Source organism: Vibrio plantisponsor, from assembly GCF_013041605.1.
GTDB classification, from domain to species: Bacteria; Pseudomonadota; Gammaproteobacteria; order Enterobacterales; family Vibrionaceae; genus Vibrio; species Vibrio plantisponsor.
The window spans coordinates 230,687-288,357 of sequence record NZ_JABEQC010000002.1; the positions used below are offsets into that span (position 1 = coordinate 230,687).

A 57,671-nucleotide genomic window follows, 5' to 3' on the forward strand; every position below is an offset into this window, starting at 1 on the left:
ACAGCCCATTGCAACCATAGGACCAGTACCAAAGCCGAAGCTTTCAGCACCTAAAATAGCCCCTTTGATTACGTCGAGACCGGTTTTTAAACCACCATCGACTTGCAGACGAATCTTATGGCGCAGACCGTTAGCAACCAGTGCTTGTTGTGTTTCAGCAAGACCAAGCTCCCACGGGCTACCTGCATATTTCACTGAAGTCAGTGGACTTGCTGCTGTACCGCCGTCGTAACCCGAAATGGTAATTAAATCGGCATAAGCTTTCGCAACACCTGTTGCGATAGTGCCAACACCCGGTTCAGAAACCAGTTTTACGGATACTAACGCTTTCGGGTTCACTTGCTTCAAGTCGAAGATAAGCTGTGCCAAGTCTTCGATGGAGTAAATATCGTGGTGTGGTGGAGGTGAAATTAGGGTTACACCTTGTACCGAGTGACGAAGTTTCGCTATTTCTGCGGTCACTTTATGACCCGGAAGCTGACCACCTTCACCCGGTTTCGCACCTTGAGCGACTTTGATCTGCAAAACGTCCGCATTGGTTAAGTAGTGCGGTGTTACGCCAAAACGACCCGATGCTACTTGTTTGATACGCGAGTTACGCTCAGTACCAAAACGACGAGGATCTTCACCACCTTCACCTGAGTTAGAGAAACCACCTAGACGGTTCATCGCAGTCGCTAGTGCTTCGTGCGCTTCTGGGCTCAGAGCACCGATAGACATCGCCGCAGAGTCAAAGCGTTTGAATAGCTCAGTTGCTGGTTCAATCTTCTCAAGTGGTAGTGGTTTATCTGATTTTTTCAGCTTCAACAGGTCACGTAGCATCGCGGCTGGTCTTTCGTTAACTTGTTTAGCAAATTGCTTGTAATCACCGCTTTCGCCAGACTTCACAGCTTTTTGCAGAGTACCGACGACATCTGGGTTGTAAGCGTGGTATTCGCCACCGTGAACGTATTTCAGTAAACCGCCATGTTCTAGAGATTTACGTGCCGCCCATGCTTTGCGAGATAGGTTGAACAAGTCTTGTTGGAAGTCTTCAAAACTTGCACCCTGAATACGTGTTTTCACGCCTTTAAAGCAAAGATCAACAACATCAGTATGTAGACCCACAGCTTCAAATAGCTGAGAACAGCGGTAAGAGGCAACCGTAGAAATACCCATCTTCGACATGATCTTATACAGACCTTTGTTGATGCCGTACTGGTAATTCTGCATCACATCGCGGTAGCTCTTATCAATCGCTCCGTCATCGACCATCTTGCCAAGTACTTCGTAAGCCAGATATGGATAAATTGCTGTTGCACCAAAGCCGATTAGTACCGCAAATTGGTGTGGGTCACGTGCCGTTGCTGTTTCAACAATGATGTTGGCATCACAACGCAGATTCTCTTCAACCAAGCGAGTATGAATCGCACCCACAGCCATTGCAGCAGGGATTGGTAGCTTGTCTTTTGTTAGCGCACGATCTGAAAGCACAAGTAGAACTGTGCCACCACGAACCACTTCAACGGCTTTATCACACAAATCGATCACTGCTTGTTGCAGCGTCGATTGTTGTGGATCGAAGTTGATATCCAGAATCGTGTTGCGGTAGTGCTGATCACTCAGTGTTAGCAGTTGCTGCATGTCAGAGTAGAGCAGAATAGGCGAGTCAAAAGTAACGCGGTGCGCGTGACCATCAGTCTCGTTAAACACGTTCATCTCTTGACCGATACTGGTTGCCAGAGACATGACGTGTTTTTCACGTAGTGGATCGATAGGTGGGTTAGTCACCTGTGCAAATTTTTGACGGAAGTAGTCAGTGATCAAGCGCTCTTTAGAAGAGAGAACCGCCATCGGGGTGTCATCACCCATTGAGCCAACGGCTTCTTGTCCCATATCACCTAGCACACGAAGAACTTGATCCACTTCTTCGTTGGTCATTGCAAACTGCTTTTGATAAGTCTTAAGTAGCGTTTCATCAAAGCTACGCTCACCAACTTGATCATCAGGTAGCTCAGCAAAAGATTTCAGTTTGTAGACGTTGTTTTTCATCCACTCGCTGTATGGGTGGCGGCTCTTAAGATCGTTGTCGATCTCGCTTGATTGCCACAACTTGCCTTTGCGAGTGTCAATAACCAGTAGCTCACCCGGTCCAACGCGGCCTTTTTCAGCCACTTCATCAGGCGCGTAGTTCCAGATACCCACTTCAGACGCAAGGGTGATCAGCTTGTCTTTGGTGATCACATAGCGAGCAGGGCGCAGACCGTTACGGTCTAAGTTACACGCTGCATAGCGACCATCAGATAACACGATACCTGCTGGGCCATCCCACGGTTCCATGTGTTTCGAGTTGAAATCGTAGAATGCGCGTAGATCTTCATCCATGTCTGGGTGGTTTTGCCACGCTGGCGGAACGAGCATACGCATTGCACGGAACAGATCCATGCCGCCTGCTAGGAAGAGATCCAGCATGTTATCTAGGCTTGAAGAGTCAGAGCCTGTCTCGTTAACAAATGGTGCAGCCGTACTAAGATCGGGTAGTAGTGGCGAGGCAAACTTGTATGCGCGCGCACGAGCCCATTGGCGGTTACCGTCAATGGTGTTGATCTCACCGTTGTGGGCAAGATAACGGAAAGGCTGAGCCAAAGGCCAACGAGGTTGAGTATTGGTAGAAAAACGCTGGTGGAACAGACAGATAGCCGATTCCATACGTAAATCAGCAAGATCCAAATAGAAACGTGGTAGATCTGCTGGCATACACAAGCCTTTGTAAACAATAACTTGTGTAGAAAGAGAACAGATGTAGAAATCTGAATCGTCAGTAATTTGTTTTTCGATACGACGGCGAGCTATGTAAAGACGGCGCTCAATATCGCGCTCACGCCAACCCGCAGGTGCCGTAATAAAGATCTGTTGAATGTCTGGTAATGAATCGGCTGCGATTGGGCCTAAAACCTTTGGATTGGTTGGAACTATACGCCAGCCAGTAACAGACAAGGTTTCTTTTGATAGCTCTTTATTGATGATGTCACGAGCCGACTGGGCTTTGACGGGATCTTGGCTGAGAAACACCATGCCAATCGCGTATTGCTTACCAAGGTTCCAACCTTGTTCTTCGGCAATTAAACGCAGATAAGAGTCAGGCTTTTGCAGTAGAAGACCACAACCATCACCGGTTTTTCCATCGGCTGCGATGCCGCCACGGTGTGTCATGCGATCGAGTGCAGAAATCGCTGTGCGAACCAATTTATGACTAGCTTGACCTTCCATGTGCGCAATCAAGCCGAATCCACAGTTGTCTTTCTCAAGACTAGGATCGTATAGAGCCATTGCAATTCTCCCTTTGCTTCTGTCTACAAGACAGTAAATGACTAACTATTCTTATATACCCTTCCGGCTTTTAGTGACAGCTTTGCTGACTAGGTATTTGTCTCCTTTGCATGAGAACTGAAGGTTTTCATGGGCATGGGAGGTCATTCACTTGTCGCTTTTTGCCACTGCAAGTTGTTTGGATATTGTTGTTGTTATTATTTGGATATTTATTACTAAGAATTGACTAAAAATTTAACAATTTTGAGCAGTTTGTTTTCAGTGAGTTCACAACCTATAGCTAATTGTGCAAAAGGTCAAGTTGTTGGGCTAAAATCATCTTTGAGTGCGATTTACCACTGATTACTCTGAAATAGTCTATAAAATTCAATATGATAAATTATTTGTTATCACAAAGATTTAACATATAAATCTCAAGATATGAGAAAAGAATAAAAAAGGCTAGCAGTGTATGCTAGCCAAATGGAAGGTCTATAAGAAATTTTCAATCTGAATAGAAAAGGTTTCTAGAGCATCAAACTATAAAAACCTTTTGTTATGAATCATTATGCTGAAAGCATTAATGAATCCGCTTTTGCTTCTAGATTGGTATTGCCCATTAGGTATTGGTCGATTGAACGAGCACACTCGCGGCCTTCGTTGATACAACGTACAACCAGAGACTGGCCTGTACGCATATCGCCAGCAGCAAATACGCCTTCTTGATTAGTAGCGAAATCTTTGGTTGCTACATTGCCGCGCTCATCTAATGCAATATCAAGCTGAGCCAACACGCCATGTGGTTCTGGGTGCAAGAAGCCCATTGCCAAGAACGCCATATCACAAGGAATGACACGTTCACTTCCTGCAACTTCAGTAAAGTTACGAGAATCATTCCACACGATGTCTGCAATACGTAAACCTGTTACTTCGCCTTCATCGTTGCCGATAAATTCTTTGGTCAGGATATTCCAATGACGCTCACAGCCTTCTTCGTGAGAAGTTGAAGTGCGAAGAATCATTGGGTATTGCGGCCAAGGCATATTGGCAGGACGTTTGTCTGCCGGCATAGGCATGATCTCAACCTGAGTGATACTCGCTGCACCGTGACGGTTAGAAGTACCGACACAGTCAGAGCCAGTATCACCACCACCGATAACCACAACGTGCTTACCTTTTGCATGGATCTCTTCAGTTTTTAGATCCATGCCGTTAGCACGGCGGTTGTTCTGAGCTAGGAATTGCATCGCGAAGTACACGCCATTCAATTCACGACCCGGAATCGGCAGATTACGAGGAACTGTTGAACCACCTGTAAGCAGTACTGCATCGTATTCTTGACGTAGCTGCTGAGCGTTAATATCTACACCCACATGCGCGTTCACTTCAAACTGAACACCTGCTTCAGCCATCAAGTTGATCTTGCGATCAATCACTTCCATGCTGAGTTTGAAATCAGGAATACCGAAACGTAGCAAGCCACCCACTTTTTCATCGCGCTCGTAAACCGTCACGGTGTGACCAGCGCTGTTCAACTGCTCTGCCGCAGCTAAGCCCGCAGGGCCTGAACCGATAATCGCGATCTTTTTACCCGTGCGTGAGCGTGGTGTTTTCGGCTTTGCATAACCTTCACGATACGCAGTTTCAACGATGGTTTTCTCAATATTACAGATGGTGATTGGATCTTGGTTGATACCCAGTACACATGCACTTTCACATGGCGCTGGGCAAACACGACCTGTAAATTCTGGGAAGTTATTGGTAGAACTTAAAATGTTCCACGCTTCTTCCCAACTATCGCGATAAACCGCATCATTGAACTCAGGAATGATGTTACCGATAGGGCAGCCGTTATGGCAAAACGGCACACCACAATCCATACAACGAGAAGCTTGGGTATTAATTTTGCTGCCAAACTCTTCGTTTAGAACGAACTCTTTGTTGTTCTTGATACGCTCAGCCGGTGCAATCTTTTTCGGAAGCTCACGACCATGCTCTAAAAATCCAGTAGGCTTACCCATTACACTGCCTCCGCTTCTGTCTGTTGTGCCAGTGCCTTACGCTTCTGAAGTACCGCTTTGTAATCACGCGGCATAACCTTAACCATTGAGGTTAGGCTTGCTTCAAAGTTGTCAAGGAACGACTTAGCGACTTCACTTCCTGTGAATTGAACATGCTTAGTCAACATATCCAGTAGTAGCTCTCTGTCTTCTTGCTCGATAGGATCAAGGTCGACCAGCTCAGAGTTCAGTTTGGATTCGAAGTCACCAGACTTGTCCCAAACGTAAGCGATACCGCCACTCATACCGGCAGCAAAGTTACGACCTGTAGAACCAAGGACAACCGCAATACCGCCAGTCATGTACTCACAACCGTGATCACCAATGCCTTCTACAACCACTTTCGCGCCTGAGTTACGAACACAGAAACGTTCGCCCGCCATACCACGAATGTAAGATTCACCAGAGGTTGCGCCGTAGAAACACACGTTACCAACAACAATGTTGTCTTCTGGAACTATGGTCGATTTCGAATCTGGGTAAAGAATCAGCGTACCGCCTGACAGACCTTTGCCCCAGTAGTCGTTCGCATCGCCTTCCACTTCGAATGTCACGCCTTTGGCAAGGAAAGCACCAAATGACTGACCCGCAGAGCCTGTGAATTTCACATTCATAGGTTGAGGCAGACCTTGGTCTTTGTAGACTTTCGAAATTTCGTTCGACAGCATAGTACCTACAGAGCGGTCAGTGTTGATGATTGGCAACTCTGCATGAATTGCTTCACCGCGCTCTAGCGCAGGAGCAGCAATCTTGATCAAAGTGCGGTCTAACACGTTGTCTAAGTTGTGGTTTTGCTGTGTCTGGTTGTAGATACCATCTTCTGCACGTGCTTGTTCAATGTGAAGAACAGGCGACAGATCGAGGTTCTTATATTTCCAGTGTGCAACGTCTTGGCGAGGTTTCAGTTTCTGACCCTGACCAACCATTGCATCGATAGTGCGGAAGCCTAGCTCCGCCATGATTTCACGTAAACCTTGAGCCATATATTGGAAGAAGGTGATAACGTCTTCTACGCGGCCATCAAAGCGTTCACGCAGAGTTTTGTTCTGTGTTGCGATACCAACAGGACAGGTGTTCTTATGACACTTACGCATCATGATACAGCCTTCAACAACCAATGCTGCTGTTGCTACGCCCCATTCTTCAGCACCCAGTAGTGTTGCAATCGCAAGGTCACGAGGCGTTTTCATCTGACCATCAGCCTGAACAACGATACGGTTACGTAGACCGTTCTTCAGTAGCGTTTGGTGAGTTTCCGCCAAGCCAAGTTCCCAAGGAAGACCTGTGTGGCGAATTGAAGACATTGGTGAAGCACCTGTACCACCGTCGAAGCCAGCGATAAGTACCACATCAGCTTTTGCTTTCGCAACGCCCGATGCGATAGTACCAACACCCGCTTCAGAAACGAGCTTCACGTTGACACGGCCCGCACGGTTCGCGTTTTTCAGGTCGAAGATAAGCTGTGCTAAGTCTTCGATTGAGTAAATATCGTGGTGTGGCGGTGGAGAAATCAAACCAACCCCAGGAGTAGAGTGACGAGTTGCACCGATCCAGTCATCGACTTTATCGCCCGGCAGCTGACCACCTTCACCCGGTTTCGCACCTTGAGCCATCTTGATTTGAAGCTCTTCTGCGTTGGTCAGATAGTATGAAGTTACACCGAAGCGACCTGATGCGACCTGCTTGATTGCTGAGCGTTCCCAATCGCCGTTTTCTTTACGTTCAAAACGAGTTGGGTCTTCACCACCTTCACCAGAGTTGGATTTCGCGCCTAAACGGTTCATCGCAATTGCAAGTGTTGAGTGGGCTTCGTGAGAGATAGAACCGAATGACATTGCACCCGTCGCAAAACGTTTAACAATGCTTTCAATAGGTTCTACTTGTTCAATCGGAATCGAACCTGACGGATTCTTAACAAATTCTAGCTGGCTACGCAGTGTTACTGCGTCATCGCCCTGTTTATCAACCGCCGCTGCGTATTGCTTGAACTGAGCGTAATCTTTATTACGAGTCGATTGTTGCAACAGGCTGATAGTTTCTGGGTTGAACAGGTGCTTTTCACCACGTTGTTTCCACTGGTAAACACCGCCCACATCAAGCATACGAATTGGCACTTCGCGAGTTGGGTAACCCACACGGTGACGAACGATCACTTCTTTAGCGATGTCATCCAAAGTCAAACCTTGGATACGTGAAACGGTACCGGTGAAGTACTTATCAACCACAGATTTGTGGATACCCAAAGCTTCAAAGATCTGTGCACCGTGGTAAGACTGAAGTGTTGAGATCCCCATCTTAGAGAAGATCTTCAACAAGCCGCCGTTTACTGCTTTACGGTAGTTGTCGAACAGCTTTTCAACCGGCGTTTCTGGGTTCAGTTTCTTGCGGCGTTGCAGATCAACCAGTGTTTCCGATACTAGGTATGGGTTAACGGCGTTTGCACCATAGCCAAGTAGCGTTGCGAAGTGGTGAGTTTCACGTGCATCACCGGTTTCGACCACGATGCCACAACGTGCACGAAGACCTTTACGGATTAGGTGATGGTGAACTGCACCCACAGCAAGCATCGCTGGAATAGCCGCATGGTTTGAGTTCACTGCACGGTCAGTCAACAGGATGATTGAGTAACCATCAATAACTGCGTCTTCTGCATATTGGCAGATACGTTTCAGTGCGCGCTCAAGCTTGCCGGCATCTTCACTGGCTTGGAATACGATATCCAGTGTTTTTGCTTGTAAGTGCTCGTTATCAATCGCACGTAGTTTCTCTAGCTCAGCGTTAGAAATCACTGGTGATTCAAGTTCAACTTTACGGCAGTGCTGAGGAGATTCAGCAAGCAGGTTTTGATCTTTACCAATATAGGTATTGAGTGACATAACCATACGCTCACGGATCGGGTCGATCGGCGGGTTGGTTACCTGCGCAAATAACTGCTTAAAGTAGTTAGATAAATGCTGTGACTGATGCGAAAGAATCGCTAACGGCCAGTCAGCACCCATTGCAGAAAGAGGCTCTTTACCATCATTTGCCATAGGCACGATGATATCGTTCACTTCTTCGGTGCTGACACCAAATGCTTGTTGGCGATGCAGTAAGCGCTCTGGGTTTGGTTGGCTGTGTGCGTTGTCTGCTTCAGGAAGCTTCTTCAGACTTAGCAGGTTGTCTTCAACCCATTTTTCATAAGGTTGAGCACTTGCGATACCATCTTTTATCTCTTCATCAGAAATGATGCGACCTTGTTCTAGGTCGGCAACGAAGATACGACCCGGTTGCAAACGACCACGGAATTCCACGTTTTCTGGTGCGATTTCGACTACACCAGACTCTGACGCCATCACAAGGAAGTCATCTTTCGTCACTGTGTAGCGAGAAGGGCGAAGACCGTTACGGTCGAGAGTTGCACCTACTTGAACACCATCAGTGAAACAAACAGACGCTGGGCCATCCCACGGTTCCATGATGTTTGCATGGTAACGGTAGAAAGCACGGCGAGTTGGATCCATGGTTTTGTTTTCTTGCCATGCTTCAGGGATCATCATCATTAGAGCATGTGGCAAGCTACGGCCTGAAAGAACAAGCAGTTCTAGCGCCATATCGAAGTTTGCTGAGTCTGACATACCTTCCTGACAGATAGGCAGCAGCATATCGATTTCAACTTGAGTAAATAGATCGGACTGCAGAATCGCTTCACGCGCTTTCATCCAGTTCAAGTTGCCGCGAACCGTGTTGATTTCACCGTTGTGCGCAATGTAGCGGAAAGGCTGAGCCAGACGCCATCTTGGGAATGTGTTGGTCGAAAAGCGTGAGTGTACCAGTGCCAGAGCGGTAACCATTGATGGATTCTGTAAATCCAAGAAGTACTGAGGTACTTGCTCTGTGGTCAACTGACCTTTATAAACCAATGTCTTGTAAGACATTGAGTTAATGTAGAATTCGTCTTTGATGTTAGAAACACTTTCCAAGCAAACACGGATTGTGTAGTTACGTAGAACATAAAGCTTGCGCTCAAGTTCTTCAGGAGTAACGCCAGGTGCTGCTGAAATAAATACGTGTTCAAACTGTGGTTCGGTGCTTAACGGATCAGCACCCAACATTGAATTGTCTGTTGGCAGAACGCGGTAGCCAATCACGTCTAGATCTAGACGGCGAGCGTTGCGTTCAAGAATGTCACGACATTGTGCACGTTTGTACTCGTCTTTCGGGAACAGCATGACACCAACGCCATACTTTTCGAAAGATGGCAGTTTAATACCAAGCTTTACCGCTTCTTCGAGTAAAAATTCGTGTGGTTTTTGCAATAAAATACCGGCACCGTCACCACTGCATGGGTCACAACCTTGGCCGCCGCGGTGTTCCATACGCGCGAGCATGTCCAGAGCCTGTGTCACAACGTGATGCGACTTGCGGTTCTTTAGGTGAGCAACAAAACCGATACCGCATGCATCATGCTCCAGCTCAGGAGTATAGAGACCTTGCGAATTTTGCTGTCTATCTACCATAGATACTTCCTTCCAGTTCAAGCAGACGCAATTTCCCTAGGGCATGCCATAGCATTGCGTCCAATCCTTTTATATTTAATGAATCTAAACCAACCAGTGCTAGTTGGTTCGCATCCTTTCGGTCTCTCACGGAAAAATTTTGTGAGAAAAACAATCCATAGTGATATCCATTTTTCTTGATCACTTTTGTAGTGATTTATATAGGTGGGCTCGGATAATCACAGATGTTTCACAGGGTTTTGTGTAATAAAATAAACAAAATCAGTGCAAAACTGTAAATATCCTACATTTTTGTTGCACGAAATTCCAACGAAAACTCTACTTTCTAGGTCATTTTTTTGTTGCAAAATGCATAATGATTTTAACAAATGAATAACAATGTGTATTAAATGCTTATTTTGTGAATGTTTATTGATTTTGATTGGGGCTTAGCAAGTTCGGGATATTTACAATTGGCTACCATTTTTTTGTGATTTTGTAATTTAATTACAAAGATCGCATTGAGAACTATTTGCATCTATTTTGGTACCCATATGCAGTTACATGAGTTAGTTAATACCATTGGTCAGGATCTCCAAAGGCGTTATGGAGAGCGCGTTCACAAGCTGACTTTACATGGTGGTTTCAGTTGTCCTAACCGTGATGGCACCATTGGCCGCGGGGGTTGTACATTCTGCAATGTGGCCTCGTTTGCGGATGAAGAGACGCAAATCCAAAGTATTGAAGAACAATTAAAAGATCGCGCAGGAGAAATTCACCGTGCTCGCAAATATCTCGCTTATTTTCAGGCGTATACCAGCACTTATGCTGAAGTTCAGACCTTGAAGAACATGTACGAGCAGGCGTTAAAAGCTGCGGATATTGTCGGCTTATGTGTTGGAACTCGACCAGATTGCGTACCTGATGCTGTCCTTGAACTGCTCGCAGGTTATGTACAACAAGGGTATGAAATTTGGTTGGAACTGGGCTTGCAAACCGCGAATAACCAAACCTTGAAACACATTAATCGAGGTCATGACTTCGAATGCTACTCGCAGATCACTGAGCGAGCACGAGCGTTGGGGATTAAGGTCTGTACGCACTTAATTGTTGGCCTGCCCAAAGAGACCCGTGACGACAATATTGAAACCCTGAAAAAAGTTCTGGAAGTGGGTACTGACGGCATCAAACTGCATGGTTTGCATATTGTCGAAGGCAGCACAATGGCTAAAGCTTGGCGCGCTGGTAGATTAGAAGCGCCAACGCTGGAAGAGTATGTAGCTATTGCTAGTGAGATGATTCGTTTAACACCGCCAGATGTGGTTTATCACCGAGTTTCTTCCGCAGCGCGCAGACCAACCTTGTTATCTCCGTTGTGGTGTGAAAACCGCTGGCTCGCGATGACAGAAATTGGCAGAGCATTAGATAAAGAGGGGGCGCAAGGCTCTCTTATTGGTCAGCCTTTTCATTATCAAACTGTCCGTTAATTTCCCTCATTCCAATGGAAAAGAGCGGAACTTTTATCAGTAACCCTTGATCAGTTCAAATTCTTCAAAGACGAGTGACTTCTTTGGCTGACTCTTGGCATGGAAACAGGCTAGACTACGGCTAATTCATTCCTGTGGAGTTATGAATGAAACCAATGAAAAATCTCGCCCAGTACTACGTGGATCTGCTAGTCAAACTGGGTATTTTGCGTTTCTCTATTTTACTGGCACTTGCTTTAGTTGCTCTGGCCGTGGTCGTTCAGGTCGGTATTACTCTTGCCCTTAATGGCTATGTTGATGATATCGATATTCTGAGATCGGTGTTCTTTGGTCTTATCATCACCCCTTGGGCTGTGTACTTTCTTTCCGTGGTCGTTGATCAGTTGGAAGAGTCACGTCAGCGTCTCTCCAAACTGGTTTCCAAGCTCAAAGACATGCGTTCACGAGATCAAGAGCTGAACCATAAGCTCCAGCAGAACATTGTTAAGCTGAATCAAGAGATCGAAGAGCGTATTAAAGCGGAAGAAGCGCGTGAAGAAGCCATGGTCGATCTAGAAACCGAGGTTTTTCAACGTGAAAAAACACAGGTTGAGCTTGCCGAGCGGACGGCTCTGTTACGTTCATTCATCGATGCTTCTCCTGACTTGATCTATTACCGAAACGCAAAAGGTGAATTCTCCGGTTGTAACCGAGCCATGGAAGAACTGACTGGCAAAAGAGAAAGTGAGCTGGTTGGTTTAACCCCATGGGATGTTTACCGTAAAGAGATTGCTCAGTCGATTGTTGAAACCGATCAACGCGTATTCAAAGACAATCGCGCTATCACTTATGAGCAGTGGCTGGAATATCCAGATGGCCACAAAAACTATTTCGAGCTGCGTAAAGTACCGTTTTACAGTAAAGATGGGCGTCACTTAGGTCTGGTTGGCTTTGGTCGTGATATCACTGAACGCAAACGCCACGAAGAGTCTTTGGAAAAAGCCAGCCGAGATAAAACCACATTTATCTCGACCATCAGCCATGAGTTACGCACACCTCTCAATGGTATTGTCGGTTTAAGCCGGATGCTGCTGGATACGCCAATGACGCCAGAGCAGCGCAAACACATGCAAACCATTAATGTAAGTGCTGTCACCTTGGGTAATATCTTTAACGATATTATCGATATGGATAAGTTTGACCGTCGCAAGCTAGAGTTATTCCCTGCACCTTTGAACTTTGAAGAATTTGTTGTCGAGCTAGAAAGCTTGTCAGCACTGATGGCGGAGCAGAAAGGTCTGCGCTTTGATTTAGAACGATTAACGGATTTACCTGAACTCGTCAGTGTGGATGCAACGCGACTGCGCCAAGTTCTTTGGAACTTGATCAGCAACGCAATGAAATTCACCAAAGAGGGTGGAGTAGTGATGAACGTCAGTGCGGATATCGAAGATGGTATGGCACATATCACTATGGATATTGAAGATACGGGGATTGGTATTCCTGAATCGGAACTCGATAAGATTTTCGCTATGTACTATCAGGTGAAGTCTGGCGAGGATAACTTACACGCAGTCGGTACAGGTATCGGTCTTGCGGTATCGCGTCAGTTGGTTAATTTAATGGGCGGTGATATTACCGTAAGCAGTGAAGAGGGCTTTGGCAGTACTTTTACGGTGTCGATCAGTGTTCCTTTGGTCGAAGCATCCGAAGTGAAGAAGGCTCCGGAGGCTGTTCAGCGCAGTTTGAATATCTTCATGGTGGAAGACATTGAACTCAACGTCACCGTTGCTCGTTCATTGCTTGAAAGTCTTGGTCATAAGGTGACTGTTGCCATGACAGGACAAGCTGCGATCGATACTTTCAAACCTGAACTGTATGACTTGGTCTTCTTGGATATTCAGCTTCCTGATATGACGGGCTTTGATATTGCGCAGTACTACCGCAGCCACTATCAAGAGCTTCCACCGTTGGTGGCGTTGACCGCTAACGTACTTAAAGACCGATCTGAATATCTTGAAAAAGGCATGGATGATGCGATAAGTAAGCCACTGTCGGTTTCAGCTGTTCAGGACGTGATAAGCAAGGTCACAATGAATCCTCTGCAAACAACAGACGAGGCAAAACCTATGGAAAAACACATTGAAGGCAACGACGATCTTTATGTTCGACTGCTTGATCTCGATATGCTGACTTCTTACGTTGATATTGTTGGGCAGAAGCCTGTGCTTGATAGCATTAAGATGTTTGAAGAGATGATGCCAAGTTATATCGAAGTATTGGACTCCAACATGGTGGCGAAAGATCAAGACGGGATTGTTTCTGAAGCGCATAAGATAAAAGGCGCAGCAGGGTCTATAGGTTTAAAACACATTCAAAGTGTGGCGCAAAAAGCACAATCGCCAGAAGCACCTGCTTGGTGGGAAAACATAACCGATTGGGTTGAGGAAATTAAAAATGAATACCTCAACGATATTGAAGTACTCAAACAGTGGTTGGAACAAAGGAAATAAAATGAAAAAACTTGCTCTCGCTTTATTAGCTCTGACAATGGCTGCATGTACTTCTCAGACTTCTAATCACGAAAATATTAACTGGAAACAGGGTAATCTTGCTGCGTTATCTGAGACTGACATCCAGCTTAAAAGTAATCTGTGGACAGACAAGATGCCTAAAGTTGATGGAACGTCTGAGAGCCAACCTCTCAACGGTACTTTGATGCTAGACACTTCTGGTGAACTGTCAGCGGAACTTGTTGTTGAAATGGTGGTTATCAAGCAGAAAGACAATACTTGGATTGTTCAAGGCGATGAGACTGAACTGAGAACATTAAGTGAAAACCTTTGGGAAGTGGTGTTCGCAACAGAGATCCCTGTGGATGTTGAAAAGAGCGTTCATGTGGCTTTAGAGCTTAGTGATAACAACGGAGACGTTTGGCTGGTGGAACGTAATGTCACGATTGATAAGGTCTACTGAACGGTTCGATAAGGTTAATTCACAGAATTTCCCATTCTGAATAAAAACCAAATTGCCAACCCAAGACACAATAAAAAAGCCCCAAATAGGGGCTTTTTTTGCATTCTTTAGTAGTAAGAACAGCGTGGGCTTATTCTTCTAAGTCGCCACAGAAACGGTAACCTTCACCGTGAATTGTTGCGATGATTTCTGGAGTACCAGACACTGACTCAAAGTGTTTACGGATACGACGAATCGTTACGTCTACAGTACGGTCATGTGGTTTCAACTCACGGCCTGTCATCTTCTTAAGAAGATCAGCACGAGTTTGGATCTTGCCTGGATTTTCACAGAAATGCAGTAGTGCACGGAATTCTGAACGAGGCAGTTTGTAACCATCACCACTTGGGCTAACCAGTGAACGGCTATTAATATCTAGTACCCAACCGTTGAATTCGTATTTCTCAACAGAGCGTTTCTCATCTTGAGTTACGCCAGTGTTCATTGAACGGCTTAGTAGATTACGAGCACGAATAGTTAGTTCACGAGGGTTGAATGGCTTAGTGATGTAATCATCTGCACCGATTTCTAGACCAAGGATTTTATCTACTTCGTTGTCGCGACCAGTCAAAAACATTAAAGCAACATCAGCTTGCTCACGAAGCTCACGAGCTAGCAACAAACCGTTTTTACCCGGTAAGTTGATATCCATGATCACTAGGTTGATGTTGTTGTCAGATAGTTCATGGTGCATTTCTTCACCGTTACTAGCTTCAAAAACATCGTATCCCTCGGCTTCAAAAATACTCTTTAGAGTGTTACGAGTAACTTGCTCGTCTTCAACGATAAGAATCTGCGGGGTTTGCATTGGCGGTACCTAAACTTGTGAAAAATTTGTGCTAATAGAACTCATTCTAGGCAAAAACATAACATAGGGTAATTTGATGTTAACAATAAAACTTAATTTATGTAAAAAATCTACTCTCGGGTTGCCCGCCATCCGTGGAACACTAGTCTATGAGGAATCCGATACCTCTTTGGTTCTACTAGTCTTTGAGCCGGATTCTATAATGTTAACAGCATGCTAACAACGGCCAAATGTTAATTCCAATCACTTTGTTGATTTACATCAATTGTTAGAATGTAACAGATATTAAAACTAATGACGAGATGTAACACCAGTAACCTCATGAAAATAAATGCAAACCTTTGGCAAGCTTATTCCAACGTCAAATTTGATCTTCAACATAAAATGGCCTTTGAAAACTGCGCCATCATTACCGCATGGAACCCTGAAAGTGATAAGTTGTCAGAATATGAGAATTGCGTAAATAATCAACGTTTACAGAATGAGCTGATTGGTTATGATTGGTGTTCTGTTCGCGTTGGTGATCCAGAGTTTTATTGGTTTGAAGAAAGTTTTGCCGTGAATATGCCTTTGGATAAGGCGTTAGCGCTCGGCAGAGTTTATAGGCAGAATGCCATTTATTACGTGTGTAACAACATGCTTTATTTACATTCCTGTAAGGGAGAACTACGGGAATGCTTAGGGGATTTCAATTTATTCAAACTGTAACCCAAAAGAGGTTATTCCCCTTTAGAGCCTAATTATTTTTTGAAATTACAATTACGAGAATCATGGAGGAACGATGAAAGATATCACACCGGATATATGTGATCGCTACGAGTCACAGGTGACTTTACTCGACTTACCTTTGCAAAATTACGGTATGAGAAGCAGTTTCTGGGGAGAGATAGTGACAGTTCGTTGCTATCACGACAATTCAAAAGTTCGTGAAGTTTTGAGTCAGAACGGTAAGGGTAAAGTTCTAGTGGTGGATGGACACGGATCTCGCCGCAAAGCACTGATGGGAGATCAGGTCGCTATGATGGCGATTGATAACGGTTGGGAAGGCGTGATTATCTACGGCGCAGTTCGAGACGTTGTCGCACTTTCGCAAATGGATTTAGGAATAAAAGCACTAGATGCTTGCCCATTTAAAACTGAGAAACGAGGCGTAGGTAAAGTGAACGTTGCCCTGACTATGCACAATCAAATGGTGTTGCCGGGTGATTATATCTATGCCGACTGGAATGGAATCTTACTCTCTAAGCATGCGCTTGATTTAAGTTAAAAACGAAATCCTAAACCCACTTCAACACCTTGTTGCCACTCTTGATAGCCAAGAGTGGCATGCAAATCTAAATCATCAGAAAGCTGTAATCGGCTGGACAGTTCTGCTCCAATATTTGAGGTTTTCTCACTGTTTTTATCCGAAAAATAGGATTGTACTGAACTGCTTAATGTGACTTTTTCAGTCAGCTGGTAGCTAACGCCACTGAGCAACCCATTCTCTCTAAAACTGTTGTTGCCTGAGTAAGATTGGTTGATGCGGGCGCCGACATAAATATCAATGTCGTTGAATATCGCATAGGCGTATCCACCATCAATGTTGATATCCCAACCACCCAATTCATCTCTGTTTTGTTCGCTGGTTATCTGTTCACTTGTTAGAAACAATCGATGTGGAGAATCCTTCTGCATGGAAGGCAGAGTAGGAAGTTGTTCGGAGTGAGCACTAAAAACAATGAGCATGCAGGTAATACCAAGACTAAGTCTCATGATATCCCCCTTGTAGTTATAAATTTTTTAAATGACTTTTCCACTGCGCTTTACAAAGTCTAGGTGCAAAAAGCATTGTCGGTAGGAGAGTTGTTAGAGTATTTGGTTATTTGCTTAGTCGGTTTTGTTTGCTCAAATAATGATTGTTGATTTTTTAGAGACTTAGCTAACTAATCAGAATGAAACATAAAAAAAAACTACTTTTTCGTTGACTATGCGATAAAAAATAGGTTAAACGTAGGGGTAAGCAAACACACAAACGAAGTAAGATTTCTATGTTTAATAACAGCCTAGTAATGATGACAACCACCATTATTATTACCGACATTACGCGTGTTGGGGCAGGCTGCTAAGCGTAAAATTTACAAAGAAGGCCTGTATCCCCCACCGATACAGGCCTTTTTTTATGCCTATTTTTAATGACTTGGAGTAAAGGGATGCGAGTTCTAAAGTTTGGAGGTTCATCGTTAGCAGATGCTGACCGTTTATTACGGGCAGCAGACATCATTGCCAATAACGCTCAGCAGGAAGACGTTGCCGTTGTTCTTTCTGCACCGGGTAAAACAACAAATAAATTGGTTGCAGTTATTGAAAGCGCGATGCGTAATGGAGAAGCAGAACTACAAATCAAAGAGTTGGAATCGTCTTTCAACACTTTATTTGAAGATGTAAAAGCGGTATTGCCAAACATCGATGGTGCTGCGTATGAAAATCAAGTCAAAACCTCAATGTCACAGCTACGTCAGTTCGTGCACGGTATCAGCCTACTGGGTATGTGCCCTGACAACGTGAATGCGCGTATCATCAGTAAAGGTGAGCGTGTTTCTATCCAGCTAATGAAAGCGGTAATGGAAGCAAAAGGATTAGCCGCCAACCTGATTGACCCAGTTAAGTATCTGCTAGCGAAAGGCGATCACTTAGAAGCTATGGTTGATGTGGAAGTTTCAACACAAAACTTCAAATTAAACCCACTTCCAGAAAAACACGTACACATCATGCCTGGTTTTACTGCTGGTAATAAAAAAGGCGAGTTGGTTTGTCTAGGCCGCAACGGTTCAGACTATTCTGCAGCTGTCTTAGCCGCGTGTTTACGAGCAGAGTGTTGTGAAATTTGGACTGACGTGGATGGTGTTTACAACTGTGACCCTCGTTTAGTTGAAGATGCTCGCTTGTTGAAGTCTCTAAGCTACCAAGAAGCGATGGAGTTGTCTTATTTTGGCGCTTCCGTTCTTCATCCAAAAACAATCGCTCCAATTGCTCAATTCCACATTCCTTGCCTAATCAAAAACAGTTTCAATCCTCAAGGTCCGGGTACTTTAATTGGTCTTGATACTGGTGAAGACAATCTTGCGATTAAAGGCATTACAACGCTAAACAACCTGACTATGGTCAACGTTTCAGGTCCAGGTATGAAAGGCATGGTTGGCATGGCGAGCCGCGTATTTGGCGCGATGTCTGCGTCAGGCGTTTCTATTGTTCTGATCACTCAATCATCGTCTGAATACAGCATTAGTTTTTGTATTGAAGCTGAGCATAAAACGCTTGCTCAACAAGCTCTGTCTGAAGCGTTTGAGTTAGAGCTAAAAGATGGTCTTTTAGAGCCTGTCGAGTTTACAGAAGATCTTTCCATCATCACTCTGGTTGGTGATGGTATGCGTACCTCTCGCGGTGTGGCATCTCAGTTCTTTGCATCGTTGGCAGAAGCTCACGTTAACATCGTCGCGATTGCTCAAGGTTCATCAGAGCGTGCTATTTCAGCGGTAATCCCAGAAGACAAAGTGTCTTCCGCAATCAAAGCGTGTCACGAAAACTTATTTAATTCTAAGCACTTCCTTGACGTATTCGTTGTCGGTGTAGGTGGTGTTGGTGGCGAGTTAGTTGATCAAATTAACCGTCAACAAGCGAAACTGGCGGAAAAAGGTATAGTGATTCGCGTATGTGGTCTGGCGAACAGCAAAGGCTTGTTGCTTGATAGCGAAGGTTTGCCACTTGATAACTGGCGTGACCGCATGGGCTCAGCGTCTGAAGAGTTTTCACTAGCTCGCTTGATTGCTCTTGTTAACCGTAACCATATCATCAACCCTGTGCTGGTTGACTGTACGTCTAGCGAAGCGATTGCAAATCAATACACAGACTTCTTGGCGGCAGGTTTCCACGTTGTTACGCCAAACAAGAAAGCAAACACTGCAAGCATGGCGTATTACCATCAGTTGCGTGAAGTGGCTCGTCACTCTCGTCGTAAGTTGATGTACGAAACAACGGTAGGTGCGGGTTTGCCAGTTATCGAAAACTTGCAGAACCTCATTGCTGCTGGTGATGAGCTGGAAAAATTCAACGGTATCTTATCTGGCTCTCTCTCATTCATCTTCGGTAAGTTAGATGAAGGTCTGACATTGAGCCAAGCAACAACGATTGCTAAAGAAAAAGGTTTCACAGAGCCTGATCCTCGTGATGATCTATCAGGTATGGATGTTGCTCGTAAGCTACTTATCCTTGCTCGTGAAGCGGGAATGGTATTAGAGCTAGAAGACATCAAAGTAGAACAAGCGCTTCCACCAGGCTTTGATGCATCAGGTAGTGTTGAAGACTTCATGGCTCGCTTGCCTCAGGCGGATGAATATTTCCAACAGTTGTCAGCTACAGCGGCGGAGGAAGGTAAAGTTCTTCGCTACGTGGGTGAGATCGCTGAAGGTGAATGCCGAGTGCACATCGCGATGGTCGATGAGAATGGCCCAATGTTCAAAATTAAAGATGGCGAGAACGCTCTGGCATTCTACAGCCGCTACTATCAGCCAATTCCGCTAGTACTACGCGGTTACGGTGCAGGTACTGAAGTAACTGCTGCAGGTGTATTCTCGGATGTCATGCGTACGCTTGGCTGGAAATTAGGGATTTAATCAATGAGTTCAAGTGACATGGGCGTAGTCGTTTACGCCCCAGCTTCTATCGGTAACGTGAGTGTTGGTTTCGATGTATTGGGTGCTGCGGTTTCACCGATTGACGGAACACTGCTTGGCGACCGAGTTCAGGTAAAAGCAGGCTCAGAGCCTTTTACTCTTAAAACAGCAGGCAGCTTCGTTTCTAAGCTTCCTGAAAACCCAAAAGAAAACATCGTTTACGATTGTTGGACGGTATTTGCTCGTGAGTTAGAGAAAAAACAAGTTGAGCTTAAGCCTCTTGAAATGACGCTAGAGAAGAACATGCCTATCGGTTCTGGTCTAGGCTCAAGTGCTTGTTCAATTGTGGCTGCACTGGATGCGCTCAACCTATTCCATGATCAACCATTAAACGAAACTGAACTGTTGGCATTAATGGGTGAAATGGAAGGAAAGATCTCTGGTGGCATTCACTATGACAACGTAGCACCTTGTTACCTTGGTGGCGTCCAACTGATGTTGGAAGAGCTTGGCATTATCAGCCAAGAGGTGCCGTGCTTTGATGATTGGTACTGGGTAATGGCTTATCCGGGTATTAAGGTTTCAACGGCTGAAGCGCGAGCTATCTTGCCGTCTCAGTATCGCCGCCAAGATATCATCGCTCATGGTCGTTATTTGGCAGGCTTTATTCATGCCTGCCACACCAATCAGCCTGAGTTAGCTGCGAAAATGATCAAAGACGTGATCGCAGAACCTTATCGTGAGAAACTGCTGCCTGGTTTTGCGAAGGCTCGCCAATATGCGCTTTCTGCTGGAGCATTGGCGACAGGCATCTCTGGTAGCGGTCCAACACTATTTAGCGTATGCAAAGAGAAAGACGTTGCCGAACGTGTTGCGCGTTGGCTGGAACAAAACTACGTACAAAACGAAGAAGGATTCGTTCACGTTTGTCGTCTAGACAAAAACGGTTCAAAAGTTACAGGAAGTGAGCTATGAAGCTTTACAACATAAAAGAAAATGATGAACAAGTATCCTTTGGCCAAGCCGTGCGCCAAGGGTTAGGCCGTAACCAAGGTCTATTTTTCCCGTCGGAATTACCAAAGTTTGATGATATCGATGCGCTATTAGCGGAAGATTTCGTATCTCGTAGCACTAAAATCCTATCTGCTTTGATTGGTGACGAACTGCCAAGCGAGAAAGTGAATGAGATGGTGGCATCTGCGTTCCAGTTCCCAGCGCCAATCAAATCAGTAAAAGATGGCGTTTATGCTCTTGAACTGTTCCATGGTCCAACGCTTGCGTTTAAAGACTTTGGTGGCCGCTTTATGGCTCAGTCTCTTGCGGCTGTATCTAATGGCGGAAAAATCACGATTCTAACAGCAACATCTGGCGATACAGGTGCTGCGGTTGCTCATGCTTTCTACGGCATGGAAGATATCAACGTCGTGATCCTTTATCCAAAAGGTAAAATCAGCCCACTTCAAGAGAAGCTGTTCTGTACTCTAGGCAAGAACATTCACACTGTAGCGGTCAATGGCGATTTTGATGCGTGCCAAGCGTTAGTTAAAAACGCTTTTGATGATGCTGAGCTGCGTGAAAAAGTAGGTCTTAATTCGGCTAACTCTATCAATATCAGCCGCTTAATGGCGCAAATCTGCTATTACTTCGAAGCTGCGGCTCAAATGAGCAAAGCTGAGCGCGAAAATCTAGTTATCTCTGTACCAAGTGGTAACTTCGGTAACCTTACTGCTGGTCTGTTAGCGAAAGCTCTGGGTTTACCTGTGAAGCGTTTCATCGCCGCAACAAATGCGAACGACACTGTACCTCGTTACCTAGAAACGGGTAAATGGGATCCAAAACCAACAGTGGCGACCACTTCAAATGCGATGGATGTGAGCCAACCAAACAACTGGCCTCGTATCGAAGAGCTATGCAAGATCAAAGATTGGGGCTTAGAAACTTTAGGTAAAGGTGCGGTTCTCGATAGCGAAAGTGCGGAATCAGTGAAAGAGCTGAACGCGTTGGGTTATTTGTGTGAACCACACGGCGCAATTGCTTACCGAGTACTTGATCAGCAACTTCAACAAGGTGAAACAGGACTGTTCTTATGTACTGCTCACCCAGCTAAGTTCAAAGAAGTGGTAGATGAGATTTTAGGTACAGATATCGAGCTACCAGCTCCTTTGGCTAAGCATGCTGTTATGGAACTTCTGTCTGATGAGATGGACGTTGACTTCGCAGCACTGAGAAAGCTTCTAATCAAGGTTCGTGGCGAGTAATACAAGGTAGAGAATCATGACTGATTCTCTACCAACAAAGCATAAAAAAGCGGTGCTACTTTAAGAGCACCGCTTTTTTTAATTTGCAAAACTGAATTATAGAGATTCAGTAAAAGTACGAGCGATAACGTCGCGTTGTTGCTCTGGAGTTAGAGAGTTAAAACGAACAGCGTAACCCGATACACGGATAGTTAGCTGTGGGTATTTCTCTGGGTGTGCTACTGCATCTTCCAGCGTTTCACGTTTAAGAACGTTAACGTTTAGGTGTTGGCCACCTTCAATTTTTGCTGGAGTTTCGATTGCCACTTCACGGCTTTCGTACTCGCCAAGGTCAGATACTGGAACAACTTGATCTTCTGAGTAGCTACCAGATGCTGCAACACAACGAGCTTCGTTTGTTTCACTATCGATTAGCCAAATAGAGTTAAGTAGGTCATCATTAGCTGCTTTAGTGATTTGGATACCTTGGATCATCAATATCTCCTAGTCCACTTTCAGTGGTATTTATTGGTGTTAAATTTCGTAATTATTGTTGAGCTTCGTATTATATATTTTATATCCATGATTATAGTATTGATATAGGTCAAAAAACAACATAAAACCTTAATTGGTTTAAGGTGAATAAATTGATATCAATCAATAAGTGATTAATAAATATAATTATTCAATTAAATTTTAACTATTAAAATATATTTTATGGTTAAAATTTGTTCTATTTGTGGTAATAAAACTACATTTTAACGTGCTAGAACAAGCTAACTAGAACAAATCAGTAAGTTATAAAAGCCAATTTGAAAGTAGAAAGTGATTAAATGACAAAAGAAGTAAAGCCTCTTGGCAACAAATATATTGGTGCTCATGTTTCCGCTGCTGGTGGTGTTGATCAGGCGCCATTAAGAGCAAAAGAGATTGGTGCAAACGCGTTTGCTATCTTCACTAAAAATCAGCGTCAATGGGTAGCGAAGCCACTAGAAGCGTCAACAATAAGACGTTTCAAAGAGCAATGTCAGCGTTTAGGTTTCTCTGCTGACTATATTTTGCCTCATGACTCCTACTTAATTAATTTGGGCGCGCCAGAAGAAGATAAGCTGGAAAAATCGCGTGCAGCATTTATTGATGAGATGGAGCGTTGCAATCAGCTCGGGTTGAAACTGCTGAACTTCCATCCGGGTAGCCACTTAAAACTTGTGTCTGAAGAGCAGTGCCTTGCGACTATTGCGGAGTCAATTAACCTTGCTCATAAAGCTGTACCTGATGTTATTGCTGTTATCGAGAATACAGCAGGGCAAGGAACGAACTTAGGCTGGCGCTTTGAGCAGTTGGCGGCAATCATTGATCAAGTAGAAGACAAATCTCGTGTCGGTGTTTGCCTCGATACTTGCCACACCTTTGCCGCTGGCTACGATTTAAGTAGCTTTGCCGCTTGTGAAGCTACTTTTGCCGAGTTTGATCGTGTTGTCGGTATGCACTATTTAAGAGCAATGCATATTAATGACTCAAAAGGTGGATTAGGCAGCAAGCTGGATCGCCACCACTCATTGGGCAAAGGTGAGATCGGTTGGGATTGCTTTGAGTACATCTCTAAAGATCCTCGTTTTGATAATATCCCTTTGATTTTAGAAACAATTGATCCTGATATTTGGCATTTAGAGATCCAAACAATGCGCGATCACCATTTAAGTGTATAAATTGTTCGTTTGAGATCACGATATTGGCATGCTTTTCTCATGACGTTTTCATGAAACGTTGTAAAGAAGGATGCCCAATTATGTTCTCTTCAGTTTGTGTTACCTCATCATTCAGTGCTCGACCTGCTGCCCGTATGCCAGTGCCTAATAGGCATGTAACAGGTCGAGGCCACCATCGCTCACCGCAACCAAGTAAATCTCATTGCAAGTAAGGCTTACTGAAGAGATCAGTTGTTTGTCGATAGGTTGATGTCCTGCTTGTTGTGTTGATGACATTTGTGAATCGTTTACGACATTGTTGATTAAAATCTGATGTTTCAGTGTTGTCGTATTCGATTTTACCAGTGCTGTCTGGCTGCAACTTTGTGCTCATGGGTATAAGATAAAGCAATTATTTTGATACTCAGGAGCTGTTATGAGCCATTCCTTGACTTGGCACGACGTCATTGGTCTAGAGAAAGAACAAGAATATTTCCAGCAAACGCTGAAGTTTGTCGAAGCTGAGCGAGCCGCTGGTAAAGTTATTTTCCCGCCTGCTAAAGATGTGTTTAATGCCTTTCGCTTTACTGAGTTCGATGACGTCAAAGTCGTTATCCTCGGACAAGACCCTTATCATGGGCCGAATCAGGCACATGGCTTGTGCTTTTCTGTTTTACCGGGAGTGAAAACGCCTCCTTCTCTGGTGAACATGTATAAAGAACTGTCTCAAGATATTGACGGTTTTCAGATCCCGAATCATGGCTATTTAAAAAGCTGGGCGGATCAGGGCGTATTGTTGCTCAATACGGTTTTGACAGTAGAGCAGGGGAAGGCACATTCACATGCTAAAACGGGGTGGGAAACGTTCACTGACCGTGTAATCGATGCGTTAAACCAACATCGTCAAGGTGTGATCTTCCTTCTCTGGGGATCTCATGCTCAGAAAAAGGGGCAGATGATCGATAGAAGCAAGCATCATGTGCTTATGGCTCCGCATCCTTCACCGTTATCAGCGCATCGAGGATTCTTAGGTTGTAAGCATTTTTCGCAAACAAATCAGATACTCAAACAACTGGGGCAAATGCCAATTGATTGGCAACCAACTCTTGATTCGAATCAATGATGTGATGAATGGTTGTTCTTGTTGCTGTTTTTTCGACCAAAATCAAAGCGAATTAGTCATTCCTTATATAGACTTTACCTACATGACTGTGTAAGGGAGACGCACAATGATGATTGAAAGAATCAGACGTGAACATGGATACATGACTCGACTGTTGGCTATTTTGCGCGGAAAGTTACAGCTTCTTAAAGACGAAAAACCGATTAACTACAGCCTCGTTAAGGAGATTGTGGATTATCTTTCAAGGCATTCTGAAAGTGTCCACCACCCTAAAGAAGACATTCTTTATCGGCATTACATTCAGCACTATGGGGAGCATGAAGAAGTTTCGGATTTAGAAAAAGAACATGCTCAATTATCCAAATCAACCCATGAGTTTTTGAATACCGTTGAGATGATCTTAAATGATGCAGTTGTTCCTCAAGATGTATTCATGGAGCAGCTGGAGCAATTCATTAATTCACAGCGTCAACATTTAGAAATGGAAGAACAAACCGTTTTACCGCTGATTAATCGGACTTTTAGCGTGGCAGATTGGCAGAAGGTTGAATCGGAGTGGAATTGCAATGAAGATGACCCTGTATTTGGATCAACCATTGCGGAAAGATACGCTCAGCTTGCTCGTCGAGTAAGAAAAAGCGAAACAGAGTGCAATTAGGAAAAATGTACAAAGTCAAAGTGTAGAAATAGAAGAGGCGCCAATAAAGGCGCCTCTTCTATTTATAATTTGAGGTCATCAAGTTCTAGACAGACATCCATTTCTAATAACTCTCTTTCCAACCGTTTTCGATCTCGTATAGCTTCTATCTCACGCCACATCCTTTTAGCTGGTTTCGCTCTGCTACTCGCATTTGTGCGGAGCTTTGCGATCTGTGCATCTAACAGTTCATCGAAGTGCAAGTCATCCATAAGCAAGCCTCTTTCTGGTTGTCTCCTTTCCTGGAGTTTTTTCTAAATATCATATTTTTAAGGACAATAACTATGATTTATTTCTCATTTGTTTCATTGATATGAAATTTTTATGGATTTCTTCCAGGAATATAAACTTTGTTAGCATTGGGTTGGTTGTTATTTAACCGGTTGGATACCGTGTTTCTTATTTATTGATAATTGGCTGATGTTAAAAAAAGGTTATCAAACTAGGCCGAGAGACTAACGGTTGGTTAAGGTCTGGTCGCTAAGTTTCTAAATGTTTCAACTTGCGCAATGTGAATTCATTTTGTGATGGGGCATATAGAGCTTTAGGGGGGAACGTGGCTTTAACTTATTGTGTATCACCTAAGTTTGATGAGTGGAATGATGTTTAATTAATGTAATGGTAATGTTTTATTTGTGTGATGTGTGCTTGAGGTTGTTTGTGCGAATAGCGCTGATGGATTCTCATAAATGCAACTTAACTCATATTGATTTTTAACAACCCTGCCTGCATCATTCTCGCCCATCATATAGATACCTAAACCGATTAGGTGTCGCCATTCTCCTGAACTACACACCATTATAAAAGCAAATCGCAGCCAGCGAGCGTGTAGTTAAAGTGCTAACTTTTATTTTCAGGTTCTAATACTTACTCTTTTTAGAGGTTTTTGTGACAGACTTAATTAACTTAATGAACGACCTGCTTTGGGGATCGATACTGGTGTATCTCCTTGTCGGTGTCGGTATTTACTTCACATTGCGTTTAGGCTTCATCCAATTTCGCCATTTTGGGCACATGTTCAGTGTGTTGAGAAACAGCCGTAAAGCTGACAATGCTGGTATCTCCTCTTTTCAAGCTCTTTGTACCAGCCTTGCTGCTCGCGTAGGTACAGGTAACATGGCCGGTGTTGCCGTTGCATTAACTGTTGGTGGCCCTGGTGCAATCTTCTGGATGTGGATGACTGCAATGCTAGGCATGGCGACATCATTTGCAGAAAGTACTCTTGCTCAGCTTTATAAGTCACGTGATAAGGACGGTAACTACCGTGGTGGTCCTGCTTATTACATGGAGAAAGGCTTGGGTATGCGCTGGATGGGCGTTCTTTTCTCAATCTTCCTTATCATTGCATTCGGCTTAGTGTTCAACGCAGTACAAGCAAACTCGATTTCAAATGCGATGAGCAATGCATTTGGCTTTGATCCAATGATGGTGGGTGTAGGTATTGTGCTACTTACCGCCTTCGTTATTTTCGGTGGTATTCGTAAAATTGCACGTACCGCTGAGCTTATCGTTCCATTTATGGCAATTGCCTACTTAGCGATTGCGCTTGTGGTTGTGTTCATGAATATAGAGAAAGTACCTGCGGTATTCTCTCTGATCATCAAAAGTGCTTTTGGTTTTGAACAAGCTGCTGCTGGTGGTCTTGGTTATGCGATTGCACAGGCAATGATCAACGGTGTTAAACGTGGATTGTTCTCAAACGAAGCGGGTATGGGTTCTGCTCCGAATGCGGCGGCTTCTGCAACGCCTTATCCTCCACACCCTGCGTCTCAAGGTTATGTGCAAATGCTGGGCGTTTTCGTTGATACTATCGTGATCTGTTCAGCGACTATGGCGATCATCCTAGTGTCTGGTGAATATGTTCCGCACGGTGAAATTACAGGTATTGAACTAACACAACGTGCACTCAGTTCACAAGTCGGTGATTGGGGCGGAGTGTTTATTGCGATGGCAATTTTCTTCTTTGCCTTCACCTCAATCATTGCGAACTATTCATATGCGGAAACGAACCTTATATTCCTTGAGCACAACAACAAGAAAGGTTTAGTTGTATTTCGTCTGATTTTCTTAAGTATGGTGATGTTTGGTGCGTTAGCGACACTGCCTACGGTTTGGGCTATGGCCGATGTTTCTATGGGCTTGATGGCGATTGTTAACTTGATTGCGATTCTGCTTCTGTCTGGAACCGTAATTAAGCTTGCGAAAGACTACAACCGTCAGCTAGACGCGGGCAAAGTACCGACTTTTAATGCCAATGACTACCCAGAACTAAAAACTCAACTTGAAGATGGAATCTGGGATCAATCGAAGTCGAATAAAGCAAACTAAGTACACTAATAGATAGTACCGATGTTATAGATTGGAAAAGCCATGCAGACACTGCATGGCTTTTTTTGTAAGCTATCGTTCAAAAGCAATAAAAGTCAGCTCAACAGAATTTATAAAGGAAACCTTATGCTTATCGTGGTCTCTCCAGCAAAAACATTGGATTATGAATCTCCTTTGCCAACAACTCGCTTTACCCAGCCAGAGTTGACTTCGCATTCAGCGGAATTAATCAAAGTGTGCCGTACACTGACTCCGCAAGATATTGCTGACTTAATGAAAGTCAGTGACAAAATTGCTGGTTTGAACGTGGCACGCTTTGAGCAGTGGACCGAAACCTTCACACCTGACAATTCTCGCCCTGCGATCTTTGCTTTCAAAGGTGATGTCTACACTGGTCTCGAAGCAGAAACGTTGTCTGAAGCGGATTTAGATTATGCGCAAACTCATCTGCGTATGCTGTCAGGCTTATACGGTTTGTTGAAGCCTCTCGATCTTATGCAGCCTTACCGTCTCGAAATGGGTACTAAGCTGGGCAATGAACGTGGCAGCAATCTCTATCAGTTCTGGGGCAACATTATTACCGATAAGCTAAATGAAGCGATTAAAGCACAAGAAGATAATGTGCTAATCAATCTCGCTTCGAATGAATACTTTAAAGCCGTTAAACCGAAAGCTTTAGATGCCCAAGTGATCACTCCTGTGTTTAAAGACTGCAAAAATGGTCAATATAAGGTGATCAGCTTCTTTGCTAAAAAAGCCCGCGGCATTATGGCACGCTACATTATTGAAAACCATATTGAGTCTGTGAAGCAGTTAGAATCTTTTGATACTGCTGGCTACTACTACTGTGCCGCTGAATCGACAGCAACAGAGCTTGTATTCAAACGAGAAGAACAATAAGCCTATAGATGAGGTTGTTATGCTAACTTGGTTTAAAAAATGGCTGGCACGCTATGATGATTGGTGCCAAAGCATGGGCTTGACACCAGATCAAAAACGTTGCTGCGTTCCTTATCGTAAAGATCCGATTCATGATAAAGAACCGAGTCATGACAAAGACCCTTCTCATGGCAAAGACATTGAAAAATCATAAGCTGCGGCTGTTTGACACTCATTGCCACTTTGATTTTGATGAGTTTGCCGCATCGTTTCCGGAGCAAATGTCCGCCGCAACGCATGCTCAGGTAGATAAAATCCTTATTCCATCTGTTGGTGTTTTTAATTGGCTGCGAGTGAAAAATCTCGCAGCACAATACCCAGCAACCCTTCGATACGCCCTCGGTTTTCATCCTTATTTTCTTGAACACTTTTCCGATGAACAGTTGCAGCAGTTAGAAGATGAATTAGCACTGCGAGAAAGCGCTTGTGTTGCGGTTGGCGAATGTGGATTAGACGCTATGGTTGAGGTCAATGCCTCGCTGCAAGAACGTGTTTTCATTGCCCAAATAGCCATGGCACAACACGCCCGTCTTCCTGTCATTCTGCATAGCCGCAAAACGCATAACCGACTGCTGCAATTAATTAAACAACATCGCTTTACTCAAGGTGGTGTGTTACATGCTTTTTCCGGCAGTGAACAACAAGCCAGACAATTTATCGACCTTGGCTTTAAAATCGGTGTAGGCGGAGTGATTACTTACCCACGAGCTAATAAAACTCGACAAGCGATCAGCCAATTACCGATAGAGTCTCTGGTTTTAGAAACCGATGCACCGGACATGCCGTTATCCGGCAGGCAAGGCGAGGCGAATCATCCTAAATACTTAGTTCATGTCTTAGAAGAGTTGGTGGCGCTGAGAGGCACCAATAAAGAACAACTGGCATCTCAGCTTTGGGCAAACAGTATTGAGCTGTTTCGGATTGCTGAATAGCAAAAGGGAGCGAAATTCGCTCCCTTTGTTTTAGGAAAAAGAATAAATCGTTATTCGCGCTCTTTGGTATATGGAACACCAATTGCTTTTGGCGCAACTGCTTTACCAATAAATCCAGCAAGTAGAAATACCGTCAAGATATATGGCAACGCTTCGATGGCTTGAACCGGAATAGGGAACTCACCTACGCTAACGCCTTGCAGACGAATTGCCAACGCATCAAGGAAGCCGAACAGCAAACAGGCTGCCATAGCTGTCACAGGGCGCCACTTACCAAAGATAAGAGCAGCAAGTGCCATATAGCCTTTACCTGCGCTCATGTTAGGAATGAACTGGGCAGTTTGACCTACTGAGAGGTACACGCCAGCCAAACCTACCAATAAGCCACAGATCACCATGGCACTATAACGCATGCCAGCAACCGAAATACCGGCTGTATCCACTGCCGCCGGAGAATCACCTACCGCTCTTAAGCGTAAACCGAAGCGAGTTTTGAACAAGACATACCAAGACAAAGGTACTGCCGCTAAAGCCACATACTCAATAATCGAGTGACCGCTGATTAGCTCAGAATAAATGAGCCCAACAACTGGAACATCTTGTAAGGCATCAGCGCCCGGTAATGTTATTGGTGCAAAACGAGCATCGCCAGAAAGCGCTGGTGTTTGACCGCCTTGATTGAACCAGTAACGTCCTAGAGTTACGGTTAAACCTGTCGCCAGAATATTGATTGCCATACCGCTGACTACTTGGTCACCACGGTGTGTAATCGAAGCAAAGCCGTGAAGTAAAGCAAGCAGAATAGACACTAGCACCCCAGCACAAACACCCAGCCAAGCTGAGCCTGTGATGTAAGCTGTCGCAGCACCTGCGAAAGCGGCTGCCAAAAGTTTACCTTCTAGTGCGATGTTTACTACACCTGAACGTTCACTAAACATACCGGCTAGAGCGGCAAGAATAAGTGGGGTGGCAACACGAATTGTGGCATCAGCCATTAAAATGATGGTTTCAAACATGATTACGCAACTCCATGTTCTTGTTTGCCAAATAAGCGCAGATAAATGCGTTCAATTGAAGGTTTGAACATGTACTCAAGTGCACCAGAGAAAAGAATCACCAGACCTTGCAGTACCACAACGATGTTACGGTCAACGCCGTAGTCGAAGCTCAGCTCAGCACCGCCCTGATAGAGGAAGCCAAACAGTAAACTTGCGAGAACAACACCTACTGGGTGGTTTCGTCCCATCAAAGCTACTGCAATACCAGTGAAGCCAAACCCTTCTACGAAGTTCAGTTTGATCTGGTGAAGCTCACCTTGCAGTACGTTGATACCAAAGAAGCCCGCCAACATGCCAGAAAGCAGCATAGTAATGACGATTATCTTCAGGTAGTTAATACCTGCGTAAGAAGCAGCTGACGCATTCGCGCCAATAGAGCGAATCTCATAGCCCCAGCGAGAGTGCCAAATGAATAGCCACACAAACACACAGCACAACAGAGCGAAAATAAAACTGATGTTGAGTGGGCTTGGCGCAACGTTGATACCAAATACAGCAAACAGTTCGTGCATTTTTGGTAGCCAGCTACCTTGTGCAAACACGCGACTTTCTGTTGCCATCGTGGTTTCTGGCTTCAGAATGTCAACGAGAAGGTATGCCATAAGCGAAGCTGCAATGAAGTTAAACATGATCGTTGTAATAACGATATGAGAACCTCGTTTTGCCTGTAAGTAAGCAGGAATAAACGCCCAAGCCGCACCAAAAATGCCGCCAGCGATAACCGCTACAGGAAATACCACATACCAAGGTGCATATTCACCGAGGGTTAAACAGATTATCCCAACACCCAGACCACCAATATATGCCTGACCTTCCACACCAATGTTGAATAGCCCTGCGTGATAAGCCACTGCAACGGCTAAACCTGTAAAGATAAAACCAGTGGTGTAGTAAAGGGTGTAACCGAAGCCTTCAGCGTAACCGAACGCGCCCGTCCACATGACTTTGATGGCATCTAATGGGTTGATATCAATATAGATAAATAACAAAGCTGAAACTAAAAACGCGACCAAAACGTTAATCGCAGGTAACAGCGCTATGGTTACCCAAGCGGGCACTTTTGCCTGACTCATGCCGTCTCTCCTTGGGCAATACTCTCTTTTATGTGGTCTGGAATAATGTTCGCCATCATAAGACCTAATGTTTTCTCATCAGCCTGATGAGCTTGCAGTTCACCGACAATAGCGCCATCAAACACAACCAATATGCGATCGGCAAGGCTGAGGATTTCATCCAGTTCAACAGAGACCAATAGCACGGCTTTTCCTGCATCTCGGCTAGCAATGATTTGCTGGTGGATATACTCAATCGCGCCAATGTCCACCCCACGAGTAGGTTGGCCTATCAGAAGGACATCTGGGTTCTCTTCCATTTCACGGGCAATCACCAGTTTTTGCTGGTTACCACCAGAGAAGTTTGCCGTTTTCAGGTGGATATCATTCGGGCGAACATCCCATTTATCCATACTCTCTTGGCAAATCTTCGAAATAGCGGCTTTGTCTTGCAGCAAGCCTTTGTTGTATTTCGGTAGATTGTGGTAACCCAAGATGTAAGCTTCTTGAGCTTCAAATTTATTGATTAAGCCTTGTTTGTGGCGATCTTCAGGAATATGACCGACACCCATAGCTCTAACCTGTTGAGGATCTGCCGGTTTATCGACAGAAATGGTATGTCCATTGAGTTCAAAACTACCGGAAGTTGGCTTCAAGATACCAGATAGCAAAGACAGGATCTCTGATTGACCATTGCCGGATACCCCAGCAATACCGACCAGCTCACCAGCTCGTACTGAGAAGCTGATGTCTTTGACGCGCTTAACACCGCTGTGATCGACGTAGCCTAGCTTGTTTACCTTCAGTAACTCTTTGGCTGGTTTGGCTTCAGACTTATCAACTTTTAGGCGAACTTTACGTCCCACCATCAGCTCTGCAAGCTCTTCTCGGTTGGTGTCTGAGGTTTTGACATCGGCAACCATCTGACCTTGACGCATCACCGAAATGTTGTCGGTAATAGCCAGTACTTCACGCAGTTTATGAGTGATGATAATAACCGTTGTGCCTTGACTGCGAAGCTTGTCCAGAATCGCGAACAAGTGATCCGCTTCTTGAGGCGTTAATACGCCAGTTGGTTCGTCAAGAATAAGCAGTTTTGCATCGCGGTAGAGAGCTTTAAGAATTTCAACTCGTTGTTGCAAACCAACAGGTAGGTCACCAACCAATTTATCCAGTGGAACATCTAAACCGTAGTCTTTTTCTATTTGGTGCAATTTCTTTCTTGCAGCTTTTAAGCTGTCTTCTAGTTTCCAGCCTGATTCAGCGCCGAGAACCACGTTTTCAAGAACCGTGAAGGTATCAACCAACATAAAGTGTTGGTGAACCATGCCTATCCCTGCGGCAATCGCTTCCTGAGAGTTGTTAGGGTTATATGGTTTACCATCGACAAACATCTCACCTGAGTTTGGTGTATAAAAACCGTAGATGATGCTCATCAAGGTGGATTTACCAGCGCCATTTTCACCGATAATGCCGTGAATCGTACCTGCTGGAACTTTTAAATCGATAGCTTTATTCGCGTGAACGGCACCAAAGCGTTTATCGATTTTTTTAAGCTCGATGGCATAGTTTTGAGATTGCGTCACGTAAAAACTTCCTGAACTAATGAGGTCAACAGACCCTAAGGCCATATTCAAATGGATGCGCTTGATCGAGCAGCCAAATAAACCATACGCCGCTGAGCAAGCAGCGGCGTATGACATTTCCAAACGGAACGTATTGTTTTAACTAAGTATTAAGAACTAAATTAGTACTCACACTTGTTGTTAGACATGTAGTCGTGAATCTTGATTTTGCCTGCGATAATGTCTGCTTTTAGTGTATCCATGTAAGCTTTCATTTCGTCAGTGATCAGAGATTTGTTGTTATCGTCGTATGCCCAGTCAACCGCATTCTCTTTAAGACCTAGAGCTTTGATACCTGGTTGCCAAGTACCGTTCATTTCTTCTTTCCAAGTTTCAACTGAAGCAGCACCTACTAGCTTAACCATTGAAGTTAGCATTGTGCCTGGTTGTAGGTGGTTTTGGTTTGAGTCAACACCGATCGCTAGTTTGCCCGCATCTTTCGCTGCTTGGTAAACACCTAGACCAGTACCGCCAGCTGCCGCGTAAACAACGTCAACGCCTTTAGAGAATTGTGATTTCGCAAGCTCAGAGCCTTTTGCAGGGTCAGCAAACGCTGCTGGTGTTGAACCTGTCATGTTTTGTAGAACAGTGATGCTTGGGTTGGTGTATTTAGCACCTTGCTCATAACCACATTGGAATTTACGGATAAGAGGGATATCCATACCGCCAACGAAGCCAACTACGCCTGATTTTGACGCTTTCGCAGCAAGTGCACCCACTAGGAATGAACCTTCGTGTTCTTTAAATACGATTGATTGAACGTTTGGCTTATCAACAACTGAGTCAAGAATTGTGAAGTGAATGTCTGGGAACTCAGTTGCTACTTTTTCTACAGCTGACGCCATATTAAAGCCTACTGCAACAATTGGGCTAAAACCGCGGCTTGCTAAACGACGAAGACCTTGTTCACGTTGCGCCTCATTTTGAGGTTCAAATTCGCGAACTTCAGTACCTTCCGCAGCCATCACTTTTACACCATTTTGATATACCGCTTCGTTGAACGATTTATCGAATTTACCCGCTGTATCATAAATTACGGCTGGTTTTGCTTCTGCGAAAACGTGAAATGACGAAACCGCTAAAGCAAGTGCTGAGATTTTTATAATAGATTTTTTCACTGTTATATACCTATGTTGCAATACCACTGTACTAGACGAGAGACTGCTGACCTTTAACAAAAGTCCAACAAACCCAAAAACAAAATATCAATAGTTTGAATGAATTATTGGTGAGCTAGTTTGATCGTGTATAAGTTTATCGTTTGCGCTGCAAAAAAAAGTCGAATACCTCACACCAAATCACATTTTTTTGTGAAGGAAGAAACTAATTCGCCATAAATGTATGTTTATTTGTTAATTTCTAGCGTTTACAAGAAATTAGGCTCACCAAATTTGTGATTTGAATCACCAAATTAGTGCAAAATGACGATTTAATTGCTTTGCTATTCGTTGTTTTCATAGCGTCTAGCTGACTAAGCAAATGGTAAGCCAACTTATTGGGGATATGTATGGATGAATCTTGTTCTAATTTTCTCGGTATTAAATGTGCGTTTGAATACAAATTTGTAGTGTGGTTGAGTGAAAAATGTAACATTCGAGTGTGATGAAACGCTCATGTTTTGGTTTGAAATAAAATCAGTGTTTGTCGTTAACTTGGGTGATAAATGCCAAGAATGTGTCGTTAAAATTCGAAAATTTGCCTTCTTCTTTTGTGAGCAAACGGTTGCAGCATTTTATTGAATGTAGGCTACAATTTGTTGGCTACATGTTGCTGATAAGGTTAAAACCCCTCTGTTTTGGGTTTTTATTGTGACTTGCTTCTTGTTTTTGAATGTAATGTTGACTCATTACCTAAAAATGCGTGATGCATATATTACTTTTTGCTGTGAGAGATGCGTATAATCGCACCCCGAAAACAACCCAATGTTTAACACGCCAAATTAAACTATAAGGAAGCCATAAACTATGAGTACGTTTATGAGCCTAGTCGGTATGTTGGTTTTACTTGCAATCGCAGTACTACTTTCAAACAACCGCAAAGCTATTAACTTAAGAACCGTGGGTGGCGCATTCGCTATCCAATTTGCACTAGGTGCATTTGTACTTTATGTCCCATGGGGCCGCGATCTACTTGCTGGTTTCTCAAACGGGGTATCTAACGTTATTAACTACGGTAATGACGGTACTTCTTTCCTATTCGGTGGTCTTGTTTCTGACAAGATGTTCGAAGTATTCGGTGGCGGCGGTTTCATCTTCGCTTTCCGTGTTCTTCCAACACTGATTTTCTTCTCTGCACTAATCTCGGTTCTTTACTACCTAGGCATCATGCAATGGGTAATTAAGATTCTAGGTGGTGGTCTGCAGAAAGCTCTAGGCACATCTCGCGCAGAATCTATGTCTGCAGCAGCTAACATTTTCGTTGGTCAAACTGAGGCTCCACTTGTTGTTCGCCCATTTGTTCCAAAAATGACTCAATCTGAGCTGTTCGCAGTAATGTGTGGTGGTTTGGCTTCTGTTGCCGGTGGTGTACTTGCGGGTTACGCATCAATGGGTGTTCCACTAGAGTACCTAGTTGCAGCGTCATTCATGGCGGCACCAGGTGGTCTACTGTTCGCTAAGATCCTTTTCCCTGAAGTTGATCAACCACAAGAGAACATTGAAGATGCTCTTGAAGGTGGCGACGACAAACCAGCTAACGTTATCGACGCAGCAGCGGGCGGTGCAGCAGCAGGTCTACAACTTGCTTTGAACGTTGGTGCAATGCTAATCGCATTCATCGGTCTGATCGCACTTATTAACGGTATTCTAGGCGGTCTAGGTGGTTGGTTCGGTATGCCTGAACTAACTCTAGAACTTCTTCTAGGTTGGATCTTCGCTCCTCTAGCATTCGTAATCGGTGTGCCATGGGAAGAAGCAACTATTGCAGGTTCATTCATCGGTCAGAAGACTGTTGTAAACGAATTCGTTGCTTACCTAAACTTCGTACCATACGTGGGTGAAAACGCTCAAGTAGTTGCGGCAACTGGTCAATTGATGTCTGAGAAGACTCAAGCAATCATCTCATTCGCTCTATGTGGCTTCGCGAACCTATCTTCTATCGCGATTCTACTAGGTGGTCTAGGTGGTCTAGCTCCGACTCGTCGTCACGATATCGCTCGTATGGGTATCAAAGCAGTGATTGCTGGTACCCTATCTAACTTGATGGCTGCAACAATTGCTGGCTTCTTTATCTCTTTCTAATTTGATTTAGAGAACGATATATAGACGCCGTTTAATCTCACCCCGTAGCAAGAATATTGCTGCGGGGTGTTTTTGCTTTTCAGGGCATGACAAAAAGTGATTTTTTGTAATGGATTGCATTGAAAAGCCTTGTGTCTCAAGGATGTCAGAAATTGACCATTTTTGAGATACAAACCGTTTGCTCTTCGAATGGGACTACAGTTTTGTGATAAATATCTATACTGTATTCACTTGCCGAAGGTAGTAAGCGAATATCAAAACGACGTAGTGAAGCCAATTGGATAGGCTGACCATTACGGCGTTTTTGAAAGGCAGCTAATGTCTAAAACAGATCATGTTTAAAACTGACACTGCCTGAAACTGAAACTGTAAGACACCGCAATCACAGATTGTTGTGCCATAGACCCAAATGGGTACTGTGCGGTGACAAGGATAGCAATTGGTGAGCGTAAACACTCACCGAGTCTTCAAGGAACCAAGTCCGTTCATTTGTGGCTATCAAAATAGACGTATGACAGTCGCCTTGGTAGTGAACTAATTGAATATATTGATCGGAGTTAGAAATGAGCGATTTAAAAGCAGCAGCACTACGTGCGCTTAAACTGATGGACTTAACAACACTGAATGATGATGACACGGATGCGAAAGTAATCCAGCTTTGTCACGATGCAAAAAGCCCAGTAGGCAATACTGCTGCAATCTGTATTTACCCTCGCTTTATTCCTATTGCTAAGAAGACCCTTCGTGAGCAAGGCACCCCAGAAGTTCGCATTGCAACAGTAACTAACTTCCCACACGGTAATGACGATGTGGAAATTGCAGTGGCTGAAACGAAAGCAGCAGTAGCATACGGCGCTGACGAAGTAGACGTCGTTTTCCCTTACCGTGCTCTAATCGCTGGTAACGAGAAAGTAGGTTTTGACCTAGTTAAGCAATGTAAAGAAGCGTGTGGTTCTGATGTTCTTCTTAAGGTGATCATCGAAACTGGTGAACTAAAAGAAGAAGCACTAATCAAAAAAGCTTCACAAATCTCTATCGACGCGGGCGCGGATTTCATCAAAACCTCAACAGGTAAAGTGCCAGTAAATGCAACACCTGAATACGCACGTATGATGTTAGAAGTGATTCGTGACATGAACGTTGCTGAAACTGTAGGTTTTAAACCTGCAGGTGGTGTGCGTACAGCTGAAGATGCTCGTGATTACCTAGCGATGGCTGACGAAATCCTAGGTGACAAGTGGGTGGACAGCCGTCACTACCGTTTCGGTGCGTCAAGCCTGCTAACCAATCTACTAAATACATTAGAAGTAACAAACGAGAAAGCTGATCCAGCGGCTTACTAATCGTTCTGTTTTACAAGATGGCGCACAGCGCCATCTTCATTTCTAAATAGCAAAAAACCATAGCTACCCATCCAATTGGTTCGGGGCTAGGGAGGCACTAATGTATTTACCTCAAGAAATTATTCGCAGAAAACGTGACGGTGAAATCCTGACCACAGAAGAGATCAACTTCTTCATCCAAGGTGTGGCTAAAAACACGGTTTCTGAAGGACAAATTGCAGCATTCGCAATGGCTGTATTCTTCCGAGAAATGACAATGCCAGAGCGTATCGCACTGACGTGTGCAATGCGTGATTCAGGCATGGTTATCGATTGGAGCCATATGAACTTTGATGGCCCGATTGTTGATAAACACTCGACAGGTGGTGTGGGTGACGTAACTTCACTGATGCTAGGCGCTATGGTTGCGGCTTGCGGTGGTTATGTTCCTATGATCTCTGGTCGTGGATTAGGCCACACTGGCGGTACTCTTGATAAATTAGAGTCTATCCCTGGCTATAACATCACTCCAACGAATGACGTGTTTGGTCAAGTGACTAAGCAAGCAGGTGTGGCGATCATCGGTCAGACTGGTGATTTAGCGCCAGCAGATAAACGCGTGTACGCAACACGTGATATCACAGCAACCGTTGATAATATCTCGCTGATCACTGCTTCTATTCTTTCGAAGAAATTAGCCGCAGGTCTTGAATCATTAGTGATGGACGTGAAAGTAGGCTCTGGCGCATTTATGCCAACTTATGAAGCGTCAGAAGAACTAGCAAAATCTATCGTTGCGGTTGCGAATGGTGCTGGTACCAAAACAACAGCAATTTTAACGGATATGAACCAAGTATTGGCTTCTTCTGCGGGTAACGCTGTTGAAGTCCGTGAAGCGGTTCGTTTCCTAACGGGCGAATACCGTAACCCTCGTCTACTTGAAGTGACTATGGCTTCTTGTGCTGAAATGTTGGTGCTAGGAAAACTTGCCAAAGACAGTGTTGAAGCTCGTCAAAAACTGCAAGCAGTATTAGACAACGGCCAAGCAGCAGAGCGCTTTGGTAAGATGGTAGCAGGACTTGGTGGCCCAGCAGACTTCGTTGAAAACTACGAAAACTACTTAGATAAAGCTCAAATCATCAAACCTGTTTATGCAGCTCAGTCGGGTGTGGTATCGGCTATGGATACTCGTGCGATTGGTATGGCTGTGGTTGGTATGGGCGGTGGTCGTCGTGTAGCAACAGATACTATCGATTACGCAGTAGGCTTTGATAACTTCATTCGCCTTGGTGAAGTTGCAGATAGCAACAAGCCGTTAGCGTTCATCCACGCTCGTAGTGAAGAGCAGTGGCAAGAAGCGGCAAACGCCCTACAAAATGCGATTAAAGTCGGTGGTAAATACGTCCCAACTCCTGATGTTTACCGTCAGATCCGTGCAGAAGATGTGTAGTTCGTTCAGGAAAGATTGGTGAGGAAAGAGTTATGAAAAGAGCATTTATTTTAGTTTTAGATTCATTCGGTATCGGCGAAACGGCCGATGCTAAAGATTTTGGTGACGTTGGTGCAGATACACTTGGTCACATTGCTGAACAATGTGCACAAGGTTTAGCGGACAACACTGATCGTAAAGGTCCACTAACATTGCCAAACCTGTCTAAGCTTGGTCTTGCAATGGCGCACAAAGAGTCTACTGGTCGTTTTGCTCCGGGATTGGATGATAAAGCAGATATCATTGGTGCTTATGGTCATGCGGCTGAGCTGTCTTCTGGTAAAGATACTCCGTCTGGTCACTGGGAAATTGCTGGTGTTCCTGTTCTGTTTGAATGGGGCTATTTCACTGACAAACAAAACAGTTTTCCTAAAGAACTGACTGATCGCATTCTTGCTCGCGCAGGTCTGGATGATTTCTTAGGTAACTGTCACGCTTCTGGTACGCAGGTTCTGGATGATCTAGGTGAAGAACATATGAAGACTGGCAAGCCTATCTTCTATACTTCTGCTGACTCAGTATTCCAAATCGCATGTCACGAAGAGACTTTTGGTCTAGATCGCTTACTTGAGCTTTGCCAAATTGCCCGTGAAGAACTGGCGGATTACAACATTGGTCGTGTTATTGCGCGTCCATTCGTTGGTGCTGGTAAAGGCCAATTTGAGCGTACGGGTAACCGCCGCGACCTTTCTGTTGAGCCACCTTCAGCAACAGTGCTACAAAAGCTGGTTGAAGAGAAGCAGGGTAATGTAGTGTCTATCGGTAAGATCGCAGATATCTACGCAAACTGCGGTATCACTAAGAAAGTGAAAGCAACGGGTATTCCTGCGCTGTTTGAAGCAACACTAGAGCAGATTCAACAAGCGGGTGATGACACTATCGTCTTCACTAACTTTGTTGATTTTGACTCAGCTTACGGTCACCGTCGTGATGTAGCAGGTTATGCCGCAGCACTCGAATATTTCGATAAGCGTCTGCCTGAAGTTCTAGAATTAATGCAAGAAGATGATGTACTGATCTTGACGGCTGACCATGGTTGTGACCCAACATGGCAAGGTACTGACCATACTCGTGAACACATCCCAGTGATTGTTTACGGTAAGAAAGTGGCTCCGGGTTCATTAGGCCGTCGCGAAACATTCGCTGATATCGGTCAAAGCCTAGCAAGCTACTTTGGTATTTCACCAATGGATTACGGTAAGAACTTTTTGTAATTTCTTAGGGGCTTAGTCTCTGTCTTAGTGAATAGGATAGCATTGAGCCCCAATTATCAGTTTGGTAAAGGTGCACTTCGAGCACCTAACATCATAAGGAACAAGATAATGGCTACTCCTCATATTAATGCTGAAATGGGTGCATTCGCAGACGTTGTACTGATGCCGGGTGATCCACTACGTGCGAAATACATCGCTGAAACTTTCCTAGAAGACGTGGTTCAAGTGTGTGACGTACGTAATATGTACGGTTTCACAGGTACTTACAAAGGCCGTAAGATCTCTGTTATGGGCCACGGTATGGGTATCCCATCATGTTCTATTTACGTAACTGAGCTAATCAAAGATTACGGTGTGAAGAAAGTGATTCGCGTGGGCAGCTGTGGTGCTGTTAACGAAGATATCAAAGTACGTGATGTCGTTATCGGCATGGGCGCATGTACGGATTCTAAAGTGAACCGTATTCGCTTCAAAGACCATGACTTTGCTGCAATCGCAGACTACAAAATGGTAAAAGCGGCAGAAGAAGCTGCAAAAGCACGCGGTATCGACGTTAAAGTGGGTAACCTTTTCTCTGCTGAACTGTTTTACACGCCAGATCCATCTATGTTCGACGTAATGGACAAATACGGTATCGTTGGTGTTGAAATGGAAGCGGCGGGTATCTACGGTGTTGCAGCTGAATACGGTGCAAAAGCGCTGACTATCTGTACTGTATCTGACCACATCAAAACAGGCGAAGCGACCACGTCTGAAGAGCGTCAAACCACGTTCAACGACATGATGCTTATCGCATTAGATTCAGTATTGATTGGTGATCAAGAAGGTTACTAAGCTTTCTTATTTATGCGCTTATTTATTCTGAATAAAAGAAAAAACCTCAGCTTTGGCTGAGGTTTTTGTTTATATGATGCGTTTTAGCTAACGTTCTCAACTAAACGCTATTCCGCGTTCTGTAGCAGCAGGTTTTCACCTTTCGACTTCGGCTTACGTTTCAGTAGCAGAGTGAACAACACGCCACTGATAAAGCTCATGATAACCATTAGGTACATGTAACGATCACTTTTACGATAGTGATGATCGGAAATTGCTGTCACCTTACCGGTCTCAAACGTAATGCGAACAAAACCGATCAGGTTGCCATCATGCATTACTGGCTCTACAAGTTGCTGGCGACCAATACTTGCCGTTTGCAAAGGTGTATCCAACCCAAGCACTTCTCTTACGCTTAACGCTGAATCACTGGAGGCGAGTTTTACACCTTCAGAATCATAAATCGTTGCATCAAATACTAAGCGGTCTTGGGCAAGTTGATTGGTGAGATTAAGCAGACGCTCTTGATCCTGCTCTGCGATACTTCTGCCTGCGGTTAGCGAGGCTTGAGTAATCAATACCTTCGTGAGTGTTTCTAGCTGGTTTGCTTGAATACGTTCGTTACCTTTACTGATCACAACACTATTTTTAATTGTGATAACGAACATGCCAATCAACAGCAGTAAGGTTAGTAGGCGAATAACCATACGAAACGAGAACAAAGAACCGTCCATAATCGAGTTAATCCAAAGAAAATCAGACTTTGCACATATTGAGACTTGCGTTTTTAAATTGCAATAGGGTAACGTCTGCTTATACGAAGACATGGATGCCTTAACTATTATGCTAGCTATCAAAAAACATACGTCTCTTATCAATCGTCTGCCTGAAACTCGTTTATCTCGTCAACTAGACAAAAGCAAAGCCAACTGGATTGTTTTTGGCCACTTTTTAACAGCGCAGCAGTTTGACGATATTGATTTCTTTACCGGTTATTTCAACGCCATTATAGATGCGTGGAAAGTCGGTCCTTATGAAGTCGCTTTGATGTCCGGTGAGCTGACGGGTGAACATGAGAAAATCTTACAGGGCTTAGGCCTAGATTACGCTCGCATCAATGAAGTACCTGATTTATCAAAACCGGGTTTGATTGTCATGGATATGGACTCAACAGCAATCAAGATTGAGTGTATTGATGAAATCGCCAAGCTTGCAGGTGTTGGTGAAGAAGTTGCAGAAGTGACAGAGCGTGCGATGCAAGGTGAACTCGATTTTGAACAAAGCCTGCGTCAGCGTGTAGGAAAACTGAGTGGTGCCGATGAATCGATTTTAGAGTCTGTTCGTTCAACACTGCCTTTGATGGAAGAGCTGCAAGAGCTGGTTGAAACGCTACAAGCATTTGGCTGGAAAACCGCGATTGCCTCTGGCGGTTTTACCTACTTCTCTGATCATTTGAAAGCGATGCTCAACTTAGATCATGCTCAATCAAACACCTTAGAAATTATTGATGGTAAGCTGACAGGTAAGGTGCTTGGCGATGTTGTGACGGCTCAAACTAAAGCGGATATCGTAGAAGAGCTCGCGACTCAGTTTGATATTGAAATGCACAATACTGTTGCTGTTGGTGACGGCGCAAATGACCTTGTGATGATGGAAGCTGCCGGTCTTGGCGTTGCTTTTCATGCCAAACCTAAAGTTGAAGCTAAAGCGCAAACTGCGGTGCGTTACGCTGGCCTTGGTGGTGTGCTGTGTATTCTGTCTGCCGGTCTTGTGAAGCATCAGAAAATTAGCTGGCAAAGTAAGCCGTAAGGTCTGTCTGAGTCTAATTTGAAATACAGAAAAGCGAGGTTGAAACCTCGCTTTTTTAATGTCACTCAACTAGATGTTTTTTACTTCCAGCCCCGCCAGTTGATGCCAGTAACCATTACATTGCTGACTCTCTAACTTGATTGGATGACCACCGTGTTCGTTTTGTTTGAAATTGTTTAAGTGCTGGAAGGTTTCGACACCCAGAGGACTTAAACGAACCACATCCACTAAACCTTCCATACTCGGTAAGTCGTTCATCAGGTTATAACAATAGCCAGACTGAGTTTGGATTCCGTTCAAGTTGAAAACGGATTGACCTTCCTGACTGCTGACTTGAATACCGGTTGGATACTTAATACAGCAGGTTTCGCATTCATCTTTAGCTTTGTTCTCTGCACGAGCGGTAAAACAGCGAGCTGAATAGGCGAGAGGGAGATAGCCGTGACTAAAGACTTCCACTTCAAATTGATTGCGAATACCGATTTTTTCACACTGAAGCAAAACGTTGTTAAGCCAATCGCGAGATAGTTCAACAGGCATACACCAGCGAGTCATACCTTGCTTTAAGAAGATCTGTAATGCGTACGCGTTATAGGTATTTACGGCAGGCCCCACAATGAAAGGTATTCCTTTCTCATGAGCCATCTGAATAGCAGAAACGTCATTGGCTTCAATCGCGAAGTCTCCATTATCAATATACTTCTTTAGTACGTTGATTTCGCTTGGCGCTTCAAATAGTGCCATTGTCGAAAGAACCACTTGTTTACCAGCAGAAGAGAGTTCTTTAGCAATATCAAACCAGTGTTGTGGTTTCATCTCACGACGTTTGGAACAAACCGTTTCTCCCAGATAAATAATATCAGCGCTGCTCTCTTTAGCTTGTTGGTAAAAGTTTTCGACATCTTGTTTTGGCCAGAAATAAAGTAGCGGGCCTAGTGCGTATTTCATAATTTCCCCTTACTACTGATTACTGCCATTTTCGGTGATATGCACCGAGCGTGGTTTGCGTGCCTTCAGATACGTTTGCAAGTGTGGCATCCCAAGCACTTTCTACGTGATAGCTTTGAGGATTAGCAAGGTAGCGATCAATCGCTGCGCGCCAAGTGCGCGTCACTTGTTCTACATAAGCAGGGCTACGTTGACGGCCTTCAATTTTTACCGAGGCAACATTCGCTGCAAAAAGCTCAGGTAACAGCGAAAGCGTATTCAGACTGGTTGGCTCCTCTAACGCGTGGTAGCGTTTTTCTTCACCATCAATGTTCGCCATAAAGCGACCCTTACATAAGGTTGGGTAACCCGCATTTTCTCCCGTTGCGTACTTGTCGATAAGAATTTCATTCAGTCGTGACTCTAAGCCTGACTCAGTTTCTTGCCAGCGCACATATTTAGCCGGAGAACACGCGCCTACCGTATTTGGCGATTCACCCGTCATGTAAGAGGAAAGATAACAGCGACCTTCCGACATAATGCATAAGCTACCAAACGCGAACACTTCAAGGTCTACGCCTTCAGGAATGTTACGAGAAAGCTGTTTTACTTGATGGATAGAGAGTACGCGAGGCAATACCACTCGTTTCACGTTGAAATTGTTGTGGTAAAACTCAACGGCTTTGACGTTGGTTGCTGACGCTTGAACCGAAAGGTGTAGTTCCAAATCTGGGTATTTGTTCGCAGCGTAATCAAGAATCGCAACGTCAGCCACGATCAAGGCATCAATACCAAGATCCGCAGCCTGATCGACAGCGTTAGTCCATCGTTCAAAACCATCTGGATGAGCGAAAGTGTTTAATGCGACATGGATTTTCTTTCCATGATCGTGAGTATATTGAACAGCTTTGTTCAGTTTGTTGCCTGTGAAATTTAACCCTGCAAAGTGGCGGGCATTGGTGTCGTCTTTGAAGCCGATGTACACGGCATCTGCACCACAATCAATGGCTGTTTTTAGAGCGGGTAAATTACCAGCTGGACAGAGAAGTTCCATTGCTCGGTTACTTATTTTTATGAAAAAGTGACCATATTTTAAGAATAAACACTGGATATCAATTTGATGTAAGGCAGGTTTCAGTGAATAAGGAAAAATTTACTCACTTAGAGTGATTTACGGTGACGACGGTGCTTAGCGAACAGTTCTTCAACTTCATGTTTAGGCTGTGGGCGATGGAAATGGAACCCTTGAATTGAATGACAATTCAGGTTTGAGAGCAGGGTTGCTTGTTGTTGTGTTTCAACGCCTTCTGCAACCACAGATAAATTGAGTGAGCGACCAAGGTTAATGATGTTTTCAATTACGGTTATCTGCTTAGGTAGTGTATCGATATCAGTAATGAAAGCACGGTCAATCTTAAGTTCATCAATAGGGAATCTTGCAAGATACGCCAGTGATGAGTAGCCCGTACCGAAATCGTCGATAGAGAGGTTAAAGCCCAACTTCTTGATTGCGTTCAGCATTTGCAAGGTGTGTTCACTATCACTCATTACCGCACTTTCAGTCAGTTCGAAAGTAATACAGCTAGGATCAAGCGATGTCGTACGCAGCAGCTTCTCGAGATAGTCGATTAATTGTGGGTTACCAAATTGCTCTGGAGAGATGTTGATCGCCACTCGTCCCGGAAGAATGCCTTGTTGTTTCCAACGTTTCACCGTGGCGAAGACATCACGCATGACCACGCGGCCAAGGTGTTCAATCAAACCTGCTTTTTCCGCGACAGGAATGAATGCCGCAGGGCTGATGTAGCCTTCAACAGGATGTTTCCAGCGAACCAGAGCTTCTGCGCCGTTGACGCTGAAATCACGAGCATTCACTTTTGGCTGGTACCACACTTCTAAGCCATTTTGCTGAAGAGCTTTTTGCAGTTCGATCTCAAGCCATAAGCGCATGCGCGCTTCTTTGTTCATCTGATCGTGGAACTTGATAAGGCGGTTACGGCCACGATCTTTCGCTTCATACATCGCGGTATCGGCATTTTGCAGCAAAATACGAGCGTCGTTACCGTCGCCCGGATATTGCACACTACCAATCGAACAGGCTAGGCGCTTACTGAAGTGATGCAAATCAAACGGCTGGTTGATCAGAGAGATAATACGTTCAGCCAGCATTTCAGCAGAGCGGTTGTGTTCTGGTTCTGGCAAAATCAGACCAAATTCATCACCACCCAAATGGCCTAAAATTGCTTGTTGTGGCAGTAAACGTTTCAAACGTGACGACACTTCCTGAATGACTTTGTCACCGATGTGGTGACCCAGAGAGTCGTTGATATTCTTAAAGTTATCGATATCCAAATACAACATCACCAGTGGCGTGTCGTTTTGAATTAAATGCTCTAGGCGTTTAGTAAAACCTAATCGGTTGTACAAGCCTGTTAATGAATCGACATGGATATCTGTTTGGTTGGTTGCTGAAAGCTGTTTCGTCGCTTGAGAAGCATCCTGAATCAAAATCAACTGGGAGTTGCTGCCCAATATTTGAGTTGTACCAGCATGCAGCTGTACTCGGCGCTCAAAACCACAACGAGGGCCAGTTAAACATACCAGTGGGTTGTCTGTTAAAAGCTCACCCAGTTTAGCGTTAAACACACCTTTGGTTTTTTCATCGACAAATAAGCGTGACAGCTCTTCATCCAGAAAATCTGAGGTATCTTCAAATCCCAATAAGCGCGCCGCTGAAGGGTTAGCTGAAATAATGAAATCATCTTCGACTAACAGTAAGCCATCCGGCAATAAAGTGGTCAGGGTCGAAAATTTGTTTTCAGAATCTTCCAGAGAGCGGATGAGGATTTGTTTTTCAGAGGTATCAATGGCATGGAAAACAATGTATTCCACGTCTTTTTTGTCACTGAAAATGGGAGAGAGTGAGAAGTGAAGACTCATTTCCATGTCGATGTCATGGAGTGTCATTTCAGCTTCTAGAGTTTCGCCATCGAATGCTCTTTGGTAATAGCCTTTGAGGTGGTTGTAAAATCGCTCGCCAAGAATTTGCGAGTCATTCATACCAACCAGTTCAGTCGCGGTTAAACCCGAGACATCACAATACCTTTCGTTGACCATGACATAATTATGTTGGTCATCTAATATGGCAAAAAAGAACGGACTGTTAGACGTTATTTTTGCGAACCAGTGCTGTAAATGTTGCGAAGGCATTTGCGACGGCATTAAGAAACTACCAACTGTGTTTAAGCGCTTATTGTTCAATAAGAATTATTTAAGAGCGATACGTACTAACTATAACGTTGATTTCACGGTTAGAAAAGCTTCTCTGCGTTGCACAATTTCTTGATGCATAACAGGGTTCGCCACTATCACATCCCGTATGATGAGTTTTCCAAAGACAAAGGTAACGGATAAAGGGCGTGATTAACAACATTCGTATTCAACTAGTTCAAAATGCAGCATCAATTTTGAGATCTCCAGTCCACTTATTGCCTAAGTTTGTGCAAAAAAAAGCCTTACTCGATGGCATGAAAATGGTCTTCCATGAAGCGCTTGAAGATGGTGATTTTGAGTTCCTCGAAGGCAAGTGGTTAAAAGTTGAAATTCGCGATATGAACTTGTGTTGGTATGTCAGCTATGAAGACGACAAGCTTGTGGTTGCAGACAACATTAAAGATGAAGATGTGAGTTTCAGCGGCAACTTGAATGATCTGGTTCTGATTGCAGGTCGCAAAGAAGATCCGGACACGTTATTTTTCCAGCGCAGACTGTCAATTGAAGGCGATACCGAGCTAGGCTTAGAAGTCAAAAACTTGATGGACAGTGTGGATTTGGAACAATTACCGAAAGCTTTGCAAATTTTACTTCACCAACTGGCCGATTTTGTGCATAAAGGCATGCAAGCACCTAACGCACATAAAGAGGTAGTGAATGCTTATTCGAACTGAGGCTCCAGCCGATATTCTGGTTGTAGACCAATTACTGAAATCGGTATTTGATACCGAAGCGGAAGCAAACTTAGTAATGGCTCTGCGCGAGAATGGTAATCGCACGCTGTCACTGGTTGCCTGTGAAGATGATGGCGAAGTGGTGGGGTTCGCGATGTTTAGCCCAGTATCATTGGCTGGTGAACACCTCAATTGGCAAGGTTTGGCTCCTTTAGCTGTGAAAGCTGAGTACCGTAAACAGGGCATTGGTGCAGAGTTAGTTAACGAAGGTTTGGCTTCTCTTGGTGAACTGGGTTATCCAGCCTGCGTTGTTCTTGGTAACCCTGATTACTACCAACGTTTTGGTTTTAAACCCGCCAATCAATTCGGCTTTACATGCCAGTGGGAAGTACCTGCGAACGCATTTCAAATTGTCGCATTGTGGGAAAACGAACTCGATAACCGCCAAGGGCTAATTGAATATTGCCCAGAGTTTAATGAACTCGCTTAAATCGTTCCATTAAGAAGAAGCGTCCGCTTCTTCTTACTTTTTACCTTTGTTGATTTATCTAGATATTTCTATTCGAGTTATCACCTGTTGAACAAGCAATTTCGGCTGGTGCCTTAATAGCTTTACGCTCTCTATGAGCTGTGGTGATTCCACAGGAAGTTTGTTAGCATTCGCTTACATCATCATGTTTTACTTAGCCAACAGGCCTGAACTGATCACTACTATGCCTAATCAAGAGCAACAATACTTACAAGCGATGGGAATTCAAAGCTGGGAGCTGGTTCATCCTGAGCGTTTACAAGGTTATCAAGCTTCGAAAGTCGGCTTAGACAAAGAGTGTAAATTGTTGCTGGTCAGTGAAAACTATCCAACCCCAAGCGAAGTGACACTGTTTGAAAGAGTGTTGAAGAGCTTCAATGTGGATTTGCAGCAAGCTCAACATGTTCATTTGTACAATCTGGCGAGTGTAGATCTCTCAAGCCTAGAGTGGATCTGGTTTGCTGGTTGCGATGACGCAAGTATTTCCGGCATCAAAAAACTCCACACACCACCATTGTCCGAAGTAGACGGTAACACCCAACACCGCCGCGATTTATGGCAGCAGATATGTTCTTACGAGGCGAATTAATTTTATGTCGATTCAGTTTTTACCGATAGAAGAACAACATCTGGATTCAGTGTGGCAAATCGAGCAGCAGGCTCACAGCCATCCTTGGAAAGAATCTATGATTCGTCAATTAGACAGCCGTGGTGCGTGTCACTTTTGTATGTTGCTAGATGATAAGTTGATTGGCTATTTCTATGCGCAAAACATCGTTGGTGAAGTTTCTTTGCTGAATATCGCGATTGATCCTGCAGTGCAGGGGAAGGGCTACGGTAAGCAACTGGCTGAGTTTTTCCTTACTCATTGTGAACAAATTAAAGCGGAGAGTGCTTGGCTTGAAGTGCGAGAAAGTAATACTCGTGCGTTTGATCTTTACCAAAATCTCGGTTTCAACGAGATAGATCGTCGAGTTAACTACTATCCGACAGAAAAAGGTAAAGAAGACGCCATCATCATGAGTTACTACTTCTTCTCGTAACTGTGAGTCGTCTCGGCTGGAGGTTATTTGTTACCGAGACGAATCACGTCACTGTGGTTGGCTATCTCTTTATAGCTATTGCTTTGAAAACGCTCCGCAATGTCGTTCACTGGCAGTGGCTTATCAAACAGATACCCTTGGAATTGCTCACATCCTAGTTCTTTTAACGCGTTGAGCTCATCTACATTTTCTACCCCTTCCGCGATCACTTCCAAATTGAGTCTTCGAGCCATCATGAGGATCGTATCGACAATCGCTTGATCGCTTTCATCCAAATGAAGTTGAGTCACAAAGGAGCGGTCGATTTTCAACATGTCGACAGAGAGGTGTTTTAAGTAGCGCAGTGACGAGTAGCCTGTACCAAAATCGTCGATAGAGATATTGATGTGGTTCTGTTTGAGTTTCGCCATTTTTTCGATTGAGCTTTCGACGTTCTCTAGTAGCAGACCTTCTGTTATCTCAAGTTCTATGTGTTCCCCTGAGATTTCAACTTGCTGCAAAATGTCATTGATAAACTCTACAAAACTGTCCTGAGCAAACTGTAACGGGCTGATATTGATGGCCAAGCGGCGGAAATGTGGAGGAAGCACTCCTGCCTTTTTCCATTGTGCATATTGGTAACAAGCTTGCTCAATAATCCAGTTACCTATTTGCAGGATCTGTCCGGTTTCTTCTGCGATAGGCATAAATAATCCCGGTGGTAACAGACCTTTTTGAGGATGATTCCAGCGAATCAATGCTTCAACACCGACGATATTATGGTGAATGTCGACTTGAGGCTGGTAATAAAGTTCAAGCTGGTTGTTTGAAAGCGCTTCATGCAGCCCTTTTTCTATTGTTAAGAACGATTCAATTTGCGCCTGCATCTCTGGTCTGTAAAAAACATAATTATTTCGTCCGCCAACTTTGGCTCTGTATAAAGCCGTGTCAGCCTGACGCAGAAGATCAATGTTTGTGGTTATGTTCTCTGGAAAAGTTGTGATGCCAAGACTGACGGTACAGTAGAGCTGGTGGCCATCGATCAAGTAGGGGTTTGAAATCAAAGCAAGTAGCTGCTTGGCAGCGCTCTCGATATCTCTAGCGGCAACATCGTGATTAAGAATAGCAAACTCGTCACCACCAATTCGTGCGGCTACATAACCTTTTTTAGCCCAAGCCTCCATCCGCAGCGCAATCGCTTTGATCAATTTGTCACCGATGGTGTGGCCTAACGAATCATTGATGGTTTTAAAGCGGTCAATGTCGATATAAAAAAGCACACCAGTTGTTTTGAGAAGCCGTGCTTTATCAATTGCCTCTGACAGGTTTTGCAACAATAGGCTGCGGTTTGCTAACCCTGTCAGACTGTCGTAATACGCCAGTAAATTAAGTTTCGCTTCCGCTTCTTCTCTGTCTTTCCATAGCTTGTGGAAAGTGAAAGCCAACTCACTGATTTCATCCTTATGTTCTCGGACAGGAGGCAGTGTGATGTGCTGTTTGTCTTTTAGCGAGCGAACCCATTTGTTTAATTTGATGATGGGTAAAGAGAGTTTGCGATAAAAGAAAAGCAGCAAGATGCTGGTTAGCAGAACATTTCTTAACAGGTCAAACAGCAGTACATGCGTGGTTTTATTAATAAATTCGGTTGCTAGCGAGGTGCCGTCAACAGAAAAACTTAAGCTGCCAACTAATACATTTGATTCTGGTTTGTGCAAATCGGTGGTGAACGTTGGAATTTCGGGGGTGAAGTACTGGGAGAGCAGTTTGACAAACTCATTCATATCCGGAATAGGACGCTGCTGCACAATTAAGGTATCACCGAAATCATCAATGATTTCTACACGATAGATAGCTGGGTCGGCCATTAAGCTGGTGGCGACTTGGCCAGCAAGAAGATTATTTAGATGATAAGCGGCAAGACTGGCGTTGGCATAACTTTGCATCAGCTTGAAATGGTAGCTCTCTTCTACTTTTTTCTGCTCTTGATGAAGGTCGACAAGAATTTGATAAAAGCTAAAACATATCCCCAGTATCACTGATACCAAGAAAACGGTTTTGGCTTGCCTAAATGCCAATGAATTGAGTTGTCTTGTTTTAGCCATCTCGCCCAAAAGTCCTTTTATTATTCTAAAGTTATAGCCCATATTGGCTGATAATCTAATCTCCAATAATGAACGTTGGTTTAACTTTGAATGCTGACTTATCTTGAAATCATACAGGACTCATCATTTTGCGGTGCCGTCCCTGCTTCACAAATAAAATCAAAAATTACAGTAAGTTAATTAGTTAATCTTCTCAATAGAAATAATGTGATTATCTGACATGGGTGTTTCAAAACTGATTGAGCGGCGAGAAGTTGTTTTAAGCTTTTGGTTTAATTGACTGAAATTAATGGATTTTTTTGTGTTTATTTCAAAGCTGAACGAGCAGTTAATGCCACTTTATATAAGCTTTGATTGTTTATAGAGGCAGAATCAGCGAAAATACCCGCCAATCACGATTAACTAACGGATTTGTGCGAGTAACACCTTGCAGGTGGTTGTTTGTACCTTGAATCCGTGCTCAAACGAAAAGAATGATCAAATGGCAGACCCGATTTTTCTAAGCGAAGTCAATAAACGTAGGACTTTCGCGATTATCTCTCACCCGGATGCTGGTAAAACAACCATCACTGAAAAGGTGTTGTTATTCGGACGCGCAATCCAAACCGCAGGTTCAGTAAAAGGACGAGGCTCATCTCAGCACGCAAAATCTGACTGGATGGAGATGGAAAAAGAACGTGGTATCTCGGTAACAACTTCTGTGATGCAGTTCCCTTACCGTGATGCGTTGGTGAACCTACTGGATACTCCGGGACACGAAGACTTCTCGGAAGATACTTACCGTACACTGACTGCTGTTGACTCATGTTTGATGGTTATCGATGCGGCAAAAGGTGTTGAAGACCGTACGCGTAAACTGATGGAAGTTACCCGTCTGCGCGATACTCCAATCATCACATTTATGAACAAATTGGACCGTGATATCCGCGACCCAATGGAATTGTTAGATGAAGTTGAAAATGAGCTGAACATCGCTTGTGCTCCTGTAACTTGGCCGATCGGCTGTGGTAAAGAGTTCAAGGGTGTTTACCATATTCACCGTGACGAAACGATTCTGTACTCAACGGGTCAGGGCCACACCATACAAGAAGAGCGCATCATCAAAGGTATCGACAACTCTGAGTTGGATGCTGCAATTGGTGACGATCTGGCCATGCAGTTGCGTGAAGAACTTGAACTTGTACTGGGTGCTTCTCACGAGTTTGATTCTGAGTTGTTCCTTAAAGGTGAACTAACACCCGTTTTCTTCGGTACTGCATTAGGTAACTTTGGTGTTGACCATATGCTTGATGGTTTGACGGAGTGGGCTCCTGCGCCACAACCTCGTCAATCAAACGAGCGTATCGTAGAAGCAACGGAAGATTCTTTCACTGGTTTCGTATTTAAGATCCAAGCGAACATGGATCCTAAACACCGCGACCGTATCGCGTTTATGCGTATCGTATCTGGTACCTATAAACAAGGTATGAAGATGAACCATGTGCGTATCGGTAAGCAGGTGAACATCTCTGATGCTGTGACATTCATGGCTGGTGACCGTTCTCGCGCTGAAGAAGCTTACGCTGGCGATATCATTGGTCTTCACAACCACGGTACGATCCAAATTGGTGATACTTTCACTCAAGGTGAAAAACTGAAGTTCTCTGGCATTCCAAACTTTGCTCCGGAACTGTTCCGCCGTATTCGTCTAAGAGATCCGCTGAAGCAGAAACAGCTGCTTAAAGGTCTGGTTCAGCTTTCTGAAGAAGGCGCTGTACAGGTATTCCGTCCATTGCAGAACAACGATCTGATCGTTGGTGCTGTTGGTGTGCTTCAGTTTGATGTGGTTGTTGCACGTCTGAAATCCGAATACAACGTTGAAGCGATTTACGAAGGCGTGAACGTAGCAACGGCTCGTTGGGTTGATTGTTCAGATGTTAAGAAGTTTGAAGAATTCAAACGTAAGAACCAAAGTAACCTAGCGTTAGATGGTGGTGACAACCTAACTTACATCGCGCCTACTATGGTTAACCTGAACTTGGCTCAAGAGCGTTCACCAGAAGTTCAGTTCCGCGCAACACGCGAACATTGATTTCTAAATAAAGAGCGACTAGTCAGTCGCTCTTTTCATATTGCAGGTAAAAGAAAGCCGATGCATTGCATCGGCTTTCTTCTATTTATAGTTCAGAATTCATCGCGCAGAATTATTTGCTTTTCTTAGCCGAAGTTTTCTTTTTAGTGGTGTCTTTCTTCTTAGCTGTATCTTTTTTCTTTTTAACAGCAGAAGGTTTCTTCTTCTTAAACACTGGTTTTTTGTGTTTAGGACGCATGCCTTCGATGTAGCGCTCTTTAATCTCTTCTTTGATATAGCGTGCAACACGCTCAATCATTGGCTGATCGTGTGCTTCAACCAGAGAAATCGCGTTACCTTTTTTACCCGCACGAGCGGTACGGCCGATACGGTGAAGGTAAACATCCGCAGTTCGTGGCATATCAAAGTTGATCACATGGCTTACGTCTGGAATGTCGATACCACGAGCAGCAACGTCTGTCGCCAGAAGGATATTAACTGAACCGTCACGGAAGCGAGCAATTGCGTTGTTACGGCGATCCTGTGGCATTTCACCTTGGATCCAGACGCATGGGATCTGAGCACGTTCTAATTCCGTACGAAGCTCAGCTAGACGTTCACGAGTTTTTAAGAATACGATCGCGCGTTCTGACTGCTCAGTTAAGATATTTTTCAGTAGTTCAAGCTTGTGTGCCATGTCGTCTGCACGGTGATACCACTGAGTGATTTTCTTGCGTTCACGACGTGGCGGCTCTGCATTGACAATTGCAGGCTCATTCAGCAGATCCGCAGTGAATCCATCAACACCTTTGCCTTCTAGCGTTGCTGAAAACAAAAGGGTCTGTTTACGCCAGCGACATTCAGCAGATAGGCGATCAACCACTGGACCAAAGCCCATATCAAGCATGCGGTCCGCTTCATCAAGAATCAGCCACTCAATTGCGCGACAGTCAAAACGTTCTGCGTCAATGTATTCTAATAAACGGCCCGGTGTTGCAACCACGATATCTTGAGTTGTTGCTAAAACATCGGCGTGCTCTTGGTACTGAACACCACCAGTGATACTGAAGATATTCATGCGAGTGTATTTCGCCAGAGCTTTCGCTTGCTCAGTGATTTGCAGTGCCAGTTCACGAGTCGGCGTCAGAATCAGAACGCGAGCTGGGCCAGCTTTCTTACGTGGAAAATCTTGTAGGTACTGTAGCGCTGGAATAACAAACGCAGCTGTTTTGCCTGTCCCTGTTGGGGCTGATGCAAACACATCTTTTCCGTCGAGGGCTTGAGGAATTGCTTCAGCTTGAACTTGAGTAGGGCGTTCGAAACCCATCTCTTCAATAGCCTCAATGAGGTTTGGATCCAGTTCTAAGTCAGCAAAAGATTTGATCACTGTTAATACTCCGCAAGCGCTCGGACTGAGCAGTCAAAGCCGATCAGCAATCGCTGACCAGTAAAAATTAGGGGCGCACATTATAGATGGATCGTCACTCAGATCACATCTTTAATTCTACATCTTTAAATAAAAAGATCGTGTTAGCTCGGTGAAGGCTTGAGTGTAGCCTAATTCATCACGAATGATCAGCTCTGAATGCTCAGTGTCTGTTTCTTGTTTTTGCAGTTCAAATAAAAGGCGGCTGACAGGCTTATTGGCAGTCGGCTTAATTTTGCATAACCGAGTGAGGTTGAACCCTTCCTCTTTCGCCAGCGTTATAAACTGCTCACCTTCCGTCATAGGGAGAATAAAACTGGCGGTTCCATATTCAGAAAGCAGTTGGTAGCAAATCCGAATCAGCTGCTTGTGCTCTAAGGTTTTCGTGTGTCTGGCTGTCGCCCGTTGAGCGTGTTGCGAGTGTTCACCGTCGTTAAAGTAAGGCGGATTACAGATAATCGCATCGAAAGTTTTGCTCGGTGTGGCAGTTAATATATCGCCATGCTCAACAACAATCCGCTTAGCCCAAGGAGAGTGACTGACATTGAGTTTCGCAGCATGGTAAGCATGCTGATCAATATCAATCGCATGTATTTCAGCGTTGGAAAATCGTTGCGCGCACATCAGTGCCAGTAGTCCTGTGCCGGTTCCAATATCAAGGATATGAAAAGGAGTCGTGTTGTCAGACTTAGAATCTTGGAAAGCCCAGGCTCCCAGAAGAACTCCGTCCGTGCTGACAGGCATGCCGCTTTGACCGCCTTCAATTGAAAATTGCTTAAATTTAAAGCCTTTAGTGTTTAACGTGCTACTTTTCATGAAAATATCGGTATTTGTTGAAATTTAAGTGACTAACGCTGGTGTTGCATAAATGTATAGATTTTTGTTCTATTTGGTGTCGGTTTTATGTCGTAAATTTATAGTTAATTGTTCTGGTTTTGTTTTTTTATCCAGTGTTATGAACTGGGTTTTTGCTTTTACTATGGTTTTATGTGGTGTTTTTGGCTCATGGGTTGCTAAGTGATGATAGTTTCGTCATTATTCGCCACCTCTCTTGAGCTTTGGAAAGCCGTTTTTCAAGCGAAGGATGTATTACATTAACAAATAATTATTAAGGGGTATCTGTGAAACAGACTTTAAAATTAACAGATATTATGGCTTTAGGCTTTATGCTTTTTGCGTTCTTTTTGGGCGCTGGTAACATCATTTTTCCTCCTCTAGCAGGTCAATTAGCGGGTGATCATTTGTTTCCTGCAATGAGTGGCTTCCTATTAACTGCGGTAGGTCTACCGTTAGTGACAATTATTGCCGTTGCTATTTCGGGTGGCAGCTGGGAACACTTAACCAAGCATCTACCTGCGAAAGCGTCTCTGGTAATGGCAGCACTTATCTTTATCATTATCGGCCCTGCATTTGCAGCACCTCGTACAGGTCTTGTTGCTTATGAAATGGCGGTAAAACCACTGTTTGCTGACCTTAATCTGACGATTTTCTCTATTTTGTTCTTTGCTGTGGCGATGTTCTTCTCATGGTCGCAAGGCAAACTAATTGACGTGATCGGTAAAGTACTGACTCCTGCGTTATTCATTGGTTTGATTGTGTTGGCGTTGGGTGTTTTCATCGATCCACAAGGACAAATGCTTGCTGCGCAAGGTGAGTACGCAACACAACCGCTAACCAAAGGTTTCCTCGAAGGCTACAACACTATGGATACCTTCGGTGCTCTGATGTTCGGTATCCTTATTGTCGATGCTCTGCGCTCGAAAGGTATCACTGAAGAAAAGGCGACCACTAAATATCTTATCAGTGCTGCAGTGATTGCCGCGGCTGGTCTGGCATTTGTCTACATTTCGTTGTTCTACCTAGGTGCAACCAGTGCCTCTGTTGCTGCGAATGCAGACAACGGTGGTGTGGTACTAAGCCAATACGTTATCGCACTGTTTGGCGATAAAGGTCAGTTGGTATTGTCAGTGATCGTACTGCTTGCCTGTTTAACTACAGCGATTGGTCTTATTTCTGCATGTTCTGATTTCTTCAGCACACACACGCCTATCTCATACAAAGCATGGGTTGTGATTAACGGTGTTGCGTGTGCAGTAGTGGCGAACGTAGGTCTGGCTCAGTTGATTGCTCTTTCTGTACCTGTACTATTCGCTCTATACCCAGTTGCGATTGCATTGGTTGCCTTGACTTTCATCCGCACCAAGCTTGCTAATCCTCAAGCTGCATACCGTGTGGTGATTCTAGTATCACTGCTGTTTGCATTAATTGACGCGGCAAAAGTGTCTGGTTTAGATGTTTCATTCTTCAACTTCCTACCATTGTTTGACATGGGTATG

The 57,671-nt window shown here is 44.2% G+C and carries 46 protein-coding genes and 1 other annotated feature (2 of these 47 running past the window's edge); of the genes, 27 read left to right on the forward strand and 19 right to left on the reverse strand.

Annotated elements, in window-relative coordinates; genetic code table 11:
* From gltB (HKI82_RS04460) to gltB (HKI82_RS04470), 3 genes are all read right to left on the reverse strand, one after another.
* Nucleotides 1–3,309, reverse strand: the 5' portion of a protein-coding gene (gene gltB, locus HKI82_RS04460; protein WP_171137317.1) for a glutamate synthase large subunit. 1,155 nt of this gene lie to the left of the window's left edge; only the first 3,309 of its 4,464 coding nucleotides appear in the window; the start codon lies at nucleotides 3,307–3,309; its stop codon lies off the left edge, out of view.
* Nucleotides 3,310–3,854: 545 nt separating this feature from the next.
* Nucleotides 3,855–5,309, reverse strand: coding sequence for a glutamate synthase subunit beta (locus HKI82_RS04465; protein WP_171137318.1), 1,455 nt, complete (start codon nucleotides 5,307–5,309; stop codon nucleotides 3,855–3,857).
* On the reverse strand, nucleotides 5,309–9,847 hold the full coding sequence (gene gltB / locus HKI82_RS04470; protein ID WP_171137319.1) for a glutamate synthase large subunit: 4,539 nt from the start codon (nucleotides 9,845–9,847) through the stop codon (nucleotides 5,309–5,311). The genes HKI82_RS04465 and gltB (HKI82_RS04470) overlap by 1 nt, the downstream gene beginning before the upstream one ends.
* Nucleotides 9,848–10,380: 533 nt before the next feature.
* Here gltB (HKI82_RS04470) and mnmL point away from each other — a divergent pair.
* The 3 genes from mnmL to HKI82_RS04485 all read left to right on the forward strand — a co-directional run bounded on the left by mnmL (nucleotide 10,381) and on the right by HKI82_RS04485 (nucleotide 14,268).
* Nucleotides 10,381–11,313, forward strand: coding sequence for a tRNA modification radical SAM protein MnmL/YtqA (mnmL, locus tag HKI82_RS04475; RefSeq protein ID WP_171137320.1), 933 nt, complete (start codon nucleotides 10,381–10,383; stop codon nucleotides 11,311–11,313).
* 146 nt (nucleotides 11,314–11,459) lie between these two features.
* Complete coding sequence (gene arcB / locus HKI82_RS04480) at nucleotides 11,460–13,805, forward strand: aerobic respiration two-component sensor histidine kinase ArcB (RefSeq protein ID WP_102940449.1); 2,346 nt, start codon at nucleotides 11,460–11,462, stop codon at nucleotides 13,803–13,805.
* 1 nt (nucleotide 13,806) lies between these two features.
* On the forward strand, nucleotides 13,807–14,268 hold the full coding sequence (locus HKI82_RS04485; RefSeq protein ID WP_102940448.1) for a hypothetical protein: 462 nt from the start codon (nucleotides 13,807–13,809) through the stop codon (nucleotides 14,266–14,268).
* 130 nt (nucleotides 14,269–14,398) lie between these two features.
* Here HKI82_RS04485 and arcA read toward each other — a convergent pair whose 3' ends face one another.
* Complete coding sequence (arcA, locus tag HKI82_RS04490) at nucleotides 14,399–15,115, reverse strand: two-component system response regulator ArcA (protein WP_042480376.1); 717 nt, start codon at nucleotides 15,113–15,115, stop codon at nucleotides 14,399–14,401.
* Nucleotides 15,116–15,436: 321 nt separating this feature from the next.
* Between arcA and HKI82_RS04495 the strand changes: the two genes are divergently transcribed.
* Together HKI82_RS04495 and HKI82_RS04500 are read left to right on the forward strand one after the other, a co-directional pair.
* Nucleotides 15,437–15,823 carry a DUF3293 domain-containing protein gene (locus HKI82_RS04495; protein ID WP_102940447.1) on the forward strand — a complete coding sequence of 129 codons (387 nt, stop codon included), beginning with the start codon at nucleotides 15,437–15,439 and terminating at the stop codon, nucleotides 15,821–15,823.
* A gap of 73 nt (nucleotides 15,824–15,896) precedes the next feature.
* Nucleotides 15,897–16,382 (forward strand): putative 4-hydroxy-4-methyl-2-oxoglutarate aldolase, encoded by a 486-nt coding sequence (locus tag HKI82_RS04500; protein ID WP_102940446.1) that lies wholly within the window; start codon nucleotides 15,897–15,899, stop codon nucleotides 16,380–16,382.
* On the opposite strand, the gene HKI82_RS04505 is transcribed toward HKI82_RS04500, so the two are convergent.
* Entirely contained in the window at nucleotides 16,379–16,870 is a 492-nt protein-coding gene (locus HKI82_RS04505; protein ID WP_171137321.1) for a DUF7840 domain-containing protein, read from the reverse strand. The two genes, HKI82_RS04500 and HKI82_RS04505, sit on opposite strands and share 4 nt — an antisense overlap.
* A 288-nt stretch (nucleotides 16,871–17,158) precedes the next feature.
* Nucleotides 17,159–17,277, forward strand: a sequence feature (Thr leader region).
* A 30-nt stretch (nucleotides 17,278–17,307) separates the two neighbouring features.
* On the opposite strand from HKI82_RS04505, the gene thrA reads away from it, so the two are divergent.
* Genes thrA through thrC form a run of 3 tightly spaced genes read left to right on the forward strand, consistent with a single transcriptional unit; the run spans nucleotide 17,308 to nucleotide 22,025 of the window.
* Nucleotides 17,308–19,767 (forward strand): bifunctional aspartate kinase/homoserine dehydrogenase I, encoded by a 2,460-nt coding sequence (gene thrA, locus HKI82_RS04510; RefSeq protein WP_171137322.1) that lies wholly within the window; start codon nucleotides 17,308–17,310, stop codon nucleotides 19,765–19,767.
* Nucleotides 19,768–19,785: 18 nt separating this feature from the next.
* Entirely contained in the window at nucleotides 19,786–20,742 is a 957-nt protein-coding gene (gene thrB, locus HKI82_RS04515; protein WP_171137388.1) for a homoserine kinase, read from the forward strand.
* Entirely contained in the window at nucleotides 20,739–22,025 is a 1,287-nt protein-coding gene (thrC, locus tag HKI82_RS04520; protein ID WP_171137323.1) for a threonine synthase, read from the forward strand. The genes thrB and thrC overlap by 4 nt, the downstream gene beginning before the upstream one ends.
* A gap of 96 nt (nucleotides 22,026–22,121) precedes the next feature.
* On the opposite strand, the gene grcA is transcribed toward thrC, so the two are convergent.
* Nucleotides 22,122–22,499: an autonomous glycyl radical cofactor GrcA gene (gene grcA, locus HKI82_RS04525; protein WP_102940442.1), complete on the reverse strand. Its 378-nt coding sequence runs from the start codon at nucleotides 22,497–22,499 to the stop codon at nucleotides 22,122–22,124.
* A gap of 338 nt (nucleotides 22,500–22,837) precedes the next feature.
* Here grcA and nfo point away from each other — a divergent pair, with 338 nt between their 5' ends.
* Nucleotides 22,838–23,713 (forward strand): deoxyribonuclease IV, encoded by an 876-nt coding sequence (nfo, locus tag HKI82_RS04530; RefSeq protein WP_171137324.1) that lies wholly within the window; start codon nucleotides 22,838–22,840, stop codon nucleotides 23,711–23,713.
* Nucleotides 23,714–23,857: 144 nt separating this feature from the next.
* On the opposite strand, the gene HKI82_RS20600 is transcribed toward nfo, so the two are convergent.
* Nucleotides 23,858–23,989, reverse strand: a complete 132-nt coding sequence (locus HKI82_RS20600) for a hypothetical protein (protein ID WP_261881152.1) — start codon at nucleotides 23,987–23,989, stop codon at nucleotides 23,858–23,860.
* A 139-nt stretch (nucleotides 23,990–24,128) separates the two neighbouring features.
* Here HKI82_RS20600 and ung point away from each other — a divergent pair, with 139 nt between their 5' ends.
* A complete protein-coding gene (gene ung, locus HKI82_RS04535) occupies nucleotides 24,129–24,815 on the forward strand; it encodes a uracil-DNA glycosylase (RefSeq protein ID WP_171137325.1) in 687 nt (228 codons plus the stop codon).
* A 106-nt stretch (nucleotides 24,816–24,921) separates the two neighbouring features.
* Nucleotides 24,922–25,473 carry a hemerythrin domain-containing protein gene (locus tag HKI82_RS04540; protein ID WP_042480356.1) on the forward strand — a complete coding sequence of 184 codons (552 nt, stop codon included), beginning with the start codon at nucleotides 24,922–24,924 and terminating at the stop codon, nucleotides 25,471–25,473.
* Nucleotides 25,474–25,535: 62 nt separating this feature from the next.
* On the opposite strand, the gene HKI82_RS04545 is transcribed toward HKI82_RS04540, so the two are convergent.
* Nucleotides 25,536–25,724, reverse strand: coding sequence for a DUF3545 family protein (locus tag HKI82_RS04545; RefSeq protein WP_042480353.1), 189 nt, complete (start codon nucleotides 25,722–25,724; stop codon nucleotides 25,536–25,538).
* A 676-nt stretch (nucleotides 25,725–26,400) separates the two neighbouring features.
* Between HKI82_RS04545 and HKI82_RS04550 the strand changes: the two genes are divergently transcribed.
* From HKI82_RS04550 to HKI82_RS04565, 4 genes are all read left to right on the forward strand, one after another.
* Nucleotides 26,401–27,840, forward strand: a complete 1,440-nt coding sequence (locus tag HKI82_RS04550; protein WP_042480352.1) for an alanine/glycine:cation symporter family protein — start codon at nucleotides 26,401–26,403, stop codon at nucleotides 27,838–27,840.
* A gap of 126 nt (nucleotides 27,841–27,966) precedes the next feature.
* A complete protein-coding gene (gene yaaA / locus HKI82_RS04555; RefSeq protein ID WP_171137326.1) occupies nucleotides 27,967–28,740 on the forward strand; it encodes a peroxide stress protein YaaA in 774 nt (257 codons plus the stop codon).
* 19 nt (nucleotides 28,741–28,759) lie between these two features.
* Nucleotides 28,760–28,933 carry a DUF5363 family protein gene (locus HKI82_RS04560; RefSeq protein WP_171137327.1) on the forward strand — a complete coding sequence of 58 codons (174 nt, stop codon included), beginning with the start codon at nucleotides 28,760–28,762 and terminating at the stop codon, nucleotides 28,931–28,933.
* Nucleotides 28,908–29,711, forward strand: coding sequence for a TatD family hydrolase (locus tag HKI82_RS04565; RefSeq protein WP_171137328.1), 804 nt, complete (start codon nucleotides 28,908–28,910; stop codon nucleotides 29,709–29,711). The genes HKI82_RS04560 and HKI82_RS04565 overlap by 26 nt, the downstream gene beginning before the upstream one ends.
* Nucleotides 29,712–29,761: 50 nt before the next feature.
* Here the strand turns inward: HKI82_RS04565 and HKI82_RS04570 are convergent, their stop codons facing one another.
* The 4 genes from HKI82_RS04570 to HKI82_RS04585 all read right to left on the reverse strand — a co-directional run bounded on the left by HKI82_RS04570 (nucleotide 29,762) and on the right by HKI82_RS04585 (nucleotide 34,564).
* Nucleotides 29,762–30,727 (reverse strand): ABC transporter permease, encoded by a 966-nt coding sequence (locus HKI82_RS04570; RefSeq protein ID WP_042480347.1) that lies wholly within the window; start codon nucleotides 30,725–30,727, stop codon nucleotides 29,762–29,764.
* Nucleotides 30,728–30,729: 2 nt separating this feature from the next.
* The gene (locus HKI82_RS04575; protein WP_042480344.1) at nucleotides 30,730–31,842 is read right to left on the reverse strand and encodes an ABC transporter permease; all 1,113 of its coding nucleotides are present in this window, start codon (nucleotides 31,840–31,842) and stop codon (nucleotides 30,730–30,732) included.
* Complete coding sequence (locus tag HKI82_RS04580) at nucleotides 31,839–33,407, reverse strand: ABC transporter ATP-binding protein (RefSeq protein WP_102940438.1); 1,569 nt, start codon at nucleotides 33,405–33,407, stop codon at nucleotides 31,839–31,841. Before HKI82_RS04580 ends, HKI82_RS04575 begins: the two co-directional genes overlap by 4 nt.
* A gap of 161 nt (nucleotides 33,408–33,568) precedes the next feature.
* Nucleotides 33,569–34,564, reverse strand: a complete 996-nt coding sequence (locus HKI82_RS04585) for a BMP family lipoprotein (RefSeq protein ID WP_217995490.1) — start codon at nucleotides 34,562–34,564, stop codon at nucleotides 33,569–33,571.
* 846 nt (nucleotides 34,565–35,410) lie between these two features.
* Here HKI82_RS04585 and HKI82_RS04590 point away from each other — a divergent pair.
* From HKI82_RS04590 to deoD, 5 genes are all read left to right on the forward strand, one after another.
* On the forward strand, nucleotides 35,411–36,685 hold the full coding sequence (locus tag HKI82_RS04590; protein WP_042480341.1) for a NupC/NupG family nucleoside CNT transporter: 1,275 nt from the start codon (nucleotides 35,411–35,413) through the stop codon (nucleotides 36,683–36,685).
* Between the two features lie 563 nt (nucleotides 36,686–37,248).
* Nucleotides 37,249–38,028 (forward strand): deoxyribose-phosphate aldolase, encoded by a 780-nt coding sequence (deoC, locus tag HKI82_RS04595; protein WP_171137329.1) that lies wholly within the window; start codon nucleotides 37,249–37,251, stop codon nucleotides 38,026–38,028.
* 100 nt (nucleotides 38,029–38,128) lie between these two features.
* On the forward strand, nucleotides 38,129–39,457 hold the full coding sequence (deoA, locus tag HKI82_RS04600) for a thymidine phosphorylase (protein WP_171137330.1): 1,329 nt from the start codon (nucleotides 38,129–38,131) through the stop codon (nucleotides 39,455–39,457).
* A gap of 32 nt (nucleotides 39,458–39,489) precedes the next feature.
* Nucleotides 39,490–40,710 carry a phosphopentomutase gene (locus HKI82_RS04605; RefSeq protein WP_171137331.1) on the forward strand — a complete coding sequence of 407 codons (1,221 nt, stop codon included), beginning with the start codon at nucleotides 39,490–39,492 and terminating at the stop codon, nucleotides 40,708–40,710.
* Between the two features lie 108 nt (nucleotides 40,711–40,818).
* A complete protein-coding gene (gene deoD / locus HKI82_RS04610) occupies nucleotides 40,819–41,544 on the forward strand; it encodes a purine-nucleoside phosphorylase (protein WP_102940435.1) in 726 nt (241 codons plus the stop codon).
* Nucleotides 41,545–41,651: 107 nt separating this feature from the next.
* On the opposite strand, the gene HKI82_RS04615 is transcribed toward deoD, so the two are convergent.
* Nucleotides 41,652–42,257 carry a YtjB family periplasmic protein gene (locus tag HKI82_RS04615; protein ID WP_042480329.1) on the reverse strand — a complete coding sequence of 202 codons (606 nt, stop codon included), beginning with the start codon at nucleotides 42,255–42,257 and terminating at the stop codon, nucleotides 41,652–41,654.
* Nucleotides 42,258–42,348: 91 nt separating this feature from the next.
* On the opposite strand from HKI82_RS04615, the gene serB reads away from it, so the two are divergent.
* Nucleotides 42,349–43,332, forward strand: a complete 984-nt coding sequence (gene serB / locus HKI82_RS04620; RefSeq protein ID WP_171137332.1) for a phosphoserine phosphatase — start codon at nucleotides 42,349–42,351, stop codon at nucleotides 43,330–43,332.
* Nucleotides 43,333–43,401: 69 nt separating this feature from the next.
* On the opposite strand, the gene HKI82_RS04625 is transcribed toward serB, so the two are convergent.
* The 3 genes from HKI82_RS04625 to HKI82_RS04635 form a co-directional block, all read right to left on the reverse strand.
* Nucleotides 43,402–44,280, reverse strand: a complete 879-nt coding sequence (locus HKI82_RS04625; RefSeq protein ID WP_171137333.1) for a U32 family peptidase — start codon at nucleotides 44,278–44,280, stop codon at nucleotides 43,402–43,404.
* A gap of 19 nt (nucleotides 44,281–44,299) precedes the next feature.
* Nucleotides 44,300–45,313: a ubiquinone anaerobic biosynthesis protein UbiU gene (ubiU, locus tag HKI82_RS04630; RefSeq protein ID WP_042480321.1), complete on the reverse strand. Its 1,014-nt coding sequence runs from the start codon at nucleotides 45,311–45,313 to the stop codon at nucleotides 44,300–44,302.
* Nucleotides 45,314–45,420: 107 nt separating this feature from the next.
* Nucleotides 45,421–47,469, reverse strand: coding sequence for an EAL domain-containing protein (locus HKI82_RS04635; RefSeq protein WP_420883109.1), 2,049 nt, complete (start codon nucleotides 47,467–47,469; stop codon nucleotides 45,421–45,423).
* A 209-nt stretch (nucleotides 47,470–47,678) separates the two neighbouring features.
* Here HKI82_RS04635 and ubiT point away from each other — a divergent pair, with 209 nt between their 5' ends.
* The 4 genes from ubiT (at nucleotide 47,679) to rimI (ending at nucleotide 49,778) form a co-directional block, all read left to right on the forward strand.
* Nucleotides 47,679–48,206: a ubiquinone anaerobic biosynthesis accessory factor UbiT gene (ubiT, locus tag HKI82_RS04640; protein WP_042480318.1), complete on the forward strand. Its 528-nt coding sequence runs from the start codon at nucleotides 47,679–47,681 to the stop codon at nucleotides 48,204–48,206.
* The gene (locus HKI82_RS04645) at nucleotides 48,190–48,696 is read left to right on the forward strand and encodes a GNAT family N-acetyltransferase (RefSeq protein ID WP_171137335.1); all 507 of its coding nucleotides are present in this window, start codon (nucleotides 48,190–48,192) and stop codon (nucleotides 48,694–48,696) included. Before ubiT ends, HKI82_RS04645 begins: the two co-directional genes overlap by 17 nt.
* 223 nt (nucleotides 48,697–48,919) lie before the next feature.
* Nucleotides 48,920–49,324, forward strand: coding sequence for a DNA polymerase III subunit psi (locus HKI82_RS04650; RefSeq protein WP_171137389.1), 405 nt, complete (start codon nucleotides 48,920–48,922; stop codon nucleotides 49,322–49,324).
* A gap of 4 nt (nucleotides 49,325–49,328) precedes the next feature.
* Entirely contained in the window at nucleotides 49,329–49,778 is a 450-nt protein-coding gene (gene rimI / locus HKI82_RS04655) for a ribosomal protein S18-alanine N-acetyltransferase (RefSeq protein WP_171137336.1), read from the forward strand.
* Between the two features lie 23 nt (nucleotides 49,779–49,801).
* Here the strand turns inward: rimI and HKI82_RS04660 are convergent, their stop codons facing one another.
* A complete protein-coding gene (locus HKI82_RS04660) occupies nucleotides 49,802–51,859 on the reverse strand; it encodes a putative bifunctional diguanylate cyclase/phosphodiesterase (RefSeq protein ID WP_171137337.1) in 2,058 nt (685 codons plus the stop codon).
* Nucleotides 51,860–52,340: 481 nt separating this feature from the next.
* Here HKI82_RS04660 and prfC point away from each other — a divergent pair, with 481 nt between their 5' ends.
* The gene (gene prfC, locus HKI82_RS04665) at nucleotides 52,341–53,930 is read left to right on the forward strand and encodes a peptide chain release factor 3 (RefSeq protein WP_102940427.1); all 1,590 of its coding nucleotides are present in this window, start codon (nucleotides 52,341–52,343) and stop codon (nucleotides 53,928–53,930) included.
* 112 nt (nucleotides 53,931–54,042) lie between these two features.
* Here prfC and srmB read toward each other — a convergent pair whose 3' ends face one another.
* Together srmB and HKI82_RS04675 are read right to left on the reverse strand one after the other, a co-directional pair.
* A complete protein-coding gene (srmB, locus tag HKI82_RS04670; protein ID WP_171137338.1) occupies nucleotides 54,043–55,296 on the reverse strand; it encodes an ATP-dependent RNA helicase SrmB in 1,254 nt (417 codons plus the stop codon).
* A gap of 117 nt (nucleotides 55,297–55,413) precedes the next feature.
* Nucleotides 55,414–56,151, reverse strand: a complete 738-nt coding sequence (locus tag HKI82_RS04675) for a tRNA1(Val) (adenine(37)-N6)-methyltransferase (RefSeq protein ID WP_171137339.1) — start codon at nucleotides 56,149–56,151, stop codon at nucleotides 55,414–55,416.
* Nucleotides 56,152–56,456: 305 nt separating this feature from the next.
* On the opposite strand from HKI82_RS04675, the gene brnQ reads away from it, so the two are divergent.
* Nucleotides 56,457–57,671, forward strand: partial view of a branched-chain amino acid transport system II carrier protein gene (brnQ, locus tag HKI82_RS04680; RefSeq protein ID WP_171137340.1) — the 5' portion only. It continues 90 nt past the right edge of the window; the window shows 1,215 of its 1,305 coding nt (coding positions 1–1,215); it begins with the start codon at nucleotides 56,457–56,459; the stop codon falls past the right edge of the window.

Bases quoted from the DNA above. Each gene is read 5' to 3' on its own strand.
- HKI82_RS04565 (WP_171137328.1), top strand. From the start codon at position 28,908: ATGGCAAAGACATTGAAAAATCATAAGCTGCGGCTGTTTGACACTCAT.
- rimI (WP_171137336.1), top strand. From the start codon at position 49,329: ATGTCGATTCAGTTTTTACCGATAGAAGAACAACATCTGGATTCAGTG.
- serB (WP_171137332.1), top strand. From the start codon at position 42,349: ATGGATGCCTTAACTATTATGCTAGCTATCAAAAAACATACGTCTCTT.
- HKI82_RS04625 (WP_171137333.1), bottom strand. From the start codon at position 44,280: ATGAAATACGCACTAGGCCCGCTACTTTATTTCTGGCCAAAACAAGAT.
- HKI82_RS04575 (WP_042480344.1), bottom strand. From the start codon at position 31,842: ATGAGTCAGGCAAAAGTGCCCGCTTGGGTAACCATAGCGCTGTTACCT.
- thrB (WP_171137388.1), top strand. From the start codon at position 19,786: ATGGGCGTAGTCGTTTACGCCCCAGCTTCTATCGGTAACGTGAGTGTT.
- thrA (WP_171137322.1), top strand. From the start codon at position 17,308: ATGCGAGTTCTAAAGTTTGGAGGTTCATCGTTAGCAGATGCTGACCGT.
- HKI82_RS04570 (WP_042480347.1), bottom strand. From the start codon at position 30,727: ATGTTTGAAACCATCATTTTAATGGCTGATGCCACAATTCGTGTTGCC.
- HKI82_RS04590 (WP_042480341.1), top strand. From the start codon at position 35,411: ATGAGTACGTTTATGAGCCTAGTCGGTATGTTGGTTTTACTTGCAATC.
- HKI82_RS04605 (WP_171137331.1), top strand. From the start codon at position 39,490: ATGAAAAGAGCATTTATTTTAGTTTTAGATTCATTCGGTATCGGCGAA.
- HKI82_RS20600 (WP_261881152.1), bottom strand. From the start codon at position 23,989: ATGTCATCAACACAACAAGCAGGACATCAACCTATCGACAAACAACTG.
- HKI82_RS04650 (WP_171137389.1), top strand. From the start codon at position 48,920: ATGCCTAATCAAGAGCAACAATACTTACAAGCGATGGGAATTCAAAGC.
- thrC (WP_171137323.1), top strand. From the start codon at position 20,739: ATGAAGCTTTACAACATAAAAGAAAATGATGAACAAGTATCCTTTGGC.
- HKI82_RS04560 (WP_171137327.1), top strand. From the start codon at position 28,760: ATGCTAACTTGGTTTAAAAAATGGCTGGCACGCTATGATGATTGGTGC.
- HKI82_RS04505 (WP_171137321.1), bottom strand. From the start codon at position 16,870: ATGAGACTTAGTCTTGGTATTACCTGCATGCTCATTGTTTTTAGTGCT.
- deoA (WP_171137330.1), top strand. From the start codon at position 38,129: ATGTATTTACCTCAAGAAATTATTCGCAGAAAACGTGACGGTGAAATC.
- HKI82_RS04545 (WP_042480353.1), bottom strand. From the start codon at position 25,724: ATGGATGACTTGCACTTCGATGAACTGTTAGATGCACAGATCGCAAAG.
- HKI82_RS04615 (WP_042480329.1), bottom strand. From the start codon at position 42,257: ATGGACGGTTCTTTGTTCTCGTTTCGTATGGTTATTCGCCTACTAACC.
- ung (WP_171137325.1), top strand. From the start codon at position 24,129: ATGAGCCATTCCTTGACTTGGCACGACGTCATTGGTCTAGAGAAAGAA.
- HKI82_RS04675 (WP_171137339.1), bottom strand. From the start codon at position 56,151: ATGAAAAGTAGCACGTTAAACACTAAAGGCTTTAAATTTAAGCAATTT.
- prfC (WP_102940427.1), top strand. From the start codon at position 52,341: ATGGCAGACCCGATTTTTCTAAGCGAAGTCAATAAACGTAGGACTTTC.
- gltB (WP_171137319.1), bottom strand. From the start codon at position 9,847: ATGGTAGATAGACAGCAAAATTCGCAAGGTCTCTATACTCCTGAGCTG.
- HKI82_RS04660 (WP_171137337.1), bottom strand. From the start codon at position 51,859: ATGGCTAAAACAAGACAACTCAATTCATTGGCATTTAGGCAAGCCAAA.
- deoC (WP_171137329.1), top strand. From the start codon at position 37,249: ATGAGCGATTTAAAAGCAGCAGCACTACGTGCGCTTAAACTGATGGAC.
- arcA (WP_042480376.1), bottom strand. From the start codon at position 15,115: ATGCAAACCCCGCAGATTCTTATCGTTGAAGACGAGCAAGTTACTCGT.
- yaaA (WP_171137326.1), top strand. From the start codon at position 27,967: ATGCTTATCGTGGTCTCTCCAGCAAAAACATTGGATTATGAATCTCCT.
- HKI82_RS04465 (WP_171137318.1), bottom strand. From the start codon at position 5,309: ATGGGTAAGCCTACTGGATTTTTAGAGCATGGTCGTGAGCTTCCGAAA.
- deoD (WP_102940435.1), top strand. From the start codon at position 40,819: ATGGCTACTCCTCATATTAATGCTGAAATGGGTGCATTCGCAGACGTT.
- HKI82_RS04645 (WP_171137335.1), top strand. From the start codon at position 48,190: ATGCTTATTCGAACTGAGGCTCCAGCCGATATTCTGGTTGTAGACCAA.
- HKI82_RS04635 (WP_420883109.1), bottom strand. From the start codon at position 47,469: ATGCCTTCGCAACATTTACAGCACTGGTTCGCAAAAATAACGTCTAAC.
- HKI82_RS04485 (WP_102940448.1), top strand. From the start codon at position 13,807: ATGAAAAAACTTGCTCTCGCTTTATTAGCTCTGACAATGGCTGCATGT.
- HKI82_RS04500 (WP_102940446.1), top strand. From the start codon at position 15,897: ATGAAAGATATCACACCGGATATATGTGATCGCTACGAGTCACAGGTG.
- mnmL (WP_171137320.1), top strand. From the start codon at position 10,381: ATGCAGTTACATGAGTTAGTTAATACCATTGGTCAGGATCTCCAAAGG.
- ubiU (WP_042480321.1), bottom strand. From the start codon at position 45,313: ATGGAACTTCTCTGTCCAGCTGGTAATTTACCCGCTCTAAAAACAGCC.
- nfo (WP_171137324.1), top strand. From the start codon at position 22,838: ATGACAAAAGAAGTAAAGCCTCTTGGCAACAAATATATTGGTGCTCAT.
- HKI82_RS04540 (WP_042480356.1), top strand. From the start codon at position 24,922: ATGATGATTGAAAGAATCAGACGTGAACATGGATACATGACTCGACTG.
- HKI82_RS04495 (WP_102940447.1), top strand. From the start codon at position 15,437: ATGAAAATAAATGCAAACCTTTGGCAAGCTTATTCCAACGTCAAATTT.
- grcA (WP_102940442.1), bottom strand. From the start codon at position 22,499: ATGATCCAAGGTATCCAAATCACTAAAGCAGCTAATGATGACCTACTT.
- arcB (WP_102940449.1), top strand. From the start codon at position 11,460: ATGAAACCAATGAAAAATCTCGCCCAGTACTACGTGGATCTGCTAGTC.